Consider the following 55,090-nt stretch of genomic DNA (forward strand, 5'->3'; position numbering starts at 1 on the left):
AGGACCATCACGCGGATGCGCCCGACGCGCTCGGCGAGCCGGCCGGCCAGGTAGGCACCGACCATGCAGCCCAGCAGCGCCGAGCTCACGACGAAGCCGGTCAGGACCGACCCCATCTCGAACTCCTCGCGCATGGCGCCGACCGCGCCGTTGATCACGGCCGTGTCGAAGCCGAAGAGGAAGCCGCCCAGGGCGGCGACCGAGGCGAGCTGGACCGCCTTGCCGAGCAGGTAGTCGCGCCCGCCGTCGCCTCCGCGGGCGGTGGTGCTCGTCTCGCTCGTCGACATCGTCGTCCCCCTCGCGGAGCGGTTGCCGCACCGGCCGGTGCGGCAGTGACACACAGTGTGCGCCCGATCGCCCGAGCCCGCCAGGTGTGGCCGACCCTGGACTAACCTGCTGGTCATGGGCAGAGTCGTCGTGACGGGACAGGTGCCGCCGCAGGCCGTCGAGGCGCTCGCCGCGGCCGGGCACGAGGTCGACACCTGGGAGGACGAGGACCAGATCCCCCGCGGGACGCTGCTGGAGCGGGTGCGCGGGGCCGACGGCCTGCTCACCCTCGTCACCGAGCGTGTCGACGCCGAGCTGCTCGACGCCGCCGGCGGGCAGCTCGCGGTGGTGGCCAACGTGGCGGTGGGCTACGACAACATCGACCTCGAGGCCTGCCGCGAGCGCGGGGTCGTGGTCACCAACACCCCCGGCGTGCTCACCGACGCCACCGCCGACCTCGCGATGGCGCTCGTCCTCATGGTCACGCGCCGGCTCGGCGAGGCCGAACGGCTCGTCCGCTCGGGCCAGGACTGGCAGTGGGGTATGGGGTTTCTGCTCGGCCGGGGCCTGCAGGGACGCACGCTGGGCGTCGTCGGCCTGGGCGAGATCGGGCGTGCGACCGCCCGGCGGGCCCGGGCGTTCGGGATGGAGATCGCCTACAGCGGCCGGCGCGACGCCCCGGCCGAGGTCGTGCACGAGCTGGACGCCCGGCGGCTGCCCCTGGAGGAGCTGCTCGAGGCCAGCGACGTCCTCTCCCTGCACGTGCCGCACACGCCCGGGACCCACCACCTCCTCGGCGCCGAGCAGCTGCGCCTGCTCGGCCCCACGGCATACCTGGTGAACACCGCGCGCGGACCGGTCGTCGACGAGGACGCGCTGGTCCGGGCGCTGGAGGCGGGCGAGATCGCCGGGGCGGGCCTGGACGTCTACGAGGACGAGCCCACCGTGCACCCCGGGCTGCTCGGCCGCGACGACGTGGTGCTGCTGCCGCACGTCGGCTCGGCCACGGTCGAGACGCGCACCGCGATGGCCACCCTCGCCGCGGACAACGTCGTCGCCGTGCTCGGCGGACGGGAGGCGCCCACGCCGGTGAGGTGACGCTGACCAGCGGAAAGTGTGACGCATCCGTCTCTGGAGGGGCCTGCCGGAACAGGCACCCCTTCTGTCACTATGTCCCTGTCGGACGAGGAGGTATGACGTGAGGGTGGGGGGCTCCACGTTCGATGCCGCGACGGCCGAGGCCGACCGCGCCATCGAGCGCTACGGCCTGCTCACGGGGCCGGTGGACCAGGAGCTGCAGGCGCTGTCCGACCTGGCCGCGCGCGTCTTCAGCACCCCCCACGCCGCGATCAACATCCTGACCACCACCCAGCAGCACCAGGTCGCCACCACCGGCTTCGAGCCGGCGGTGTGCGCCCGCGACGACTCGATGTGCGCCGTCGTGGCCGCGGTGCCGGAGGCGGTCGTGGTCCCCGACGCCCGCCTCGACGACCGGTTCGCGGGCAACCCGTTCGTCACCGGCGAGCTCGGCGTCCGGTTCTACGCCTCGGCCCCGCTGGTCACCCCCGACGGCGTCGCGCTGGGGCGGTTGTGCGTCTTCGACGTCGAGCCGCGGAAGTCCACCGACGAGCAGCGCGACGCCCTCACCTTCCTGGCCGCCCGCGTCACCGACGTGCTCGAGCTGCGGCTGCGCGGCCAGCAGCTGGAGGAGTCGCTGCTGGAGCTGACCTACGCGCGCGACGAGCTGGCCCGGTCCAACGAGGCGCTGTGGCACTTCGCCACGCAGGTGAGCCACGACCTGCGCAACCCGCTCATGGCGGTGCGCGCCAACGCCGAGATGCTCGCGCAGGAGCCCGCGGTCGCGCAGGACCCTGACCTGGTCGCCGTGGTGGACCGCATCACCGAGGCGGCGCGCGGCATGGGGCGGATGATCCAGGACGTGCTCGCCCACGCCAAGGAGGGCGGCGGGCGGCCCGGCCGGGGCTGGGTGGACCTGGAGGAGGTCGTCGACCGCGCCCTGCTCGACCTCAGCCCGCTCATCAAGGACACGCGCGCCACCATCGAGGTCGCCGACCTGCCCACCGTCCCCGGCGACGCCGAGCTGCTCTACTCGGTGGTGCTCAACATCCTGGGCAACGCCCTGAAGTACACCTCCCCCGGCGTCGCCCCCGCGGTGACCATGACGGCCCGGCGGGAGGGCCGCTGCTGGCGGGTGACCGTCTCCGACAACGGCATCGGCGTGCCGCCGGGGCAGGAGCACTCGGTCTTCCTGCCCTACGTGCGGGCGCACGAGGGTCAGGGGCAGCCGCCGCGGGAGGGCTACGGCATCGGGCTGGCCACCGTGCACCGCGTCGTGACCGCGCACGCGGGACGGGTGGGTATGCAGCGCCGCCCGGGCGGGGGCAGCGACGTCTGGTTCGAGCTGCCGGCCGAGCCGTCCTACGTCGCGGAGGGCTGCGACTGACGTCTGTTACCTGCCGGTAACGATCTGTGGCGAAAGCGTGCAGAACGGCGGGGGATCGTGTGGACAAACCGTGGAACGACGCTCCGTAGTGTTTGAGACATCAACAAGGTCTCGACCACAAGCCCCAGGAGTTCCGCATGAACAGCTCGTCCCGCCGCTCCACCAAGGTCCTCGCCCCCCTCGCCGTGCTGCTCGCCGCCGGCGCGCTGGCCGTGGGCTCGGGTGCGACCTTCACCTCCGCCTCGAGCAACAGCATCAGCTCGGTGACCGCGGGCTCGCTGTCGCACATGAACGACAAGGACGAGCAGGCGATCTTCACCGCCGGCAACATCAAGCCGGGTGACACGGTCACCGGCAGCCTGACGCTGGAGAACACCGGCACCCTGGCCGGCACGCTGAGCCTGACCGAGACCGAGTCCACCAACAGCTTCGTCCCGGGTGATCTGCGGATGAAGATCGTGGACGACAAGGGCACCGTGGTCCTCGACGGTGAGTTCGGTGAGCTCGTGGACGGCACCAAGAACGGGCTGGGTACCTTCTCTCCCGGCGACGTCCGCGAGTACACCTTCACCGTGCACCTTCCTATGGGTGCCGGCAACGACAACCAGGGCATGACGGCCTCTGCCTCCTACTCCTGGGACCTGGTTCAGCTCGGCGGCTGAACCCCTCGACGTGGGGCGCCCGTGAACGCCCCATGACCCCGGCCCGGCGGTGGTAGGGACCCACCGCCGGGCCACCGGGCTTCTCCGCCCGGCCGCACGCGCACCCGGCACCACCGCACCACTGCTCACCACCTCGCGAAGGGCTGACGACATGCAGCGCATCAAGCACCAGGCCGCCCGCCTGCTGGGCCTGACCGGCAACCTGGCCCTCGTCGTGGTGGCCCTGGCGTGCGCGGCATACCTGCTCCCCCACCTGCTGGGGTACGAGCGCTACGTCATCACCGGCGGCTCGATGTCCGGCTCGATCGAGAAGGGCTCGATCGTCTTCGAGAGGCCGCGCCCCGTCGAGGAGCTGGCCGTCGGTGACGTCATCACCTACCTGCCGCCCGCCGACAGCGGCGTCGCCAACCTCGTGACCCACCGCATCGTCGAGATCGAGACCGACGAGCGCGGCGAGCTGGTGATGCGCACCAAGGGCGACGCCAACGCCGACGTCGACCCGTGGACCTTCAGCCTGGTCGACGACGTGCAGCCGGTCGTCGAGCACACCGTGCCGAAAGTCGGCTACCTGCTCATCGCGCTGGCCGACCGCGAGGTCCGCATGCTCGTCATCGGCGTCCCGGCTGCGATCATCGCCCTGCTCGCCCTGGTCGAGCTGACGCGCAACCTCGCCGGCATGTGGGTCGAGCGCGGCACGGGCCGCACCACTCCCCCTGGCCGTCCGGCGCACGCCGGCCGCACCCGCGAGCTCACCGCCCCGTAGCGTTCCACCTCGGCCCACCAGCACCAGCACCAGCACCAGCACCACGACCCGAGCAGGAGGACCCGTGCGCGACCTGCGCTCCACCAAGGTCCTCGTCCTCGGCGCCCTGGCGATGATGCTGCTGCTCACCACCAACTTCTCGACCGCTGCCTTCACCAGCAGCAGCACCGGCACGGGCACCGTCCGCGCCGCGGCCGACTGGACGCCGCCGACCGTGCGACTCCTCGACCCGGGCAGCCCGTTGAGCGGGACGCGCACGTTCGCCGCGAGCGACGTCACCGACGCCATCTCAGGCGTGGTCCGCGTGGAGATCCAGCGAGCGCCCAGGGGGGCGGACACCTGGAGCGCGGTGTGCACCGCGTCGGCACCCCCCTGGTCCTGCTCGGCCGACACGACCGTGATCGCCGACGGCAGCTACGACTTCCGGGCGGTCGCCACCGACGCGGCCGGCAACCCTGGCACCTCCGCCGTCATCGCCGACCGGGTGATCGCCAACGGCGCACCGGTGACCCCCGTGCCGCTGAACGGGGCGGACGTCCAGGCCACCAACGGAGGCACCCGCCCCGGGTGGCTGGAGACCGGCGACTCGATCACCTTCACCTTCGCCAGGTCGGTGCGTGCCACGGACGTGCTGCCCGGCTGGTCCGGCGAGCAGACCGAGGTCACGCTGCGGGTCCGCGACGGCAAGCACGTCGGACGCGGCGACGCGGAGGACGCGCTGGACGTCCTCTCGGGCGGTGCCGTCGTCAGCGGCCTGGGTTCGGTCAACCTGCGCACGGACCTCTACCAGACCAACCAGACGGCCACCTTCAACGCCATGATGCGGATGGGGACCGTGACGGTCGCCGGGGTCGCCCGGACCACCGTGACGGTGACGCTGGGCGGCGCACAGTCGGTGAACCCGAGCCACCTCTACGAGGGAGCGCCTGCGCACATGGTCTGGACGGACCCCACCGGAGGAACGGTGACCGAGTCCGGCGTCCTGGACCGGGACTTCTGATGGCCCTCCTGCGCACTTCCTCCTGCCCGGGCGCCACCCTCGTCACCGCGGTCCTGGGCGGCGTGCTGCTCGGCCAGGCCCTCGACGCCGACGTCACCGCCCACGCGGTGGCCACCGGGGCTGCGGGAGCCCTGGCGGCGCTGTCGGCCGCCCGCATGGCGACGACCGACTCCTTCGACGCGCGGCTGACGGCCGCCCTCGTCTGCGCCGTGAGCGGCGTGCTGGCGCTGCTGGCCATGGCCGTCGGCGTCCCCGGGAGCCCGGCCACGGACCTCACCGTGCCCGGGGCGACCCTGGTCGCCTGCGGCGTCCTGGTGCCTCTCCTGCTGGCCCGGCGCCACCGCCCGGTCCTCCCCAGGGACCGCGTGACCCGCCCGTATGCTCCCTGACATGACCACCGTCGTGGTCGTCGAGGACGACGACAAGATCGCAGCCCCGCTGGTCCGCACGCTGGAGCGGGACGGCTACTCCGTCGAGCGGTTCGCCGAGGGGTTGCCGGCCGTCGAGCGGGTCACCGCCGGCGACGGCACCGTCGACCTCCTCCTGCTCGACCTGGGCCTGCCGGACATCGACGGCATCGAGGTGTGCCGTGCCGTCCGCGACGGCGGCTACGCCGGCGGCATCATCATCCTCACCGCGCGTGACGGCGAGCTCGACCGGGTGGTGGGGCTGGACCAGGGCGCCGACGACTACCTGGCCAAGCCGTTCGGGCTGGCCGAGCTGCAGGCCCGCACCCGCGCCCTGCTGCGGCGCAGCTCCTACAACGTCACGCACGTGCCGGCCCCCGCAGCGGGGACGGCTTCGGCGGGCCACCCCGTCGTCCACGAGCCGGACGGCCGCTCGTTCGCCGTCGACGTGGTGGCCCGCAGGATCTGGGTCGGGGACACCGAGCTGCCCGCGACCACCAAGGAGTTCGACGTGCTCGCCCTCCTCGACTCGCGGCGGGGAGCCGTGGTCGCCCGCGACACGCTGATCAACCAGGTGTGGGACGAGAACTGGTTCGGCTCCACCAAGACCCTGGACACGACGGTGGGCCGCCTGCGCCAGAAGCTCGAGGACGTCGGCGCCCCGGTGCGCATCACGACCGTGCGGGGGGTGGGCTTCCGCCTCGAGGACGTCCGGGATGCGTAACCGCATCGTCGCCGTCCTGGTGGCGATGGTCGTCGGGGTCGTCCTGCTCTACGGCATCCCCCGGGCCTACCTGCTCGCCGACCTCGTGCAGGACACCGAGCGCCGGGAGACCCAGCGCTCCGCCGACCTGGTCGCCGTCGCGGTGGAGGAGCGCCGGTCGGGCGGCGGCGAGGTCGACGAGGACTTCCTCGGCAGCCTGCTGCACGGCGGGGAGTCCATCACCCTGGGGCAGGCGGACGGGCCCGAGGTGCGGGTGGGCCTGCCGCCGACCGGCGACTCCGCCGGCGACATCGTCGCCGTGCGCGCCCTCGCCGACGGGAGCGAGCTGACCCTCCGGCGCTCCGAGGACCTCGTCGGTCAGCGGGTGAGCGACGCGCTCCTGCCGCTCATCCTCATCGGCCTGGCCCTGGCGGTCGGGGCGGCCCTGGTCGTGCGGGTGCTGGCCGAGCGGCTCTCGCGGCCCTTCCGCGAGCTGGCCGGCGTCGCCGAGGCCATCGGGCAGGGCCGCTTCGACCAGACCATCCCGCACTACCGGGTGGCGGAGGCCGAGGCCATCGGCGACGCCATGCGGCGCGGCATCTCGCGCCTGGGCGAGCTGCGCCGCCGCGAGCGCGACATCGCCACCAACGCCTCGCACGAGCTGCGCAGCCCGATCAGCGCGCTGCGCATGGAGATCGAGGACCTGGCCTCCTGGCCGCAGACCCCGCCGGAGGTCGCCGCCGAGCTGACCAGCTACCTGCCCCAGCTCGACCGGCTCAGCACAGCGGTGCGCACCTACCTCGACACCGCCCAGCAGCAGCGCCTCACCGACGTCGACGTCGTCGACCTGCCCGCCCTGGTCCGCGACGCGCTCACCCGGTGGCGGCCCCGCGTGCGCGCCGCCTCCGGACCTGCCCTCGTCCTCGTCGACGAGCCGGCACGCCCGCTGCACGTGTGCGCCTCCGGGTCCGCCGTGGCGGAGATCCTCGACCGCCTGCTCCAGGACGCCGTCGACCGCCGGCCCACGCACGTGCTCGTCGAGGTCGACTCCCAGGACGGCTTCGGCCGGGTCCGCCTCGAGCTCGAGGGCGAGCAGGCCCCGGCCGGGTCGGAGGCGAGGGCGGCGGCCACCCTGACCGCGGTGGGGATGGGGGGCCGCGTGTCGGTCGTCGACGGGCACACCGTCGTCATGCTGCGGCGTGCCGGCGAGGACGTGCAGGGCGAGAACGACTCCTGACCGCCGGCCGGGCATGACACCTGTCACCGGCAGGTCGTGACGTCCGGGGATCGCCGGGCCCGCCCCGCCGGACCGACGCTGGGGACATGTTGACGAACACCCAGCCAGCGGTCGAGGTCCGCGACCTCACCAAGACCTTCCGGACCCCCGGCGGCGGCACCGTGCGCGCCGTCGACGGCATCGACCTGACGATCCGCACCGGCGAGGTCGTCGCCTTCCTCGGCCCCAACGGCGCCGGGAAGACCACGACCCTCGACATGGTGCTCGGCCTCACCGAGCCCACGGCCGGCATCGTCAGCGTCTTCGGGGCACCCCCGCGCCGCGCGGTCACCTCGGGCCGCGTCTCCGCCGTGCTGCAGACCGGCGGTCTGCTGCGCGACCTGTCCGTGCGCGAGACCGTGCAGCTGATCGCCTCGACCCACCGACACCCCGCCGGCGTCGAGGAGGTCATCGAGCGCGCCGGCCTGACGGCGATCGCCGGCCGCAGGGTGGCCAAGACCTCCGGCGGGGAGCAGCAGCGGCTGCGCTTCGCCCTGGCCCTGCTGCCCGACCCCGACCTGATCGTGCTCGACGAGCCGACGGCCGGCATGGACGTCTCCTCCCGCCGCGCGTTCTGGGAGAGCATGCACGCCGAGGCCGACGCGGGGCGCACCGTCGTCTTCGCCACGCACTACCTGGAGGAGGCCGACGCCTTCGCCCAGCGGATCGTCATGGTCGCCCAGGGGCGTGTCGTGGCCGACGGGGCGACCGCCCAGGTCCGGGCCCGCGCCAGCGGCCGCTCGGTCAGCGCCGACCTGCCGGCCGACCCGGCCCGCGCCACGCGCGCGCTGCAGGTGCTGCACCGCATACCCGGGGTGCTCGAGGTGAGGACGGAGGGCCGGCGCGTGCACGTGCACGCCGGCGACTCCGACGCCGTCGCCCGCGCCCTCCTCACCCAGCTCGACGCGACCGCTCTGGAGGTCACGAGCGGCTCGCTCGAGGCCGCCTTCCTCGCCATCACCGGCGACTCCCCCACATCCCTCGTCCCCACCCACGCCGACCTGGAGGTCCTCGGATGAACGTCACCTACGCGGGCATCGAGCTGCGCCGCGTCCTGCGCGACTACGTCAGCATGTTCTTCATCGCCCTGCTCCCCGCCTTCTTCTACGTCGTCTTCGGCGCCGCGCAGGACTTCTCGGCCCAGCGCGCCGGCAACGGCAACGTGGCGATGTACATCATGATCTCCATGGCTGCCTACGGCGCGGTCACCGCGACCACCGGCGTCGGCGGCATGGCCGCGGTCGAGCGGGCCCAGGGCTGGGGCCGCCAGCTGGGCCTCACCCCGCTGGCCGACCACGCCTACGTCGCGGTCAAGGCGTTCGTCGCCGTCGTCGTCGCGGCGGTCCCGATCGCGCTCATCTACCTCGTCGGCGTCCTCACCGGCGCCGAGGGCGAGGTCCTCGCCTGGGTGCTCAGCGCCCTGGTCGTGCTCCTCGGCGCCAGCGTGTTCGCGCTCTACGGCCTGGTCATGGGGCTGGCCTTCCGCACCGAGGCCGCGGTCAGCGCGGCCAGCGGGGTCCTGGTCATCATGGGCTTCCTGGGCAACATCTTCGTCCCGTTGTCGGGGACCATGCTGGCCATCGCCCGGTTCACGCCGCTGTACGGCTACGCCGCGCTGGCACGCTACCCGGTCACCGAGGGGACGGTCCCGACCACCGACGGCACCCTGCTGCAGGAGCCGCTGTGGTACGCCTTGGCTAACGTGGGCGTATGGCTGACCGTGCTGGCGCTGCTGGCGACCTGGCTGGTCCGCCGCGGACGGGACCGGCAGTGAGCGAGCCCTCGACGCCGGCGGCGCGCGACCCGTGGGAGCGGCTCGGCTGGCTGATGGGGGCGGTGTGGGTCGTGTTCCTCTACTTCCCCGTCGCCTCCGCGGCCACGGCCGACACCGCCCCGGTATGGCGTGCCGCCGGCGTCGCACTCATCCTCGCCTTCGGCGTGGTCTACCTCGCGGGCCTGGTGCGGACCTCCGGGATGGACGGGTGGGAGGAGGTGGCGCGCGCCGGCGGGACGCACCTGGTCGTCATGGTCGGCCTGCAGCTCGCCTCGGCCGCCGTCCTGGGGGTCCGTGCGGTCTACCTGCTGCCGTTCGTCATCTCGCTGGCGACGTTCACCCTGCCGCTGCGCGCCGCGGCCGCGGTCAGCGTCACCGGGGTCGCGGTCTCGGCCCTCGTGCCGCTGGCCTCCGGCGACCTGGCCGAGATGGGCTTCTTCGTCGGGATCGTGGCCATGGTCGCGGTCTTCACGATGGTGATCCGGGTGGTCAACCAGCGCCAGCTGGAGCACAACGCGATGGCCGAGGAGCTGGCCATGGTCGCCGAGCGGGAGCGGGTGGCCCGTGACGTGCACGACGTGCTGGGGCACAACCTCACCGTGGTCACGGTCAAGGCCGAGCTGGCCGAACGGCTGCTCGACGTCGACCCCGAACGGGCCCGCGCAGAGCTGGCGGAGATCCGGTCGATGACCCGTGAGGCGCTCGCCGAGATCCGCGCCACCGTCTCCGGGCTGCGCGTGGCCCGTCTCTCCGACGAGCTGGCGGCCGCCCGGACCGCGCTCACCGGCGCCGGGATCGCCGCGGACGTGCCCGACGACGCCGACGTGGTCGACCCCCGGCACCGGATCGTCCTGGCCTGGGTGCTGCGCGAGGCGGTGACCAACGTCGTGCGGCACAGCGGCGCCTCCCGGTGCACCGTCGAGCTGGGCCCGGCGCTGCTGCGCGTGACCGACGACGGCACCGGCCTGGAGGGGCTGCGCGAGGGCAACGGCCTGCGCGGAGCGCGCGAGCGCGTCGCCGGCGCGGGCGGCACGCTGACCGTCGGGCCCGGGACGGACGGGGCCGGCACCACGGTGGAGGTGCGGCTGTGACCATCAGGCTCCTCCTCGCCGACGACCAGGCCCTGGTCCGGGGCGCCCTGGCCGCCCTGCTGTCCCTCGAGGACGACCTGGAGGTGGTGGCCGAGGTCGGCCGCGGCGACGAGGTCGTCGCACGGGCGCTGGCCACGGGCGCCGAGGTCTGCCTGCTCGACATCGAGATGCCCGGCGCCGACGGCATCGAGGTCGCGGGGCGGCTGGCGCGGGAGGTGCCCGGGTGCCGCTCGCTGATCGTCACCACCTTCGGTCGGCCGGGTTACCTGCGGCGGGCGCTCGAGGCCGGCGCCGGTGGCTTCGTCGTCAAGGACACCCCGGCCGGCGAGCTCGCCGAGGCGGTCCGCCGGGTGCATGCCGGGCTGCGCGTGGTCGACCCCGCCCTGGCCGCGGAGTCCCTCGTCGGCGGGCCCAGCCCCCTCACCGACGGCGAGCGCTCCGTGCTGCGCGAGGCCCTCGAGGGCGCCACCGTGGCCACCATCTCCGCACGCGTCCACCTCTCGCCGGGCACGGTGCGCAACTACCTGTCCTCGGCGATCCACAAGACCGGGACCTCCACGCGGGTCGAGGCCGCACGAGCGGCCCAGCGGCGCGGCTGGCTCTAGGACGGGACGCGGCGACCCTGGTCCGGGCGTGCACCGCATACCCCCGAGGACGACAGAAGGCCCCCTCCACCGGAGGGGGCCTTCTCACTGTCTCAACACAGCGCGCGCCCGAAGGGATTCGAACCCCTAACCTTCTGATCCGTAGTCAGATGCTCTATCCGTTGAGCTACGGGCGCTGGCGAAGAGCAACCTTAGCCCACCCGTGGGGCTGCGGAGAAATCGGACCCGCCCTGCGGACGGCGGCGTGCGTCGAGCCGTCGCATGACGGGCGTGGCCAGCAACCCGTGCACCACCACCGACGCGGCGATGGTGAAGGCGACCACGGACCACAGCTCCAGCCCCTCGGCGACGTACTCGGTCGACAGCGCGTAGGCGAGGTAGTAGACCGAGCCGATGCCGCGCACGCCGAACCAGGCGATGGCATGCCGCTCCGGACGGTCGACCCGCGCGCACCCCAGCAGCGAGGCCCAGCCCACCAGCGGCCGGACCACGAAGACGAGCAGCAGGCCGACCGCCGCGCCACCCCGGCTGAGCCCGGCGAGCAGGCCCGCGGACATGGCGGCCCCGACCAGCAGGAGCAGGACCAGCGTCAGGATCGTCTCGACGCGCTCGATCAGGGAGTGCAGCTCACGGTGCACCCCGTGGTGACGCTCTGCGCTGCGCAACGCCACGGCGGAGGCGAAGACCGCGAGGAAGCCGTAGCCGTGGAGCAGCTCGGTGAGCCCGTAGACCGCGAAGGTCGCGGCCAGGGCCACCAGCGGCGTCCCGATCTCCGCCACCCGCTGACCCCGTAGCCGCCCCCGGAACAACAAGCGCCCCAGCAGGGCCCCGGCGGCCCAGCCGACGAGGAAGCCCACGACGATCTTGCCGACCAGCGTCCACAGCACCCACTCCAGGCCCCACTCCTGCCAGGCGCCCCGGCCCATGAGGAACAGGCCGAGGTAGACGAAGGGGAAGGCGAAGGCGTCGTTGAGCCCCGCCTCGCTGGTCAGGGTGAAGCGGACCTCGTCCTCCTCGGTCCGCACGTCGTCGTCGAAGGCTCCGTCATCGCCCTGCACCTGGGTGACCGGGCCCTCGACCGCACCTCGTCGGCCAGGACCGGGTCGGTGGGCGCCAGGACGGCACCGAGCAGGATGGCGGCGGGCACCGTCAGCCCCATCGCCCACCAGCCGAGCAGGGCGATGGCGCCGATGGTCAACGGCATCGCCAGGGCGATCATGCGCCAGGTCGGCGACCACGTCCGCCAGTGCAGGGGTCGCTCCAGCGCCAGCCCCACCCCCATCAGCGAGATGATCACCGTCACCTCGGCCATGTGGGCCGTGGCCGTCGCGTCCAGCACCGGGCTGACCGGGTCCTCGCCCGGCACCACCAGCCCGACCACCACGCCGAAGGCCAGCACGACCATCGGCACGGACAGGGCCCGTCCCTCGACGACCCACGGGAGCAGGCTGGCCAGCAGGAGGCCCAGGCCGAGGACCAGGTAGATCACCTCGGGGGTCATCGGCCAAGCGTCGGGCGCGGACGGGTTCCTGCGGGTCGCACCGGCAGTGTGACCAACGCCGCAGCCCGGGGCCGTGAACCGGTGCGAAGCACCCAGCGGCGGGCGCTACGGTGGTCTCAGAGGCACACCTTGCGACCGTCTGGCACCGCCGCCAGGAAAGGGATCCGTACATGCACCAGCAGCTGCAGACCACCGGTGGGACCACCCACGCCGAGCTCGACGCCTGGGTGAAGGAGGTGGCCGCGCACACGCAGCCCGACGACGTCGTGTGGGTCGACGGGTCCGACGAGCAGATCGCGCAGATCAACGCCCTGCTCGTCGAGGCGGGCACCTTCACGCCGCTGGCCGACGACAAGAAGCCGGGCAGCTTCCACGCGCTGTCCGACCCCCAGGACGTCGCACGCGTCGAGGACCGCACCTACATCTGCTCCGCGCAGGAGAAGGACGCCGGTCCGACCAACAACTGGATGGACCCCCAGGAGATGAAGGACCTCCTCCGGCCGCTCTTCGAGGGCTCGATGCGCGGCCGCACGATGTACGTCATCCCCTTCGTCATGGGCCACCTGGAGGCCGACGCGCCGAAGTACGGCGTCGAGCTCACCGACTCCGCCTACGTCGTCGCCTCGATGCGGATCATGGCCCGCATCGGCAGCGACATCCTGGCCAAGATGGAGGACACCCAGGCGCCCTTCGTCAAGGGCCTGCACTCCGTCGGTGCGCCGCTGGAGCCGGGGCAGGAGGATGTGGCCTGGCCGTGCAACGAGACCAAGTACATCGTGCACTTCCCCGAGGAGCTGGCGATCTGGTCCTACGGCTCCGGCTACGGCGGCAACGCGCTGCTGGGCAAGAAGTGCTACGCCCTGCGCATCGCCTCGGTCATGGCGCGCGACGAGGGCTGGCTGGCCGAGCACATGCTCATCCTCAAGCTCACCAACCCCGAGGGTGAGGTCCACTACGTCGCCGGCGCCTTCCCGTCGGCCTGCGGCAAGACCAACCTGGCGATGATCCAGCCCACGATGCCCGGCTGGAAGGCCGAGCTCGTCGGCGACGACATCTCCTGGATGCGCTTCGGCGAGGACGGACGCCTGTATGCCGTGAACCCCGAGTTCGGGCTCTTCGGCGTCGCCCCCGGCACCAGCCGCTCGACCAACCCGGTGGCGATGGAGACCGTCGAGCGCGGCAACTCGATCTTCACCAACGTCGCCCGCACCCCCGACGGCGACATCTGGTGGGAGGGCATGACCGAGGAGAAGCCGGCCGAGCTGATCGACTGGCACGGCAACCCCTGGACCCCCGACTCCGAGGAGCTCGCGGCCCACCCCAACAGCCGCTTCTGCACCCCGATCCGTCAGGTGCCCAACATCGCGCCGGAGTACGACGACCCGCGCGGCGTGCCGATCTCGGCCATCATGTTCGGCGGCCGGCGCAAGACCACGGTGCCGCTGGTGACCGAGTCGCGCGACTGGCAGCACGGCACCTTCATCGCCTCCACGCTGTCGTCCGAGACGACGGCCGCCGCCACCGGCGCCGTCGGCGTCGTGCGCCGCGACCCGATGGCGATGCTGCCCTTCATGGGCTACAACGCCAGCCACTACTTCGACCACTGGCTGGAGATCGGCAAGCAGGCCGACGCCGACAAGCTGCCCAAGGTCTTCCTGGTCAACTGGTTCCGCAAGGGCGATGGGGGCGAGGGCGGCTTCCTGTGGCCGGGCTTCGGCGAGAACGCCCGCGTGCTCAAGTGGATGGTCGACCGCATCGAGGGTCGTGTCGACGCCCAGGACAGCCCCATCGGCTACCTGCCCCGGCCCGAGGACCTCGACGTCGACGGCCTGGACCTGTCCACCGAGGAGGTCGCGGCCGCGCTCGCGTTCGACCGCGCCGAGTGGGAGGCTGAGATCCCGCTCATCAAGGAGTGGTTCGACACATTTGGCGAGGAGCTGCCCGCGGCGCTGCAGGACGAGCTGGCCACGCTCGAGCAGCGTCTCGCCGGTCAGGAGGTCTAGATGGGCATCGTCCCTGGGCAGGACCCGGGATACACCGACGAGCCGCTGCTGGCGGACGAGCCGCTGCCGCCGGGCGTGGAGGACATCTCCGGCGACGTCGACGCGCTCGAGAAGCGCATCCGCGAGCGCGGGCCCGAGGAGGTCGAGCAGGCCGACGAGAGGGCCGACGCCGTCGAGGGTGGTAGCTCGGGCGGCGCCGGCGGCGCCGACGCCGCGCAGGACCCGACCTCGGACGAGGGCGCGGACGCCGAGGACCCGCAGGCCCAGCACGGCGACGGGCCCGGCTGAGCAGGCCCACCGCATACCCGCCGCAGACACGCACAGAACCCCCGGCCGCAGGGCCGGGGGTTCTGTCATGATCGGCGGAGGCGGAGGGATTTGAACCCTCGATGGGGCTCTAAACCCCAAACCCGCTTAGCAGGCGGGCGCCATAGACCAGACTAGGCGACGCCTCCAGATCGCTGATCAATGTACCTGCCACCCGTGGCCGTGCCCAAACCGGGCTCCCAGCCCTCCACCAGCGAAGGTTGGTAAGACATGATGGTGCTCTCCTGCCCGCGAAAGGTGCCTCCCGCCGCATGAACGACCGCGACCGCGCCGACGGTGGTGCGCACCCTCCGTACCGCTCCCGCTCGGAGTGGGTGGGGCAGCAGGACGGACGTCGTCGCGAGACGCTCGGGCGGGCGTTCGGGCTGACCGCCCTCAGCGCCCTGCTGCCGGGCTCGGGCCTGCTGGCGACCCCCCGGCGCTGGCTGGGCGCCGTCGTCGTGGTCCTGGCGCTCGCGGCCGGCGTCTTCGTCGGGCTCACGGTATGGCGTGAGGGCCTCGTCGGGACCGCCCTGGCCACCGCCGCCGACGCGGATCTGCTGCGCACCCTGATGTGGGTCCTGGTCGCCGGCACCGTCGTCTGGGTCGGGGCCGTCGCGCTCACCGCGCTGATGACCCAGCCGAGCCGGGCCGACGGCCGTCAGCGCGGCGCCCTGGCGGCCTTCACCGCGCTGCTGTGCCTGGCCGTCTCGGCGCCGGCTGCCCTGGGCGTGCGCTACATCGACAGCCACCTCGACGCGATGGACAAGGTCTTCACCTCCTCCGGCGACCGGCCCGCGAGCCCCGGCGGGGTGGAGCCGACCTCCACCCTCGGCCCGCCCGAGGACCCGTGGGCCAACCTGCCGCGCGTCAACATGCTGCTGCTCGGCTCCGACGCCGCGGAGGCGCGCGAGGGCACCCGCACCGACACGATGATCGTGGCCAGCATCGACACGCACACCGGCGAGGCCGTGCTCTTCTCGGTCCCGCGCAACCTGCAGGACGTGCCGATCCCCCGCGACAACCCGCTCTACAACCTCTACCCCGAGGGCTACGACTGCGGCGACCAGTGCCTGATGAACGCGATCTGGACCGAGGCGGAGAAGACGGCCGAGGAGCACCCGGGCTGGTACTCCGACGACCCCACCCCCGGCCTGACCGCCACGCGCGAGGTGCTGCAGGCCGTGCTGGGCCTGGAGATCCACCACACCGTCATCGTCAACCTGCAGGGTTTTGAGCAGCTCATCGACGCGATGGGCGGGGTGACCGTGACGGTCAAGGAGCGCATCCCGATCAACGGGCGCACCTTCACCGGTGCCGACGGCAAGCTCTACCTCGACCCCGACTCCCCCAACCTGGAGTGGCTGGACCCCGGGACGCACACCCTCGACGGGTTCCAGGCGCTGGGCTACTCCCGCTCCCGCGTGCTCTCCGACGACTACGACCGCATGCGCCGGCAGCGCTGCATGGTCGCCGCCGTCATCGACCAGGCGCGGCCGATGACGCTGCTGCAGCGCTACCCGCAGATCATCACCGCCGTCGGTGACAACGTCGTCACCGACATCCCCCAGGAGGACCTGGGCGCGTGGGCCGAGCTCGTCCTGCTGGTGCAGGAGGGGTCGATCAAGAGCCTGCCCTTCACCGCCTCCAACACCGACACGGCCGACCCCGACTTCTCCGACATCCGCGCCCGGGTGTGGGAGGCCCTCAACCCGCCCGAGGACGTGCCGGCCCCTGCTCCCGCCCCGGCCGACGACACCGTCACGGCCACGCCCGGACCGACGGAGGCGCCGCAGGACCCCGCCACCACCGAGCCCGCCGACGAGCCCGGGGAGGAGCCGGCGGAGGAGACCGAGGCGCCGGACGACGAGCTCGAGGAGATCGGCGCGGTCTGCGGCTGACCGCGCGGTCCGCGGCTGACGGTCTGGTCACCCTCGGCCGGGGGGTTCGCGGCGCTCCGTCCCACGTGGCATCATCGTGCGGACGCCGGGGCGATGCCTCGCCCCGGGGCCAGGAGGGTTCGCATAGCGGCCGAGTGCAGGCGCCTTGAAAGCGCCCGAGGTTGACGCCTCCGTGGGTTCAAATCCCACACCCTCCGCCTGTTGACCTGCAGTTGCACCCGTCGCGGACGCACGGTGCCGCTCGGCGTGCCATGTCCGTCCGCCGCTTGTAGTGTCGAGGGCGAACTCGTTGACCCACGAAAGGAGTCATCATGAACAAGATGTTGCTGCTCGTCGGTGCCGGGATCGGTTATGTGCTGGGGGCCCGCGCCGGACGCGAGCGTTACGACCAGATCGCCGACCAGGCCAACAAGCTGTGGACCGACCCCCGCGTCCAGACCAAGGTCGAGGAGGTCAAGGCCAAGGCGCCGGAGATGGCGCACCAGGTCGGGGAGCAGGCCAAGTCCAAGGTCGACGAGGCCAAGCACCGGGTCTCGGGCGGTTCCTCGGGCTCGGGCATGGGCTCCGACTCGGGCTCGGGCTCCGGCGACACCTTCCAGAACGCGACCGGGTCCTACGACCCCGAGACCGGTACCACGACCGTGGACACCACCGGCTTCGGCCCGGGCGGGGAGAAGCTGCCCTGACCCGACCGGTGCCGGCCCTGCGGGGCTGACCGGACATGACGAAGGCCCACCCCGTCCGGGGTGGGCCTTCGTCGTGCGTGGGGTAGGCCCTCGTCGTGGGTGGCAGCCCGACCTAGATCCAGAGCGCCGGCTCGTCGTAGAGGGCGTGCTGGGGGTCGACCCCGGAGTCGGGGTGGCGGATCTTGGCCGGGATGCCGGTGGCCACCGACATCGAGGGCACGTCCTTGGTCACCACCGCGTTGGCGCCGACCTGGACCCCGTGGCCCAGCACGATGTTGCCGAGCACCTTGGCACCGGCCCCGATCGTCACCCCGTCACCGAGGGTGGGGTGACGCTTGACGGCCTCCATCGAGCGGCCACCCAGGGTGACGCCGTGGTAGAGCATCACGTCGTCGCCGACCTCGGCGGTCTCGCCGATGACGACCCCCATACCGTGGTCGATGAAGAAGCGCCGGCCGATGGTCGCACCGGGGTGGATCTCCACCCCGGTGACCGCCCGGGCCGCCTGCGAGAGCAGGCGGGCGGGCAGCCGTGCCCCGGAGGTCCACATGCGGTGGGAGACCCGGTGCGTCCAGATCGCGTGCAGCCCCGGGGAGGCCAGGGCCATCTCCAGCCGGCTGTCCGTGGCGGGGTCGCGGGCGACGGCGGCGTCCAGGTCCTCCCGGATGCCCCCGGCGAGACGGCCGAGGGCTCCGGCGGCCTTCCGTGGTGAGCGCAGGAGGAACATCGGCGGTCAGTCCCTCAGGTCCTCGAAGAGCACCGTGGACAGGTAGCGCTCACCGAAGGAGGGGATGACCACGACGATGGTCCGGCCCGCCATCTCGGGGCGCCTGGCGATCTCCAGCGCCGCCCACACGTTGGCGCCGGAGGAGATCCCGGCGAGGATGCCCTCCTCGGTGGCCAGGGCGCGCGAGACGCGGATGGAGTCCTCCAGGGTCGCGTCGAGGACCTCGTCGTAGAGCTCGGTGTCGAGGATCTCGGGCACGAAGTTGGCGCCCAGGCCCTGGATCTTGTGCGGCCCCGGCTGGCCGCCGTTGAGGATCGGGCTGTCCTTGGGCTCGACGACGACGAGGCGCACGTCCGGCTTCTGCTCGCGCAGGTAGCGGCCGGCGCCGGTGATGGTGCCGCCGGTGCCGACGCCGGCGACGAAGACGTCGACCTGGCCGTCGGTGTCGGACCAGACCTCAGGACCGGTCGTCTCGTAGTGCACCTTGACGTTGGCCGGGTTGGCGAACTGGCGGGCGCGCACGGCGCCCCGCTCGGCGGCGATCTCCTCGGCCTTGGCGACGGCACCCTTCATCCCCTCGGCGCCGGGGGTCAGGACCAGCTCGGCGCCGTAGGCGCGCAGCAGCGCACGGCGCTCCAGGCTCATCGTCTCCGGCATGGCCAGGATGACCTTGTAGCCGCGGGCAGCCCCGACCATCGCCAGCGCGATGCCGGTGTTGCCCGAGGTCCCCTCCACGATGGTGCCGCCGGGCTGCAGCTCGCCGGCCTCGACCGCGGCGTCGATGATGGAGGCGCCGATGCGGTCCTTGACGGAGGCCGCAGGGTTCTGCGACTCGAGCTTGACCAGCACCCGGGTCCCCTCCTGGATGCCGTCGGTCAGGCGGTTGAGGCGGACGAGCGGGGTACGGCCGATGACCTGGGTGATGTCGTCGTAGACGGGCACAGGGGAACCTTTCCTCGGGGGGCAGCTGCTTCAAGGTTATACAACTGGCAACGGGGCGTTATTCCATACCCGTCGGTCGCCTGGCGCAGCCGTTCCGTACCCGCCGGTCACCTGTTGCGGCCGGTGCCCGGTGCGGGCACTACCCTGCCCCTATGGACGTGGGAGCACTGCAGGTCGTCGCCATCGTCGTCGCGGCACTCGTCACCCTGGCCGCGGTCGCGCTGTTCGTGCGCACGGTCGCGGGCTTCGTGGCCAGGTTCCGGCTCGGGCAGCCCGAGGCCGGGCGCACCGACGAGCCCGGCACACGGGCGGTGACCCTGCTGCGGGAGTTCCTCGGGCACACCCGGATGGCGCGCAAACCGGTGGTCGCCGTGGCGCACTGGTTCGTCATGGTCAGCTTCGGCCTGCTCGTCCTGACCCTGGTCACCGCCTACGGCCAGCTCTTCGCGCCCACCTTCGCCCTGCCGCTCATCGGCCACTTCGCGCCCTACGAGTGGCTCACCGAGCTGTTCGGCTGGGCCGCGGTCCTGGGCATCCTCGTGCTCATCGTCGTCCGCCAGGTGCGCCACCCCCGCGGGGAGGGCCGCCGCTCGCGCTTCTGGGGCTCCAGCTTCTGGCAGGCCTACTTCGTCGAGGCGGTCATCCTCGGCGTGGGCGTCTGCATCGTGCTCCTGCGGGGTATGGAGTACGCGCTCGGCCGGCAGACCGGCGAGAGCTGGGCGACGCTGACGCACTTCCCGCTCACCGCCTGGGTCGGCGGCCTCTTCTCCGGGATGTCCGTCGGGGCGCTGGAGACCGCGATCGTGCTCGTCGCCCTGCTCAAGATCCTCATCTCGATGGCCTGGATGATCACGATCGCCCTGGTGCCGACGATGGGCGTGGCCTGGCACCGCTTCCTGGCCTTCTTCAACATCTACCTCAAGCGCCACCCCGAGGGTCGCACCAGCCTGGGTGAGCTGCAGCCGATCGCCGTGGACGGCACGCCGGTCGACTTCGAGGACATCGAGGAGCTCGACGAGGACGCCGCCCTGGGCGCCGGCAAGGTCGAGGACTTCACCTGGAAGGGCCTGCTCGACTTCTCCACCTGCACCGAGTGCGGCCGCTGCCAGGAGCAGTGCCCCGCGTGGAACACCGACAAGCCCCTCTCGCCCAAGATGGTCGTGCTCAACCTGCGCAACCACCACCACGCGAAGGCACCGTGGCTGCTGGCCGACAGCGAGCACCGCCAGGCCGCTGCCGAGGCGTTCGCCGCGCTCGGCGACGGGCCCCGCCCCGACCAGCTGCACGGCATACCCACCTCTGCGGTGGCCGAGGCCCAGCGCGAGCTGGTCGGCGCCACCGAGGGTGACCCGACGGTCCCCAGCGGCGGCGCGGTCATCGACCCCGACGTCATCTGGTCGTGCACGACCTGCGGCGCCTGCGTGGAGCAGTGCCCGGTCGACATCGAGCACGTCGACGAGATCGTCGACATGCGCCGCTACCAGACGCTCATCGAGTCGGCCTTCCCCACCGAGCTGGGCGGGCTGTTCAAGAACCTCGAGAACAAGGGCAACCCCTGGGGGATGAACGCCCGGCTGCGGATGGACTGGGCCAAGGACCTGCCGTTCGAGATCCCGATGGCCGGTGCCGACGTCGAGGACCTGGGCGAGGTCGACTACCTGTTCTGGGTCGGGTGCGCGGGCGCCTTCGAGGACCGCGCCAAGAAGACCACGCGCGCGGTGGCCGAGCTGCTGCACACCGCGGGGGTCTCCTTCGCGGTGCTCGGCGACGGCGAGACGTGCACCGGCGACCCCGCCCGGCGCGCCGGCAACGAGTTCCTCTTCCAGATGCTGGCGATGCAGAACGTCGAGGTCCTCAAGGAGGTCAACGCGACCAAGATCGTCGTGACCTGCGCCCACTGCTTCAACACGATCAAGAACGAGTACCCGCAGGTCGGTGGCCAGTTCGAGGTCGTGCACCACACCCAGCTGCTCAACCGGCTGGTGCGCGAGAAGCGGCTCACCCCGGTGCACCGTCCCGCCGACGCCGACACCACCGGTGTGGCCTCCACCGCCGAGAGCGTGACCTACCACGACCCGTGCTACCTGGGCCGGCACAACCAGGTCTACGCCCCGCCGCGCGAGCTGCTCGGCGCCCTGCCCGGGGTGGAGATGAAGGAGATGCCGCGCCACGGCGAGAAGTCCTTCTGCTGCGGCGCCGGCGGCGCGCGCATGTGGATGGAGGAGAAGCTCGGCACCCGCATCAACCTCAACCGCACCGAGGAGGCGATCGCCACCGGCGCCGACCGGATCGCGATCGGCTGCCCGTTCTGCCGCGTCATGCTCTCCGACGGCCTGACCCAGAAGCAGTCCGAGGGCGCGCGCGAGGAGATCGAGGTCGTCGACGTCGCGCAGATGCTGCTGGCCGCGGTGCGTCGCGGCCAGGAGGGCGAGGAGGCGCAGGCCACCGAGCCGGCCCCCGACCCGCAGCCCGAGCCCGACCCGCAGCCCGCCGGCTGAGACGCGGCGGCGCGGCCGGGGACGGTCGCGGCCGTCTCCGCCCCACTCACGTACTCATCCTGCAGAGATCACATGATGCATCATGCGTTCTCTGCAGGATGAGTACGTGAGTCGGCTGCCGGGTCAGGGCTCGGCGGTCGCGGCCTCGAGCGCGACCGGGGCGAAGTCCTCCCAGTAGGCCTCGCCGCGCAGGTGCATCGCCCACGCGGCGCGCGGGCCGACGTAGCGCAGGTGCCACGGCTCGTAGGCGTAGCCGGTGACCTCCTCGCCGTCCTCGGGGTAGCGCACGATGAACCCGAAGCGGTGGGCGTGGGCGGCGACCCACCGACCGTCGTCGCTGTCGCCGAAGCAGTCGAAGCCGCCGCACTCCCCCGTGACGTCGACGGCGAGGCCGAGCTGGTGCTCGCTGTGCCCGGGCTGCGCCGAGACCTGGTCGGCCCGCTCGGCCCCCAGGCGACGGACCCAGTCCTCGTGCGTGCCCGCCTGCGTGTCGTGGTCGCGGAAGCCGGAGGTCACGGCCAGGTAGTCGTGGCCCGCGTCACGGGCCTCGTCCAGGAGCGCGGCGACCTGGGCGACGACCTCCTCGCGCGCCTCGTAGAGGCCGCCGGGCAGGGGTGCGAGGTCGTCCGGGGCGTAGCGCAGCGGACGGACCGCCTGCTCGCGGGTGACGAGCGCGTAGAGCCGCTCCGGCTCCTGCGCCTCCAGCGTGGTCGGCGGCAGCCCGCCGGCCGGGCCGAGCGGGCCGCACAGCAGACCGGCGACGGACAGGACCAGACCGCCGAGGGAGCCGTCGGAGACAGGGGACGAGGCGGCCGCGCCGCAGTCGACGGGCCTCGACGGCCCCGACGGGCCGGGGGTCTCGCTCGCCTCGGTCGCCTCACGGTTGCGCCGGTCGTCCTCCTCGGAGGGGGTGACTGCCACCGGGTCCTCCCCCGCCACCAGACCGGCACCCGCCGCGACCAACCCGCCGCCCGACGCCACTGGCGCGGGCACGGCATACCCCTGGGGCGTGCCGGAGGCGACGCCGAGGGCGAGCAGGAGCGCGGTGCCCGCCCCGGCCGCGACCGCCCCGGCCGCGCCGCGGGGGACGCGCTGCTCGGGCGGGGCGGGACCGGGGCGCATCGTCAGCCCGAGACCGGGGCGCGGTAGAAGTTCTGGAAGGAGCGGCTCGCGGTCGGCCCACGCTGGCCCTGGTAGTGGCTGCCCTTGTCGGAGGAGCCGTAGGGGTGCTCGGCGGGCGAGCTGAGCTGGAAGAAGCACAGCTGGCCGATCTTCATGCCGGGATGCAGCACGATCGGCAGCGTCGCGACGTTGGACAGCTCGAGGGTCACGTGCCCGGTGAAGCCGGGGTCGACGAAGCCGGCCGTCGCGTGGGTGAGCAGCCCCAGGCGGCCCAGCGAGCTCTTGCCCTCGACCCGCGCGGCGACGTCGTCGGGCAGCGTCACCTGCTCGTAGGTGGACCCCAGGACGAACTCCCCCGGGTGCAGCACGAACGACTCGTCCTTCTCCACCTCGACGAGCCGCGTCAGGTCGGGCTGGTCCTGCGCGGGGTCGATCACGGGGTACTTGTGGTTGTCGAAGAGCCGGAAGTAGCGGTCGAGGCGCACGTCGACGCTGGACGGCTGGACCATCGCCGGCTCCCACGGGTCGAGCACGACCCTGCCGGCGTCGATCTGAGCACGGATATCGCGGTCGGAGAGGAGCACGCAGACACCCTAACGGTGGGGCGGCTTGGAGGCGGTCGACAGGCCGCGTTAGTATGGCGCTTCGGCCCCGCCGCGGGCCTCGCGGGCGTAGTTCAATGGTAGAACATCAGCTTCCCAAGCTGAATACGCGAGTTCGATTCTCGTCGCCCGCTCGCAGACGACGAAGCCCCCGCCGGGTCCGCCCGGCGGGGGCTTCTCGCGTCCGGTCCCGGCGCGCGGCTCAGGCGCCGGCGCGCGGCTCGTCGGGTATGCCGTCCGATCCCCTGCGCACCCACGAGGCGTAGGAGGACAGCGCCTGGGTGACCGGCACCGCGATGACCTCGGGCACGTCGTAGCGGTGCTGCGAGACGACCGCCTCGGCCAGCTCGGGGAAGGACTGCGCGGTGGTCTTGGCCAGCAGCAGCCACTCCTCGTGGTGCTGCACCTCGTCCTCCCAGGTGTAGAACGACATCATCGGCCCGAGGACCTGCACGCAGGCGGCCAGCTGGCGCCCGACGAGGTCGTCGGCGAGCCGGCGGGCCGACTCGGCGTCGGGCACGGCGACGCGGGCCTCGACCAGCGGCGGCTCGCTCGGTGGCAGGGGCGCGGGCGTGACGGGCAGGGCGGTCACCGCCCGGCCTCGGCGAGGGCTTCGTCGAGCAGCGCGACGGCCTGCGCGGCCTCCTCGTGGGTGATGACGCACGGCGGGACGACGTGGACCCGGTTGCCCATGACCAGCGGCCAGACCCCGCGGGCCACGCACGCCTGCTGCACCGCCTTCATGCGGTCGGCCGGCAGCGGCTCGCGGGTGGTGCGGTCGGCCACGAGCTCGAGCGCCCAGAAGACGCCGAGGCCGCGGACGTCCCCGACGACCTCGTGCCGCTCGGCCAGGGCCCGCAGCTGCGGCCCGAGCGTCTGCTCGCCGAGGGCGGCGGCGTGCTCGATCGTGCCCTCGTCCTGCATGATCCCGATGGCGGCGACGGCCGAGGCCGTGGCGAGCGCGTGGCCGGAGTAGGTCAGTCCGCCGGGGTAGGGCGTGTGGTCGAAGGTCGCGGCGACCTCCGCGGAGATGACCACCCCGCCCAGCGGCACGTAGCCGGAGTTGACGCCCTTGGCGAAGCTGATGAGGTCGGGCCGCACGCCCCAGTGCTCGGCGGCGAACCACGCGCCGGTGCGGCCGAAGCCCGACATGACCTCGTCGAGGATGAGCAGGATGCCGTGCTCGTCGCACAGGGCGCGCACGCCCTCCAGGTAGCCGGGCGGTGGCACGAGGATGCCGTTGCTGCCGACCACCGGCTCGAGGATGATCGCGGCGACGTGCTGCGGGCCCTCGGCGGCCAGGGTGTGGCGCAGGTGGGTCAGCGCGCGCTCGGACTCCTCCTCGGGGGTGGTCGCCCAGAACTCGCTGCGGTAGAGGTAGGGGCCCCAGAAGTGGACGACACCGGGGACCGAGGGCTCCGAGCCCCACCGGCGCGGCTCCCCCGTCAGCGCGATCGCGCCGGCGGTGGCGCCGTGGTAGCTGCGGTAGGAGGCGAGCACCTTGGAGCGGCCGGTGTGCAGGCGCGCCATGCGCACGGCGTTCTCGTTGGCCTCGGCGCCGCCGTTGGTGAAGAAGACCTTGTCCAGGCCCTCGGGCGCCAGCCCGGCGACCGCGGCCGCGGCCTCGGCGCGCGACTGCTCCGCGAAGCTCGGCGCGACGGTGGTGATGCGCCCGGCGGCCTCCTGGACGGCCGCGGTCAGGCGGGGGTGCTGGTAGCCGAGGTTGACGTTGACCAGCTGGCTGGTGAGGTCGAGGAAGCGGCGCCCGTCGTGGTCCCAGAACCACGCGCCCTTCCCCCCGGCGATCGGCACCGGGTCGATCTCCTGCTGGGCGGACCAGGAGGTGAAGACGTGTGCCCTGGACAGCTCGCGGATCCGCGTGCCCAGGGCGCTGTCGGCCGAGGCAGGTGCAACCATGATGCCCCAGTATGCCCTCCGCGCCGGGCGGTCCGGCCCCGGGGCCGGTGCGGCGCGCCGGGGACTCAGCCGGTCGGCGGGGTGAAGCGCCCGTCGATCGCGGTCCACCCGCCGTCGACCATGACCTGGGAGCCGGTGACGAAGCTGGCGGCGTCGGAGGCCAGCCAGCAGACCGCCCCGACCATCTCCTCCGGCCGGGCCCACCGGCCCAGCGCCGACTTCTCGGCGTAGGCCCGGCCCCAGGCCTCGTCGTCGCGGATCTGGCGGGTCAGCGGCGTCTCCACGACCCCGGGCGCGACGGCGTTGACCCGCACGCCCTGCGGCCCGAGCTCGGCCGCCAGGGTGCGCACGAGCTGCATGACCCCGGCCTTGGTCGCGGCGTAGACACCCTGCCCGGGCTCGACGACGAGCGCCCGGATCGAGGTCAGGGTGATGATCGAGCCGCTCCCCCGCCGCGCCATGCCGCTGCCGAACGCGCGGACGGCGTTGAACGTCCCGCGCAGGTTGAGCCCCACCACCCGGTCGAACTCCTCGCCGCTGTAGTCGAGCAGCTGCTTGCGCACGTTGACCGCCGCGGTCAGCACGAGCACGTCGACGTCGCCCAGCTGGTCGGCGAGGACGTCCAGGGCGCTCTCGTCGAGCACGTCGACGGGGTATGCCGTGTGCCCGCGGGCCTGCCCGTCCGGCAGCCGTCCGCGGGCCGCCTCCGCGGTCGCCGGGTCCTTGTCCAGGCAGGTCACCCGGGCGCCCTGGGCGGCCAGGCCGGCGGCGATCTCGGCGCCGATCCCCCCGCACCCCACCACGACCGCGTGGCGGTCGTCGAGCCGGAACATCTGCGCGTAGTCGAGAGACGTCATACCCGCAGAGTCTGCCAGCGCGGTGGACAGACGCGACGCTCCCCCTCACCCGGCCTCAGCGCAGGGCGCTGGGGAACGCCTCGCGGTAGGACCGCCAGGTCCCCTCCGGCGTCGTCACGGACTCCGCGGCCAGCGTCGCGCGGACGATGGCTCGGGTCACGACGTCCGCCGCGCCCTGCAGCATCCGGTGGAAGCCGAGCGCGTCGGGAGCGGCACGGCCGCAGGTCGACAGCCCGAAGATCGTGTCGCCGTCGAACATCGAGTGCGCCGGCAGCACCGCCCGCGCCAGCCCGTCCTGGCCCGACATCGCCAGCCGCTGCGCCTGCCCCTCGGTCAGCGTCGCGTCGGTGGCGACCACGCCGATGGTGGTGGCCAGGGTGCGCGGCAGCGCCTCGGAGCCCAGCTCGACGGCCCGCGCCCGGGCCGCGTCGACCTCGGCGGCCTCGGGGGTATGGAGCCGCGCACCGGACGGCGCCCCCGGCAGGCCTTCCAGGTCCCCGGGCAGCAGGCGCGAGGCGCCGTAGAGCTCACCGGTGCGGGGGTCGACGGTGGAGCCCACCGCGTTGAGGACGACGAGGGCGGCGACCGTGGAGCCGTCGGGCAGCAGCTGGCTGGCCGACCCGGTCCCGCCCCTGAGCCCTCCGGAGACCTGGCCGCCCGTGCCGGCACCGACCGCGCCCAGCGCGGGCGCCCCGGCACGGCCGTCGGTGCCCTGCTCCCGCGCCCGCAGCGCGTCGTCGCAGGCTGCGGCGCCGAAGCCGGCGTCGGGGGTGGCGTCCCAGCGCCCGCCCCGGCCGAGGTCGAAGATGACCGCGCCCGGGACGATCGGGACGAGCCGGTCCGGGGCGCCCATCGCGAAGCCGCACCCCTGCCCGAGCAGCCACCGCATGACGCCGTCGGCGGCGGCCAAACCGAAGGCCGAGCCCCCGGACAGGCTCACGGCGTGGACGCGCTCGACGAGGTTGCACGGGTCGAGCAGGTCGGTCTCGCGCGTGCCGGGTCCGCCGCCGCGCACGTCACCCCCGGCGACGGCGCCCTCCGGAGGGGCGAGGACCACGGTCGACCCCGTGAGCCAGCCGTCGCCGACACGCTGGTGGTGGCCGACCGCCAGCCCGGCGACGTCGACGAGGGTGTTGGTCGGGCCGGGGACCGGCAGGGGCTCAGGCGTCACGGTGCTTCTCCTCGGGGGTGGGCAGCGAGTCGTCGGCGAGGATGTTGACGATGCGCCACAGGCCGCGCGGCTCGTCGGAGGTCTCGCGGCTGCGGCGGATCGCCCGGTCCATCAGCGCCCCGAGCTCCTCGGAGAGCCACTGCACGTCCTCCTGGGTCAGCTCGAGCAGACCGGTCTGGATGGTCGCGCGCGGGGTGGCGTCGCGGCCGCTGCTCCAGTCGGGCGCCCACGCGGTGACCCGGGCGACGACGTCGTGCAGGTCGAGCGCCTCCTGGTCCATGAACGAGCGCAGCACCAGCTCGTCCTCCGGACCGACGGGGGTCGACGGCGCCGGGATGGAGTAGCCGCTGCCGGCCGCCGTCCACACCCGGTCGCGCCGGTCGCGGGCGTGCTCCGGGGCCTCGACGATGAGGCCGGCCTTGGCGAGCTGGCGCAGGTGGAAGCTGACGGAGTTGGCCGGGGCGCCGACGAGGTCGGCCAGGTCCGCCGCGCGGCGCGGCACGTTCTCGTGCATCAGCTCCAGGATCTTGCGGCGCAGGGGGTGCGACACCGCCTTGAGCATCGGCGAGGTCAGCTGCACCGTGCGCGAGCGCTGGTCGCCGTCATCGGGGGAGTCGGCGCCGCGCGCGACGTCCGAGGCGGTGCCGCCCGGGGTCGGGTCGTCGGGGGTGGTGCCGTCGGGCTCAGGAGAGGCCATGGCGTCACCCTAGCCGTCACCCGCACGCGAAGTTGCGCAAAAACTATTGCGCAACTTCGCTTGCGGGTCTATCGTCGGCTCCATGACCACGACGCACCCGGCCCCCCTCCCGACCGACGACGCCGGGCGCACGCCCCCCGCCCCACCGACGACGCCGGATGTGCGCCCCCAGGACGACCGAGGACGCGGGGTGCACGCCTCTGCGGCCACCGAGGACGTCAGCCCCTCCACGGCCCCGTCGCTGCGGCGCTCCCGGAGCTACTGGGTCTGGCTGGTCAGCGACACCGGTCAGGCGCTCGGGTCGTCGCTGCAGTTCTTCCTCGTCCCCCTCCTGGTCGTGATCGTCAGCGGCAGCGCGGCCGCCGCCGGCACGGTCGCAGCCGTCGGCCTGACCGGGCGGATCGCCACGACGCTGCTCGGCGGGGTGCTCGCCGACCGCCACGACCTGCGCCGCCTGATGGTCCTCAGCGGGCTGACCGCCGCGCTGGTCGTCGGCGCGATGACGGCGGTCCTCGGCCTCGACCTGGGCCTGGTCGCCCTGGGCGCGCTCAACCTGCTCGCCGGCGTGCGGGCCGGGTTGCTGGGCGGCGCCTCCAACACCGCGCTCAAGCAGGTCGTGCGCCCCGACCTCCTCCCGACGGCGTCGGCGGCCAACCAGGCGCGCGACGCCGCGGTGTCGATGGGCGGGCCGCCGCTCGGGGGACTGCTGCTCGGCCTGGGCGCCCTGCCGGCGCTCGCGGCGACGGCTGCGGCATACCTCCTGAGCGCCGCGGCGGCCCTCGTGCTGCGCGGCGACTTCCGCCCGGTGCGCGCCGCGGAGCCGGCCTCCGTCCGGGTCGAGATCCTGGCGGGGCTGCGCTGGCTGTGGGCCCGCCCCGAGCTGCGCCGGGTCATGGCCGTCGCCCTGCTGCTCAACCTGGGTCTCAACGCGGCCATCTCGACGCTGCTCTACCACCTGGCGACGACCGGCGAGGCGCCGGCGCGCATCGGCCTGGTCTCCACCGCCCTCGGCCTGGGCATGCTGCTCGGGGCCGTGGCCGCCGGGCCGGTCGTGCAGCGCTTCGCCTCCGGCTGGGTCGCGACCGTGGGACTGTCGCTGGCCGGGCTGTCCATGCTGGTGCTGCCGTTCGTGCCCGGCTTCTGGCCGATCCTGGCCGTGCTGACGGTCGGCATCCTGGGGGCGCCCGCGGCGAACGCGGCGGTGCTCAGCTACCTGATGCACCAGACGCCCCGCAGCGTCGTGGGCCGGGTCATGGGAGCGGTCGAGCTGGTCGGGGCGGGCGCCACGCCGCTGGCGCCGGTGCTGGCCGGTTTCGGGCTGGCGCTGCTCGGGCTGCGTCCCACGCTCCTCGTGTGCGCGGCGGTCTGCCTGCTCGCGGTCGGGGCGGTCGTGAGCAGCCGGGCGCTGCGCACCCTCCCCCGTCCCGACGCGTGGGGGCCGGCCGCGCAGTGACCCCGCCCATCAGACGGTGGGCGCTACAGCCAGCGGGGCACCCGGGCGACGTAGTCGGCATACCCCTCGAAGCGCGCCGCGAGCGCCCGCTCCTCGGCCGGGACCTGCCAGCGGTCGATCGCCGCGACGAAGCCGGCGACCGGCAGCAGCGCCACCGGGGAGCGGCGCGCGACGGCGTGCCCGAGCAGGAGGCTGGCCATCCCGAGGTACATCGGGTTGCGGGTCAGCGCGTTGGGGCCGGTCGTCACCAGCGTGGTGGCCCGGTCGGGATGCTCGGGGTGGAAGGTCGTGCGCGCCAGGGCGAACTCGCGCAGGGCCCCGGCCCCCAGCCAGCCCGCGGCGGCCACGAAAGGTGCCGAGGCCGCCAGCGTGACCGGCGTCGGGGGCCGGCCGACGCGACGCTGGGCCCAGGCCGCCCCGGCCAGCCAGACCACGGGCGGGACCCTCACGCCGTCCCTCCCGGCTCGGGGCCGCGACGCGCGACGCCGGCGGCGAGGTCCTGGGCGGTGCGGCCGGCGAGCGCCTGGTGCAGGTCGGGCACGGCCGCGAGCAGGGACCGGGTGTAGGGGTGCTCCGGCGCGGCGAAGAGCTGCTCGGTCGGGGCCACCTCGACGAGCTCGCCCCGCTGCATCACCGCGACCCGGTCGCACACGTGGCGCACCACCGACAGGTCGTGGCTGACGAAGACGAGGGTCAGCCCGAAGGCCTCCACCACCTCGTCGATGAGGTTGAGCACCTGGGCCCGGACCGAGACGTCGAGGGCCGACACCGGCTCGTCGGCGACGAGGATGTCGGGGCCGGGGGCGAGGGCCCGGGCCACGGAGATCCGCTGGCGCTGGCCGCCGGAGAACTGGTGCGGGTAGCGGTCGGCCACGTCCGCCGACAGCCCGACCCGCTCGAGCAGCTCGACGACCCGTTCGCGGTTGCCCTCGTGCCGGCCCTGGGCGACGAGGGGCTCGGCGACGATGTCACGCACCCGCATCCGGGGGTCCAGGCTGCTCATCGGGTCCTGGAAGACCAGCTGCAGCCGCTGCCGCAGCCAGCCCAGCCGCCGGGCGGGCTGGTCGTGGATCGGGCGGCCCTCGACGAGCAGCTCGCCGGAGGTCGGCTGGTCGAGCCCGCACAGCAGGCGCAGCAGCGTCGACTTGCCCGAGCCCGACTCGCCCACGATCCCGAACCGCTCGCCCCGCCCGATGGTGGCCGTCACGTCCTTGACGGCGCGCACGACCGGCGCGGGCTGGGTCAGCGAGGTGCGGCGGCGCCGGAAGTCACGGCATACCTCGCGCAGCTCGATGGCCACACCCGGGGGCTCCGCCCCCGTGCTCCCCCGCCGGGGCTCCGCCCCGGACCCCGTCCGCACACCCGGGGGCTCCGCCCCCGTGCTCCCCCGCCGGGGCTCCGCCCCGGACCCCGTCTCCGCCGTCACGTCGTCCCACCTCCTGCCGGGTGCACGCAGGCATGCCCGTATGCGGTCTCGCCGGCCGGGTGCGGCCCGCGCGGCACCCACGGCGGCAGGGTCTCGCACCGCTGCGTGGCGTGGGCGCACCGCGTGCGGAAGACGCAGCCCTCGGGGAACCGTCCGGCGGGCGGCACCGAGCCGGGGATCGTCGGCAGCGCCGCCCGGCCGCGGCGGCCCTCGGCACCGGTCAGGTCGCTCGCGCCGATCAGCCCCTGGGTGTAGCGGTGGCGCGGGTCGGCGAAGACCTCCTGGACGGGGCCGGCCTCGACGATGCGCCCGCCGTACATGACGAGCACCCGCTCGCAGACGGTCGCGACGACGCCGAGGTCGTGGGTGATGAAGAGCATCGCCGCGTGCCGCGCCTCGACGCCGCGCACGACGAGGTCGAGCACCGTCGCCTGCACCGTGACGTCGAGCGCGGTCGTCGGCTCGTCGCAGATGAGCAGGGCGGGGTCGTTGGCCAGGGCGATGGCCAGCACCACCCGCTGCCGCTGCCCGCCGGACAGCTCGTGCGGGTAGGACCGGGCCAGGTGGGCGGGGTCGGGCAGGTCGACCTTCTCGAGCAGCTCGACGACCCGGCGGCGGGCGGCGGCGCGCGAGGGCTGGGTGCGGTGCAGGAGCATGACCTCGGCCACCTGGTCACCGACCCGCATCGTGGGGTTGAGCGCGGTCATCGGCTCCTGGAAGACCATCGACATGCCGTCGCCGCGCACCCGGGCCATCTCCCGCTCGCCGACGCCCAGCAGGTTGCGCCGCGCGGGCGTGCGGGCCGAGAGACGCACGTCGCCGGAGGCCTGCAGACCCTCGGGCAGCAGGCCCATGACGGCCAGCGCGGTCAGCGACTTGCCCGACCCGGACTCCCCGATCAGGCCGACCCGCTCGCCGCGGCCGATCGTGAAGCTCACGTCGTGCAGGAGGGGGGTGTGCCGCGCGCCGACGGAGAGGTTGTCGACGCTCAGGACAGCGTGCTCGTCAGCGACCGCCTCGGTCTCCACAGGTCGTGCTGTCATGGCAGCGTCCTCCGGGCGACACGCGCGCCGGCAGCGGTCCCGCACCGGCCGGACAAGGTTGTGCACCGTATGCGGCGGGGCGGACGGTGCATCACGTGCACAACCTTGCCCGCGCCCCCGGCGGGGACGCCGGGGACGCCGGGGACCCCGGGGACGTCAGGGACGCCGGGCAGGGCTGCATGGTGCGTCATCGGTTCTCCAGCCTGGGGTCGAGCCAGTCGCGCAGGCCGTCGCCGAAGAGGTTGAAACCCAGGACCGACAGGGCGATCGCGGCGCCGGGGATGAGCGCCAGGTGGGGCGCCGAGCGCAGGGTCGTCTGCGCCTCGAAGAGCATCCGCCCCCACGACGCCTGGCCCGTGGGGGTGCCCAGCCCGAGGTAGGCCAGCGCCGCCTCGGCCAGGATCGCGATGGCGAAGGACACCGACGCCTGGACGATGACCAGCCCGGCGACGTTGGGCAGCACGTGGCGCCAGGCGATGCCCAGCGGCGAGCGGCCCGCGGCGCGGGCGGCGACGACATACTCCGTCTTCATCACCCCGAGCGCGCCGGAGCGGGTGATGCGGGCGAAGGCGGGGATGGTGGCGATGCCGATCGCGATCATCGCCACCCGGGTCGACCCGCCGTAGAGCGCGGCGAACATGATCGCCAGCAGCAGCGCGGGGAAGGCCAGCAGCACGTCGTTGGCGCGCATGACCAGCTGGCCCAGCCATCCCGGCGACATGGCGGCGAGGATGCCGAGCGGGACGCCGACCACCGCGGCGACGCCGACGGCGACGAGACCGACATACAGGGTGGTGCGGGCGCCGACGAGGATCTGGGTGAGGACGTCGCGGCGCAGCCGGTCGGTGCCGAGCCAGTGCTCGGCGTTGGGCGTCTGGTAGGGCTCGACCGGCAGCACGCGCATGGGTGGCCAGGGCGTCCAGACGTAGGACAGGAGCGCCAGCAGCACGATGGCCGCGACGATCGCGCCGCCGATGAGCAGGCTGGGGTTGAGCGCGCGCCCGCGGGGGCGGGGGGTGGTGTCGTCGGGGGTCACGACCTGGGCGGCCGGTGCGCCCTGCATCTCGCTCATCGCGGCGCCGTCCGCAGGCGCGGGTCGATGACGAGGTAGAGCACGTCGACGACGAAGTTGATGAACAGCACCGCCACGACGAGCACCATCACGACGGCCTGCACGGTGAGCAGCTCGCGCTTGGCCACCGAGTCCAGCAGCAGCGAGCCCAGGCCGGGGATGACGAAGACCCGCTCGATGACGACCGCGCCGATGAGCAGGGTCGCCAGCTGCAGGCCGAGCACCGTGACGACCGGCACCGCGGCGTTGCGCAGCCCGTGGCGCACCAGCGCCTGGACCGGGCGCAACCCCTTGGCGCGGGCGGTGCGCAGGAAGTCCTCGCGCAGCACGTCGAGCACCGCCGAGCGCACGTAGCGGGCCAGGACCGCGGCCTGCACCAGCGACAGCGACACGACCGGCAGCGCCAGGCGCTGCAGGAAGCCGACCGGGTCCTCGGCCGGCACCACCCAGCCCCCGGAGGGGACCCAGCCCAGCCGGACCGCGAAGACCGAGATGAGCACGATGCCGGCCAGGAACGCCGGGACCGCCACGCCCACCTGCGACAACGCCGAGAGCACCACGCCGTCCCAGTGCCGGTGCCGCACGGCCATCCAGATCCCGACCGGCAGCGCCAGCACCAGGGCCAGCACCATCGCGCAGACCACCAGCCACAGCGTCACCTGCAGCCGGTCGGCGATCTGCGGGCCGATCGCGGCCTTGGAGACGAACTCGATGCCGGGGTCGAGGGTCAGCAGCCCGCCGACCCAGTCGAGGTACTGCACCAGCACCGGCCGGTCGAGGCCGAACTGCTCGCGCAGCTGGGCCACCGCCTGCTCCGAGGCGTTGATCCCCAGCGCCACGCGGGCGGGGTCGCCGGGCAGCACGCGCATGAACGCGAACACCACGACGGACGCCGCGGCCACGCTGGCCACCAGCACCATCAGCCGGTGCAGGAATCTCAGGAGCATCAGGTATGCCGTGACCTCGAGGTCGGCGGGTCAGCCGCGGGCGAGGTCGGCCAGCGGGAAGGACTCCTTGATGGCGTTCTCCGGCAGGCCGGTGATGTCGGGGTCGGCGACCATGAGGTTGGGCAGCAGGAAGAGGAAGTCGGCGGCGGCGTCCTCGCTGATGAGCGCGGCGGCCTCCTGCATCTTGGCCACCTGCTCCTCCTCGGTGCCGGCGTCGGCCTCGTCGAGCAGGGTCCGCAGCTCGTCGGTGCCGTAGGTCGTGTAGTAGTCGGGGTTGCCGAAGACGTTGCCCAGGTCGCGCGGCTCCACGTGGGCGACGATCGACATGTCGAAGTCCTTGTTGGTGAAGACCGTCTCCAGCCAGGCGGAGGGGAACTCCAGCTCGTCGATCGTGACCTGCAGCCCGACCTCCTCGAGCATCGACTCGACCACGGTGCCGCAGGAGACGGCATACGGCAGCGTGGGGATGCGCAGCCGCAGCTCGGTGCCCTCGGCGCCAGCCTCCTCGATGAGGGTCCTCGCCTGGTCGGGGTCGTAGGGGTAGTCACCGGTGCGGTCCTCGTACCACGGGTCGGTCGGCGGCACCATCGAGCCGATGAGGGTGCCGCGCCCGGCCCAGCAGGTGTCCATCAGGGCCTGGTGGTCGATCGCGTGGCGCACCGCCTGGCGCAGCGCGAGGTCGGCCAGCGGCATACCCTCCTGCTGGTTCATCGACAGCACGATCTCGCCGTTGGTGGTGCCCTCGACGATCGAGTAGTCGCCGCCCTCGAACTCGGCCAGCGACTCGGGGGCCTGCACCGTGCCGACGACGTCGATCGCGTCGGTGAGCATGGCGTTGTTGAGCGCGTTGGCGTCGCGGAAGTAGTGCATCTCCACGGTGCCGAAGTAGGGCGCCTCGCCGTGGTAGTCCTCGTTGCGGGCCAGCTCGATCATCGAGCCGCGGTCCCAGCTGACGAAGGTGTAGGGCCCGGTGCCGACCGGCGTGTTCGCCAGGTCGTCGGTGCCCTCGGTGTCGAACATCGCCCCGACGCGGGTGGTCAGGGCGTAGAGGAAGCTGTTGCTCGGCTCGGACAGGGTGACCACGACGGTGCTGTCGTCGGGCGCCTCGACGGACTCGACGATGTCGAGCTGGGCCGCCAGGCTGATCGTCCAGGCGTCCGAGGAGACCTGCTCGAGGGAGAACTTCGCGTCCTCGGCGGTGAACTCGGAGCCGTCGGAGAAGGTGACGCCGTCCTCGAGGGTGAAGGTGTAGGTCAGGCGGTCCTCGCTGACCTCCCAGTCCTGGGCCAGCGCGCCGACGATCTCGCCGGAGGCGGCGTCGACGGTGACGAGCGTCTCGTAGACGTTGTCGAGGAGCAGCTGGGGGATCGCGGCGCCGTCGGTGGTGGTGAAGTCCAGGCTGGCCGGCTCGGCGACCAGGCCCACGCGCACGGTCTCGTCGCTGGGCCCGCCGGCCGTGCCACCCGTGCCGGTCGCGCCGTCGGTGTCGGTGCCGCCGGTGGTCGGGTCCTCCGAGCTCGTGCCCGAGCCCGCGCTGCAGCCCGCGAGCAGGACGGCCGTGGCCATCGCGGCGACCAGTGCGCGGGAGCGTGTCTTCGTCGACGTCGTCATGGCGTGCATCATAGTCCATCGACCCGCACCGCGCCAGCCGCCACCCCGAGGCAGACTGGCCCGATGGACCTACGGATCTTCACCGAGCCCCAGCAGGGAGCCACCTACGAGGACCAGCTGCGCCTGGCGCGGACCGCCGAGGACTGCGGCTACAGCGCCTTCTTCCGCTCCGACCACTTCCTGGCCATGGGCCGCGACGGCCGGCCCGGCCCCACCGACTCCTGGGTGACCCTCGGCGCCCTGGCCCGCGAGACCAGCACGATCCGGCTGGGCACCCTGGTCACCTCGGTCACCTTCCGCCACCCCGGCCTGCTCGCGGTCAGCGTGGCCCAGGTCGACCAGATGAGCGGGGGGCGGGTCGAGCTCGGGCTGGGCGCCGGCTGGTTCGCCGAGGAGCACGCGGCCTACGGCATCCCCTTCCCGGACGCGCCACGGCGCTTCGACCAGCTCGAGGACGCGCTCGGCGTCGTCACGGGTATGTGGCGCACGCCGGCCGGGCAGCGCTTCGAGTACCGGGGCCGCACGCTGTCGGTCACCGACTCCCCCGCACTGCCCAAGCCGGTGCAGGACCCCTACCCGCCGATCATCATCGGCGGTGGCGGCAGGCGGCGCACACCGCAGCTGGCCGCCCGCTTCGCCGACGAGTTCAACATGGCGTTCCCGACGGTGGAGGACACCGTGCGCCAGTACGCCCGGGTCGACGAGGCCTGCCGCGAGGTGGGCCGCGACCCCGGCGCGATCCTGCGCTCGGTCGCCCTCGTCGCGTGCGTCGGGCGCGACGAGGCCGAGGTGCGCCGACGCGCCGACGCCATCGGCCGCGACGTCGAGGAGCTGCGCGACAACGGCCTGGCCGGCACCCCGGCCGAGGTGGTCGAGCGGATCGGGCACTGGCGCGAGCAGACCGGCGCCGAGCGGCTCTACCTGCAGATGCTCGACCTGTCCGACCTGGCGCACACCGAGCTGGTGGCGGCCGAGGTCGTGCCGCAGCTCTAGCCCGACGCACCCTCCTCCGCCGCCGGCGTGCGGACCACGTGCACCGAGCAGTGCGCGTGACGCACGACGCTGGAGGCGGTCGACCCGAGGAAGAAGTGCGCCCAGCCCGGCTGCGCCGAGGCGATGACGACGCAGTCGTAGCCGCCGTCCTCGATCTCGTCGAGGATCGCGCGCGTGGGGTAGCCGTGGCGGACGACGACCTCGACGTCCGGCGCGGTGAACTCCGCGACGACCGCCTCGCCGACGGCCCGCTGGGACTCCATGATCTGCGGGTCGACCGCGAAGGTCTCCACCGTCAGGTAGCGCGGCAGGTCCTCGATGACCGTGACCACGGTGATGGAGCCGCCCTCGTCGACCAGGGTGCGGGCCACCTCGACCGCGCGCCGGGCCTCGTCCCCGTGCCCCGGGGCCACCGGGACCAGGACTGTGGAGTACGACATCGTCTCTCCTCTCCCCGGCTCCCGGACCTGCCGTGGTGGAGGACGACCCGGGGCGTGCCGGATGGTGTACGCACCAGTGTAGTACTCCATACCTCGACCTCCCGGCGTCTTGCCTTCCCCCACCCCGCGGTGCACACTTGTTACCAAGAAGTAGATACCGCGAGTACCGGATACCTGGAGGGCGTCGTGAGCCACTACAAGAGCAACGTGCGTGACATCGAGTTCATGCTGTTCGACGTGCTGGAGAGGGGGAAGGTCCTGGGCCGGGGCGCCTTCGAGGACATCGACGCCGAGACCGCCCGCGACGTGCTCCACCAGGTCGCCGAGCTGGCCGAGGGCCCCGTCGGGGAGTCGCTGCTGGAGTCCGACCGCACGCCCCCCGTCTTCGACCCGGCCACCGGCACCGTGACCATGCCCCAGTCCTTCCAGAACTCCTACAAGACGTGGATCGACAACGAGTGGTGGCGCCTGGAGGTCCCCGAGGCGCTCGGCGGCACCAGCGCCCCGCCCACCCTCGCCTGGTCGGTCGCCGAGATGGTCCTCGGCGCCAACCCGGCCGTGAAGATGTACTCCGCCGGCTTCAGCTTCGCCACCGTGCTCTACCACCTGGGCACCCCCGAGCAGCAGAAGCTGGCCCAGCTCATCGTCGACCAGCGCTGGGGCGCGACGATGGTGCTCACCGAGCCCGACGCCGGCTCCGACGTCGGCGCCGGCCGGACGAAGGCGGTCCGGCAGCCCGACGGCACCTGGCACGTCACCGGGGTCAAGCGCTTCATCACCAGCGGCACCGCGCCGTTCTACGACAACGTCGTCCACTTCGTCCTCGCCCGCCCCGAGGGCGCCGGCCCCGGCACCAAGGGCCTGTCGCTGTTCATCGTCCCCGACCGCCACGTGGACCTGGAGACCGGCGAGATGGGCGAGCGCAACGGCGTCCAGGTCGCCAACATCGAGCACAAGATGGGCCTGAAGGTCTCCACGACCTGCGAGCTGCGCTTCGGCGAGGACGCCGACCGCCCGGCCGTCGGCTGGCTGCTCGGCGAGGTCCACGACGGCATCGCCCAGATGTTCCGCGTCATCGAGTACGCCCGCATGCTCGTCGGCACCAAGGCCATCGCCACGCTGTCGACCGGCTACCTCAACGCCCTCGACTACGCCAAGCAGCGCGTGCAGGGCGCCGACATGACGCAGATGACCGACAAGTCGGCCCCGCGCGTGACGATCACCTCGCACCCGGACGTGCGCCGCTCGCTCATGCTGCAGAAGTCCTACGCCGAGGGCCTGCGCGCGCTCATGCTGTGGACCGCCAGCTTCCAGGACACCGTGCAGGCCGCCCAGCTCGCCTCCGGCCAGGAGGCCGTCGAGCCCGACACCGAGGCCGCGATGGCCGCACGCGTCAACGACCTGCTGCTGCCGCTGGTCAAGGGCTGCGGCTCCGAGCGCGCCTGGGTGCTGCTCGGCACCGAGTCGCTGCAGACCTTCGGCGGCTCGGGCTTCCTGCAGGACTACCCCGTCGAGCAGTACGTCCGCGACGCCAAGATCGACTCCCTCTACGAGGGCACCACCGCCATCCAGGGCATGGACTTCTTCTTCCGCAAGATCCTGCGGGACAAGGGCGTCGCGCTGGGGTATGTGGCGCGCCAGGTCATGGACACCGCCTCCGCCTCGGTGGAGGACGGGCTGGGCGAGGTCCGCGGCGCGGTGCTGCGCGCGCTCGGCGAGGTCCAGGCCATGGTCGAGTTCATGACCGGCAAGGCGATCGCCTCCCAGCAGGACCCCGAGCAGGTGTATGCCGTGGGCCTGCACACCACCCGGCTGCTGCTGGCCGCCGGTGACCTCGTCGTCGGCTGGCTGCTGCTGCGGCAGGCGGAGGTGGCCCAGCGCCTGCTGGACTCCGGCGAGCGCCCCGGCGACACGGCATACCTGCAGGGCAAGGTGGCCGCGGCGAGGTTCTTCGCCGCGGAGGTGCTCCCTCGCCTCGGCGCCGACCGCCGCGTGGTGACCGCCGCCGACACCTCGCTGATGGAGCTGCCCGAAGCGGCGTTCTGACGGAGGCGGGCCGCGTGCGGCCACCGGGGACCCTGCCCCGGTTGGCGACCTCGCCCTGAGTCGGTCGACATCGTCCAGCTGGGCGATGTCGACCGACCGACGGCGAGGTCGACGAGACCGACGGGGGCGGTGGGGCGCCTCGGACGGCCTGCCCTCAGGCGCTGCGGGCCGGGCGGAAGACGACGAAGCGCATCATGAGGTACATGAACACCGCCTCGCACGCGCCGGCGATCAGCCGTGCGGCGAGGAAGTGCACGCCCACCGCCTCCAGCGTCGTCGACAGCAGCAGGATGAACAGCACGTAGTTGGCCACGACCGTCGCCACGTAGCGGCCGGTCTGGCGCGTCACGGAGCCGTGCGAGCGGAAGTTCAGCCACCGGTTGAGCACGAACGCCAGCCCGAAGGCGGTCACGTAGCCGACCGTCACCGCCACCGGGTAGGGCGCGCCGACCACGTCGAAGAGCACGGCCAGCAGGACCAGGTCGACCGCGTAGGTGAAGGAGCTGATCGCCGCGAAGCCGACGGCCGTGGCCGGCACCAGACGGCGCACCCGGCCCGGCAGGAGCCCGTGGACCCGGTCGCGCAGGGCCTCGAAGCGGTCCGCCGCAGCGCTCTCGTCCTGCCCGGTGGGGGCCGGGGGCACCCTCGTCGAGGGGACGTCAGTCATGGTGGGCGCTACCTCGCGAGGCGGGACGGTGACCTCCGCACGGTAGGGAGGAAGGCTGGGAACGCGCTGCGCCTCAGCCCTCGATGTCGCGGCGGCGGACGTCGCGGTCCTCGTGCCGGTCGATGACCTCGCGGTGCGTGGTGTTGGTGCGCTGCTGGTTGATGACCAGGCCCAGGATGAGGGACAGCACGCCGGCGGCCATGAGGATGTAGCCGATCGTGGTCAGCTCGATGCCGGCCACCTGGTAGTTGACGGCGAACGCGAGGATCGCGCCGAGGACGAACAGGACGATGCCGAGGCCGATGCCCATGGTGGAGCCTTTCCGTTGTGGTCAACCCCAACCGTATCCGAGCAGGCCCCCCGCGGCGCGGCAAGGCGCAGGTCAGCCGCGTCAGAGCCGGCGGTCCCCCAGCACCGGGAAGTCGCGGCGGGCCGTGGCCACCTGCCCGGTGTCCAGCTCGACCGACAGCACCTCCTCCTCGGTGCCGGCCTCGGCGAGCACGGTGCCCCAGGGGTCGACGACCGCGCTGCGCCCGCCCATGGCGACGCCGGCGTGCTCCCCGGCGGTGTTGCAGGCGACCACGAAGCACTGGTTCTCGATCGCGCGCGCGCGCAGCAGCAGCCGCCACGCCTCGACCCGCGGAGCCGGCCAGGCCGCGGGCACCACGAGCAGCTCGGCGCCCAGGTCGACCTGCAGCCGGTAGAGCTCGGGGAAGCGCAGGTCGTAGCAGGTCGACAGCCCGGTCGTCAGCGCGTCGGCGGGCGCGGGCAGGTCGGTGACGACGACGTCGGCGCCGGCCTCCATGAGCACCGGCTCCCCGCCGCCGAAGCCGAAGCGGTGGATCTTGCGGTAGGTCGCGGCGACCTCGCCGTCGGGGCCGAGGACCACCGAGGTGTTCCACAGGTGCCGGCCCTCGGGGCCGGCCTCCTCGCTGCGCTCGACCACCGATCCGGTATGCAGCACCGCGCCGACGTCGCGGACCGCGGCGGCGAGCGGGACGAGGGCCTGCGGGAGCTCACCGGGCACGAGCGGCTGGCTGCGCTCCTGCCACTCCTTGGCGGCGAACCCGCCGGCGCTCCACAGCTCGGGCAGCACCACGAGGTCGTGGCCCGGCCCGTGCTCGCGCACGAGGCCGGCGGCCCGCTCGGCCCGGTCGGCGACGGGCTCGTCGGCCCCCTCGCCGTAGGCCATCTGGATCACGGCGACCTTCACTGACGTCCTCCTGTCCGCTGCGCGAGGGCGCGCAGGCGTGCGTTGTAGGCCTCGAGCTCGGCGTCGTCGTCGCGGTCGGCCTGGCGGTCGGCGCGGACGGCGTCGCGGGTGTCGCGGCGGTACCAGTCCCAGACGACCATCATCATGAGCACGACGGTGGGCAGCTCGCCGACGCCCCAGGCGATCGTGCCGCCCAGCTGCTGGTCGGCGAGCAGGTCGGGCACCCAGGGCACCGCGACGGTCTTGTAGAACTCCGGCGCGAGCAGGAAGACCCCCTGCATGAGCGCCAGGGCGAAGAAGGCGTGCGCGGCCAGCGTGCCGAGCAGCACGATGACCCGCAGCGGGGCGGGCCACTTGCGCGGGCCGGGGTCGGTGCCCACGAGCGACCACACGAAGGCGTAGCCGGCGAGCGTGAAGTGCACGACCATGAACAGGTGGCCGACGTGGGTGGTCAGCGCCCACTGCAGCATGCCGGTCCAGTAGAAGACGACCAGGCTGCCGAAGAAGACCACCCCCGCCACGACCGGGTTGACCACGAACGAGGCCCACCGCGAGTGCACGACCGCCAGCAGCACCTCGCGCGGGCCCAGCGTCCGGTCGCGCCGCGACGGCAGGGTCCGCAGCGCGAGCGTGATCGCGTTGGCGGGCACGAGCAGGATCGGCACGGCCATCATCAGCGCCATGTGAGACACCATGTGGACCGAGAACATCACCCGGCCGTAGACGCCGGGGCCGCCGCTGGTCACCCAGGCGAAGACGGCCCAGCCAAGCACCCACAGCACCAGCCGCAGCACCGGCCAGCGGTCGCCCCGGCGCCGCAGCCGGACGAACGCGGCGACGTACAGCCCGACCGCGACCAGCGCGCCCAGCGCGAAGAGCCAGTCGGTGCGCCAGGTCAGGAACAGGGCGCCCCAGGTGAACGGCTCGGGCAGCGGCCAGCCGGTCAGGTCGACGGCCGGGGTGACGTCGACCGGCTCCGGCACGGGGGTGGCGGTGCGTCCCAGGACGACGCCGAGGGCCACCGCGGCCGCCATGAGCACCACCTCGCCGAGCGCCAGCCGGCCGAACCGGGCGGGTGAGTCGACCCCGCGCGCGACGACCGTGCGCCGCTGCAGCCACCCGGCGACGCCGAGCAGCGCCAGCAGCACCACCTTCAGCAGCAGCACCGCGCCGTAGGGGGTGGCCAGGTTCGCGAACGAGCCGACCGTCACCGTGGCGAAGAGCACCCCGGAGACCGCGACCGCGACGTAGCACCAGGTGGCGACGGTCGAGAAGCGCCGCACGACGTCGGGCAGGGCGCTGCCCAGCACCGGCAGCAGCGCACCGATCGCCAGCAGGCCGCCGACCCACACGGTCAGCCCGACCAGGTGCAGGTTGAGGGCGGTCACCGTGGTCTCGTGGCCGACGGCGCCCGCGGAGTGCCCGGTGAACGCCAGCGGCACCAGCGCCAGCAGCGCCAGCGCGAAGGTCCAGGCCAGCGCGGCCCGGGTCCGGGCGTAGGCGGTCATCGCCACGACCGGCACGACGAGCAGCACCACGCCCAGGTAGAGCCGGAGCAGCTCCAGGCTCCAGGCGTTGCGCACCAGCTCGCCCAGGTAGCCCGGCGACGACGGCGGGATGCCGGCGAGCTCACCGAGCGTCAGGTAGAGGACGACCATCGCGCTGAGCAGCCACACCACCGAGGACAGGAAGGCCGTCTGCGCGGCCGTCTCGCGCCGGCGGCTCGTGCGGCCCTCGCGGGTGAGGAACGCCCCGACCAGCAGCAGCCCGACGGTGAACGAGGCGGCCAGGTCGTGCACCACCCCGGCCAGCGGCAGCCCCCAGCGCACGAGAGGTCCGGCGTCGCCGAGCGCCAGGGGCGCGGCCGCCCCCGACCGGGCGAGGGCCGGGACCGCGACGAGCAGCGCGACCACGAGCGCGGTGACCGGCAGGGCCCACCCCGGCAGCGGTGCGCGCCGACCCTCGACCGGCCCCTCGGGGGCGGGTGGGGAGGACGCGACGGGCGCCGGGTGCGACATACCGTCCATGCTAGGCCGCGCCCCGCCCTCCCCCGTCCGCCCCTGCGAGGTATGCGGCCGCGCGGGGCGCGCGGGCCCCTCACCTGCGTGAACCTGCGTTCACCCCTGCAGGTGAGGAGACGGACCCGGTTTCGTGATCGCGGGTCCTCCTTGTCACACTAGGAAGCTGCAAGCGACAAGGACGCCGGCTCGCACGAGGGTCCTCTGTCGCCCTTCCGCGCGCCGTGCTGCCCTCGCTCCTTGCAGCTACAGACCAAGACCGTGACGTGGAAGTGAGAGAACAATGCGACGCACCACCCTGACCGCCGCCCTGGGCCTGGCCCTGGTCCTGACCGGCTGCTCGTCCGACAGCGGCTCGGAGGAGAACGCGACCGCGGCCTCCGAGGTCGGCGCGACCGAGGAGTCCTCGGCCACCGGCGACGCGGCGGGCGAGACCGCCGAGATGAGCGACCCGGTCTGCGCGGAGTTCTTCCAGACCGGCCCGGTCACCCTGGCCGAGCGCGCCGAGGCCGACCGCGGCGTGCTCGAGTCCGGCGAGGTCCTCGACCCCGCCTCCTGGGGCGAGATCAACCTGCTCAGCCAGCGTCTGACCAGCCTGACCGAGGACGCCTCCGGCGACCAGGGCGGGCTGATCGAGCGCATCAACGCCCCGTTCGTCGAGGCCTCCGACGCGGTCCTGGACGACGAGGACAAGAGCCCGACCGACGCCGAGATCGAGGTCCCCGAGATCGACGTGACCGACTCGGCCGCCGCCCAGGAGGAGCTCCAGGCCTCCTGCGCCGGCTGACCCGGCCCTCCGGAGCCGGCTGAGCCAGCCGTCCCCCGGCTGTCCCGGCCACCTGCCGACGCCGCCCGCGACTGCCGTCCGGGCGGCGTCGGCATACCCTGGGGCCATGCCCGTCCACCCCGCCGCGCCCGCCGACGTGACCGAGATCGTCGCCGCGTACCGCCAGACGCTCACCTCCTTCGCCGACGTCGCCGACGGCCTGCGTGACGAGGACTGGGACCGCCCGACCGCCCTGCCGGGCTGGACCGCCCGCGACGTGCTCGCCCACGTCGTGCACATCGAGGACTACCTCTCCGGCTCCGAGCACCCGGTCAGCGGCTGGTCCGAGCCCGCCGAGGCCGTCGAGGTGGGCACCCCCGAGCACGTCCGCAACGCCTTCGCCGTCTGGAACGAGGAGGGCGTGCGCGCCCGTGACGACCGTGCGCCGGCCGAGCTGGTCGCCGAGCTGCGGGGGCTGATGGAGGTGCGCTCGGCGATCATGTACGACGCCGACCTGGAGCTCGACACCACGGTGCGCACCGTGCGCGGCCAGGAGGGCCCGTTCGGGGAGGTCACCCGGATGCGGATCGTCGACGTCTGGATGCACGAGCAGGACCTGCGCGACGTCGTCGACCGGCCCGGCTCGCTCGACTCCCCCGGCGCCAGCCAGTTCATGGAGCTGGTCATGGACACGCTGTGCCACATCGTGCTGCACCGCGTGCAGCCTGAGCCCGGCACCGTCGTCATCCTCGAGAGCACCGGCCCGGTGACGGCCCGCGGCGGCGTGCGCATCGGGCTGGACGCCGACGGCGAGCCGGTCGCCCACGAGCTGTTCACCGGGCACACCACCGCCGAGGACGACGAGCCCAGCGTCGACGACGAGTCCGACGACCGCGCGACGACGATCTCCATGTCGACCTACTACCTCGCCCGCCGCGCCGCCGGTCGCGTGGCGACCGAGGACACCCGCTACCAGGTCGTCGGCGACGAGGACCTGGCCCGCCGCGTGCTCGACGCGCTCGAGATCACCCCATGAGGCACCGGCCGGCGCGATGAGCCCGCAGATCCGGCCCCGGTCGGGCGTGGCGCGGACCTCGGCGCGGGAGACGCGGGAGGCGCGCGAGGCGCCGGCAGCGAACGCGCAGATCGGCCTGGTCCTCGGTGGCGGCGGCGCCCGGGGGCTGTGCCACGTCGGCGTGCTGCGCGTGCTGGAGCAGCTGGGCGTGCGCGCCGACGTCATCTCCGGCACCAGCATGGGCGGGCTGGTGGGGGCCTTCGTGGCGGCCGGCTACAGCGCGGCCGAGCTCGAGGACATCGCCACCGACATGCGCTGGCGCCGGCTCATCGACTGGAACCCGCTGTCCGGCCGCCTGCTCAACACCCGGGGCTTCGAGGAGTGGCTGGCCGGGGTGCTGCCGGCCACCTTCGAGGAGCTGGAGCTGCCGCTGGTCCTCACCGCGACCAACATCAACGACGGCCGCATCTACTACGCCCGCTCCGGCGACCTCATCCGCGCGCTGCGGGCGACCACGGCATACCCGGGGGTGATCGAGCCGGTCCGCATCGGCGGCGACACGCTGGTCGACGGCGGGCTGCTCAACCAGATCCCGGTCGACGGCGCGCTGCTGCACGGGGTCCGGCGGGTGCTCGCGGTCAACGCCACCCCGCTGTCGCAGATTGACCACCCCGGGGAGGACGCCGGCGCGCTGCGGCGGTTCCGCGGCGGGTGGACCTCGCTCAAGGAGCTCATGCGCGCCGCCGACGTGATGCAGGCCCAGCTGACGATGTCGCGTCTGTCGTTCTACAAGCCCGACCTCGTCATCGACCCCGCGATCGACGGCGTGGAGATCGGCGACTTCCACAAGGTCCGCCAGGCGATCGAGGCCGGCGCCGAGGCCGCGCAGCAGCGGGCGGAGGAGCTGACCGAGCTCTTCGGCCCGGGCACGCGCGCGCTCGGGGGCCGCGCCCTCGAGGAGAGCTGAACCTCAGCCCCGGCCGGCGTGGGCCCGCCGGCCGAAGAACCACAGCGCCGCGACGAAGACCGCCACCACCAGCAGCGCCGTCCCCGACACCCACAGCGCCGGCGGCCACTGCACCGCCAGCTCCAGGGCCAGGCCCACGGCGGCGAGGCCCAGCGCCACCTGCCCGGCCGTCCGCGTGGCCCGGAACTGCGCCAGCCGCTCGGCGTGGTCGGCCTCCGACCCGCTGAGCATCCGGGCCGCCGGGGTCAGCCGCCGCGTCACCGCGTGCAGCACGCCGTAGCCGAGGAAGAACACCGCACCCAGCACCGCCACCCGGGTGTTCCCCCGGGACATGCCCGCGACGAAGATCGCGGCCGCCCCGAGCGTCGTCAGGATCGTGAAGAGGCGGTCCTGCAGCCGCGGGCGCGAGGGCATGCGCCGATGGTATGCGGTGCGCCGCGGCGCCCCGCACCCCTCCGCCGCCCATTCGCGACGCCGAGCTGTCAGGACCACATGATGCGTCCTGGGATCCCTGCAGCTCGGCGTCGTGAGTGGGTCTGCCGGGAGCCTCAGCCCCAGACGAGCGCCCGGCTGGGGTCCTCCAGCAGCGCGGCCAGGTCGGCCAGGAACATCGAGCCCAGCTCACCGTCGATGAGGCGGTGGTCGAAGGAGACGGCCAGCTGGGTCACCCAGCGGGGCACGATCTGCTCGACCCCGTCGGTCTGCACGACCCACGGCATGCGCCGGACCGCGCCGAAGGCGACGATCGCCGACTCCCCCGGGTTGATGATCGGGGTGCCGGTGTCGACGCCGAAGACGCCCACGTTGGTGATGGTGATCGTGCCGCCGGACATGTCGGCCGGCTGCGTGCGCCCGGCCCGGGCGGTCGACACCAGGTCGCCGAGGGCCTCGGCCAGCTGGCGCAGGTCCATCAGGTCGGCGTCCTTGATGTTGGGCACGACCAGGCCCCGCGGGGTGGCCGCGGCGATGCCGAGGTTGACGTAGTTGCGCTGCACGATCTGCTGCGCGGCCTCGTCCCACACGGCGTTCATGCCCGGGTTGCGCCGCACCGCCAGGCACATCGCCTTGGCCAGCACGAGCAGCGGGCTGACCTTGACGTCGGTCATGCCGTAGGAGCGGTCGGTCTTGAGCCGCTCGACCAGCTCCATCGTGCGCGTGACGTCGACGGTGACGAACTCGGTGACGTGCGGGGCGCTGAACTTCGAGGACACCATGGCCTGGGCCATCATCTTGGTGACGCCCTTGACGTCGGTGCGCTCCTCCCGCTCGCCGGAGCGGGACAGGGTCGGACGCTGGTACGGGGTCGCGCTCGCCTGGGGCGCGCCGGCGGGGGCCGCGGCCTGACCGGTCGCCGCACCCTGCTCGGCCGGCACCGCGACCTCGGCGGCGGCGTGCTGGGCCGACGCGCTGGCGGCACCGCCGGCCAGGAAGCGGTCGACGTCGGCGCGGGTGACGACGCCGTCCTCGCGGGAGGGGGTGACCTGGGTCAGGTCGACGCCCTTGTCCTTGGCGTACTTGCGCACCGGAGGGGCGGCCTTGGCCCGGCGCGGGGCCGCGGCATCCTGGGCCTCCTCGGCGGCCGACGCCGCACCGCGGCGACGACGCCGGGTGGTCGAGCTCTCGATCGCGCCGTAGCCGACGAGCACCGCCTCGCGGGCGGGCTTGCCGTCGCCCGCACCGCCGTCCGCCGGCGGCGTCGGCACAAGGTCGTCCGAGGCTGCGGTCGCCGCGTCGGTGACGTCCTCGGGGGTCGTGCCGGCATCGGCACCGCCGCCGTCACCGGTGTCGATGACGATGATCGGGGTGCCGACCTCGACCTCCTGGCCCTCCTGGGCCAGGATCTGCGTCACGGTGCCGTCCCACGGGATCGGCAGCTCGACGAGCGACTTGGCCGTCTCGACCTCGACGACGATGTCGTTGGTCCGCACGGTGTCGCCGACGCCGACCTTCCACTGGATGATGGTGGCCTCGACGAGCCCCTCGCCGGGGTCCGGGAGCTTGAACTCGGGCACGAAGGTCTCCTCGCGGGGATTCAGGTGGGGGTGCAGGGTGGCCGGCCGGGGCCGGTCAGTAGCCGAGGACGGTGTCGACGGCGTGCAGGACGCGGTCGAGGTCGGGGAGGAAGACCTCCTCGTGCCGGCTCGGCGGGTAGGGGATGTTGTAGCCGCCCACGCGCAGCACCGGCGCCTCCAGGGAGTAGAAGCAGTGCTGCTGCACGTGCGCGGCCAGCTCGGCGTGGACCGAGGTGAAGGTCTGGGCCTCCGACAGCGTGATGCACCGGCCGGTCTTGGTCACCGACGCCTCGATGACCTCGGCGTCCAGCGGCGAGAGCGAGCGCAGGTCGACGACCTCGATCGAGGGGCCGTCCTCCAGCTCGGCGGCCTGCGCGGCGGCCAGGGCCACCTTGACCATCGGGCCGTAGGTCAGCACGGTCACGTCGCTGCCCTCGGCGCGCACGACGGCCTCGTCGAGGGCGTGCGGGGCGTCGGCCAGGTCGGGGTTGGCGCCGCCGAGGTCGAGCACGCCGCGCTCGTGGTAGCGGCGCTTGGGCTCGAAGAGCACGACCGGGTCGTCGGAGGCGATGGCCTGCTGCATCATCCAGTAGGCGTCGTCGGTGGTCGAGACGGTGACCACGCGCAGCCCCGCGGTGTGCGCGAAGTAGGACTCGTTGGACTCGCTGTGGTGCTCGACCGCGCCGATGCCGCCGCCGTAGGGGATGCGGATGACCATCGGCAGCTTGAGCTTGCCCAGGGAGCGGTAGTGCATCTTGGCGACCTGCGACACGATCTGGTCGAAGGCCGGGTAGACGAACCCGTCGAACTGGATCTCCACCACGGGCCGGTAGCCGCGCAGCGCCATCCCGACCGCGGTGCCCAGAATGCCGGCCTCGGCGAGCGGGGCGTCGATGACCCGGTCCTCGCCGAAGTCCTTCTGCAGGCCCTCGGTGATGCGGAAGACACCGCCGAGCTTGCCGATGTCCTCACCCATGAGCACGACCTTGGGGTCGCGCTCCATGGCCGCCCGCATGCCGGAGTTGAGCGCCTTGGCGATCGTGGTCCGCTGGGCGGTCGAGGTCGAAGTCGTCGTCATCGTGGTCTCCTCAGTCCTCGAACCCGGCCTGGTATGCCGCGAACTCCGCCGCCTCGCGCGCCACCAGCGGGTGGGCGTCGGCGTAGACGTGCTCGAACATCTCCTCGTGCGGCGGGTTCGGCATGGTCTGGCAGGCCTGCCGGATCCGCCTCGCCAGCTCGTCGGCCTCGGCCTCCACCCCGTCGAGCCAGGCCTGGTCGACGATCCCCTCGGCCAGCAGGTAGGTGCGCATCCGGTCGATCGGGTCCTTCTTCTTCCAGATGTCGACCTCGGCGGAGATGCGGTACTTCGTCGGGTCGTCGGAGGTGGTGTGCGCCCCCATGCGGTAGGTGAACGCCTCGATGAGGGTCGGGCCCTCCCCGCCCCGGGCGCGCTCGAGCGCGGCGCGGGAGACGGCATACGAGGCGAGGACGTCGTTGCCGTCGACCCGCACGCCGGGGAAGCCGAAGCCGTCGGCGCGGCGGTAGGGCGGCACGCGGAACTGGCGGTCGTTGGGCTCGGAGATCGCCCAGTGGTTGTTCTGCACGTAGAACACCACCGGGGCGTTGGCGACGGCGGCGAAGACCAGCGCCTCGTTGTAGTCGCCCTGGGAGGTGCCGCCGTCACCGGTGAACGCCATCACCGCGGTGTCGCGCTCGGGGTCGCCGGTGGCGACGTCGCCGTCGCGCTGCACACCCATCGCGTAGCCGACCGCGTGCAGCATCTGGTTGCCGATGACGATCGTGTAGAGGTGGAAGTTGTTCTCGTTGGAGTCCCAGCCGCCGTGGTTGACGCCGCGGAACATGCCGAGCAGGTTCTCCGGCGGCACGCCCTTGCACCAGGCGACGCCGTGCTCGCGGTAGCCGGGGAAGGCGTAGTCCTGCGGGCGCATCGCGCGCCCCGGGCCGACCTGGGCGGCCTCCTGCCCGAGCAGGCTGGGCCACAGGCCGAGCTCGCCCTGGCGCTGCAGCGCGAAGCCCTCGGAGTCGACGCGGCGCACGAGGATCAGGTCGCGCAGCATGCCGCGCATCGCCTCCTCGTCGAGCTCGTCGAGGTAGGCCGCGTAGGGGCTGTTGACGTCGGTCAGCGGCACGCGCGTGCCGTCGGCGGCGAGGAACTGGACCATGTCCGGGCCGCCGTCGGTCATGTCCCTCTCGGGCGGCTCGTGCAGACCCCGGGCGGGGCTCCCGCCGGTGGCGGTGGGCGCGGCGGACCGCGCGACTTCCTCGTCGCTCAACGCTGGCTCCTTCATCTCACGGCGGGGCGCCGTGTGCGTGACGGGACGGCTTAGGGCGTCAGGTTAACGCAGCCGTCAACGCAGTCCGAACCGCGCCGGTGGGGGCGGGCGCGGGCCTGCGGGTATGCCGCGTCAGCGGGTGGGCAGCACCTGCTGCAGGAACTCCTCGGCCTGGGCCCAGGCCTCCTCGCTGGCCTCCTCGTGGTGGAAGACGGGGTTGGGGTTGTCGAAGGCGTGGCCGGCACCCTCGTGCAGCTCGAACCGCACCTGCTCGCGTGCCCCGCCGGCCGTCACCGCCTCCCGGATCTGCTCGACCTGCTCCATCGGGATGTAGGCGTCGTCGGTGCCGAAGACGTGCAGGCTAGGGCAGTCGACGTCCTCGGCCAGGTGCAGCAGCTGGGGCAGCGCCGAGCCGTAGAAGCTGACCAGCGCCGCCGGCGGGACCTCGGCCTGGCAGGCCTGGGCGGCGACGTTGAAGGCCAGGCCGCCGCCGAAGCAGAACCCGACCAGCCCGACGCCGAGCTCGTCGACCTCGGGCATCGAGGCCAGCGCGTCGCGGGCGGCCAGCCCGTCACGCACCGCCTGGTCCCAGTCGACCTGGCCCAGCAGGCCCATGGCCCGACCGAGCAGGTCCTCCTCGTCGTCCTCGAGGGCCAGCACGGGCGGGTCGAGCCGCGCGTAGACCTGCGGCGCGAGCACGGCATACCCGAGGTCGGCGAGGTCCTGGCAGCGCGAGCGGATGTAGTCGGTGAGGCCGAAGATCTCCTGCATGACGACCAGCCCGGGCACCGGCCCGGCGTGGGTGGTCTCCCGCGGCAGCCAGAGCAGGCCGGGCAGGGGACCGTCGGCCGTGGGGATCTCGTAGGGCGTGCCCGAGGCCATCTCAGCGCTCCTTGCCGTCCGGCAGCAGCATGTCGACCACAAGCGAGACCGCCGAGACGATGATCGCGCCGAGCACCGCGTCCCAGAAGAAGCTCTCGACGGTGAAGTCGAGGCCCAGCACGCCGGCCAGCCACGAGGTCAGCGAGAGCATGATCGCGTTGAGGACGAAGAGGAACAGCCCCAGCGTGAGCACGATGAGCGGCAGCGAGAGCAGCTTGAGGATCGGCTTGACGACGGCGTTGAGCACGCCGAAGATCACGGCCACCGCCAGCAGCGTCAGCCAGAAGCTCGTCCCCTCCCCGCCGATCTCGATGCCGCTGATGAGGTAGGCCGCGACCCAGATGGCCACGGCGTCCGCGATGATGGTCAGGATCATCTTCATGCGCCCATCGTGGCAGAGGGAGGTGTCACTACGCTTACGCAGCATGACCGACATGACCTCGCCGCAGCCCGCCGCCGGCCCCGTCCGGATGCGCCCCGTCCTGTCGACGGTGCCCGCCTACACGCCGGGACGGCCGCCGGAGCCGGTCGAGGGCGTGACGGCCTACAAGATCTCCTCCAACGAGAACCCCTTCCCGCCGCTGCCCTCGGTCCTCGAGGCGGTCGCGCGGGCGGCCACGACGGTCAACCGCTACCCCGACATGGGCGTCACCGAGCTGACCGCCGCCCTGGCCGAGCGTCTCGGCGTGCCGACCACCCACCTGGCCACCGGCACCGGCAGCGTCGCCGTGCTCGGCCACCTCATCGGGGTCACCTGCGACGCAGGTGACGAGGTCGTCTACGCGTGGCGCTCCTTCGAGGCCTACCCGATCGTCGTCGCGCTGGCGGGCGCCACGTCGGTGCAGGTGCCGCTGGACGCCGACGCCCGGCACGACCTCGACGCGATGGCCGCGGCGATCACCGACCGCACCCGCCTGGTGCTGGTCTGCACGCCCAACAACCCGACCGGCCCCGCCGTGCGCGAGGACGAGCTGCGGGCGTTCCTGGCCAAGGTCCCCTCCGACGTGCTCGTCGTCATCGACGAGGCCTACCTGGAGTTCACCACCGAGGAGACCGTGCCCGACGCCCTCGCGCTCTACCGGGAGTTCCCCAACGTCGCCGTCCTGCGCACCTTCTCCAAGGCCTACGGGCTGGCGGGGCTGCGGGTCGGGTATGCCGTCGCCCGCGAGGAGGTCGCCACCGCCCTGCGCAAGGCAGCCACCCCCTTCGGCGTCAGCGACCTGGCCCAGCAGGCGGCCGTCGCGAGCCTGGCGGCCTACGACGAGCTGGAGGTGCGGGTCAAGGAGCTCGTGGCCGAGCGCGAGCGGGTCGTCGCGGCGCTGCGTGACCAGGGGTGGGCCATCCCCGACGCGCAGGGCAACTTCGTGTGGTTCCCGCTGGGCGACGACGCGGTGCCCTTCGCCCAGGCGTGCCAGGCGCGCGCGCTGACCGTGCGCCCCTTCGCCGGCGAGGGCGTGCGCGCCTCCGTCGGCGAGACAGAGGCCAACGACCGGCTGATCGAGATCGCCGGGGAGTGGCTGGTCAGCCGCGAGGGCTGAGCGGCGCCGGGCCACCGGCGACACCGCCCGCACACCCCACGGGCCACCGACGACACCGCCCGCACACCCCACGGGCCACCGACAACACCGCCCGCACGCCGCGTAGGACCCTTCGCGCCGCACATGGCGCCGCGTGCCGGGGATACCGCCTCGTGCCGTGGAAGCTTCCCCCGCGCGGGGCGGTATCTACTGCACGGCACGGTTTCCGCAGCACAGGACAGCGCCGCGCACCGCCGTGCGGTTCTGTCGTGTCACATGCGTCGCTGTGACGACCGTTGTGACACGACAGCGGTGCACGAGCGTTCGCACCGCGCCGCCACCGCCACCGCCACCGCCACCGCCACGGTCCCGTGCCCGGGACTACAGGTGGTGCTGGTCGGCGTAGCGGGCCACCCAGCGGGTGCCCCACGACACGACGAACGTCACCGTCCAGCTCGTCACGAGGATGACCAGCGAGGTCAGCCAGATCCCCTCGCCGCCGAACTCCACGGCCAGGTCGAAGAACCACGGGATGGTCATGCCCATCAAGCCGGCCAGGCCGATGAGCCACGGCTTGGAGGAGCGGCCGGCGACCAGCGTGGCGGGCACGGCCAGCGCCGCGAGCGTGCCGTAGGCCATGAGCAGGGAGAACACCTCGCCGAACCCACGGCCCGTGCTCCAGGACTGTCCCGAGATCCAGGCCATGACCCCGCCGACCAGCATGATCATCCACCCCTTGCCGGGGCTGCCGTGCACGACGGCGCTGGCGCCGCGGGGGGAGAGCGTCACCTCTCCTCGCCCTGCCAGACCACGTCGAAGGGCGCACCGCTGGACAGGCGGCGCTCGATGCCGCGGGTGACGAACTCCTTGGCGGCCTGCGCGGCCTCCCACGGCGAGTCGCCCAGGGCGAGCCGGGCCGCGACGGCGGCGGCCAGCGTGCAGCCCGCCCCGGCAACCTGGGCACCGTCGCCGAGCTTGGGCGCGCTGAGCACCTCGGTGCGCTCGGCGTCGACGTAGACGTCCACCGCGTCGTCACCGGCGAGGTGCACACCACCCTTGGCCAGCACCACCGCGCCGGAGCGCTCGTGGATCCGCTGGGCCGCGAGAGTGAGCTCCTCGACGGTCTCGATCGACTCCATCCCCGACAGCGACATCGTCTCGAAGTGGTTGGGCGTGACGAACGTCGCGTGCGGCAGCACCCGGGCCTTGAGCGCCTCGTCGGTGTCGAGGGCCGCGCCAGGCTCCTGGCCCTTGCAGATGAGGACCGGGTCGAGGACGACGTGGCCGAAGCTGCGCTCCCCCAGCGCCGTGGCGACCGTCTCGATCGTGGCCGGGGTGCCGAGCATCCCGATCTTGACGACGTCGAGCTGCTCGGCCGGGTAGGAGGTGGTGATGACCTCCAGCTGGTCGGCGATCACCTGCGGGTCGACGGGGACGAACCGGTGGTTCCAGTCGTTCTTCGGGTCGAAGGAGACGATGCAGGTCAGCGCGACGCAGCCGAAGACGCCGTGCTCCTGGAAGGTCTTGAGGTCGACCTGGGCGCCGGCACCGCCGGTCGCCTCGGAGCCTGCGATCGTCAGGGCGACGGGTGTCGTGGTCATCCCACGATGGTGCCACGAGCCATCCGGCCCCGCGGCGCGAGGCGGGGTCCCGCGGCGCCGCTCAGGCCTGGGTGGTCGGCGTGAACCGGTGGCCGTCGTACTCCACGACCTGCCCCGGCCGGACCTGGGTGCCCCGGCGCACGACGGTCTCACCGTCCACGGTGACCTCCCCGTGCTCGATGACCATGCGCGCCATGGCACCGTCCTGCACGACGTTGGCCAGCTTGAGCAGCTGGCCCAGGCGGATCGACTCGTCCCGGATGGGGACCTGCTCGGGCTCGGGTCCGGCGGAGCTCACGGCATACCTCGAGGGTGTATGGGGTCGCGGCGCCTCAGGCGTCGCGGTCCTCGGAGGTGAGCGAGGGCGCGAGCAGGCTCTCGTGCTCGGGGTGCTGCTCGATGTAGCTGGCGACGTAGGGGCAGCTGGGGCGCACGTGCAGCTTCTGCGCGCGCATCTCCCGCAGGGCCTCCTCCACGAGCAGCCCGGCGATGCCGCGGTGGCGCATCGGCACGTCGACCTCGGTGTGGTGCATGTCGACGGTGCCGCCGTTGAGGCGGTAGGCGAGGTGGCCGACGACGTCCTCGCCGCTCATCGCCTCGAAGCGGGACTCGGCCGGACGGTGCACGATCGCGACGTTGGTCATGGCGCCCACACTAACCGCGGTCGGCCCGGCGCTCGCGTCGTGCGGTCACAGCCACCCCACGCGGTCGGCGAGCACGGCATACCCGACGAAGGCGACGACGTCGAGCAGCGTGTGGGCGACCACCAGCGGCATGACCCGGCGGGTGCGGGTGTAGACCCAGCCGAGCAGCAGCCCCATCGCCACGTTGCCGATGAACGCGCCGAACCCCTGGTAGAGGTGGTAGCCGCCGCGGATGAGCGCCGAGGTGACGATGATCGTCCACGTGCCCCACCCGGCCTGGGCCCACCGCCGGAAGAGGTAGCCGACCATGATGACCTCCTCCAGCACCGCGTTCTGGGCGGCGGCCAGGAGCAGGACGGGCACGGCCCACCACACGTCGGCGAGGTTGGCCGGCGCGACGGTCGTGTTGGCGCCCAGCTCGCGCGCGACGAGGTAGAGGGCCAGCCCGGGCAGCCCGATGACCGCCGCGAGGACGGCGCCGCCGGCCAGGTCGCGGCCCGGACGGCGCAGGTCGAAGCCCA

57 protein-coding genes, 4 tRNA genes and 1 pseudogene (2 of these 62 cut by a window edge) are annotated in these 55,090 nt (G+C 73.1%); 26 read left to right on the forward strand and 36 right to left on the reverse strand.

Going from position 1 to position 55,090, the window contains the following annotated elements:
- Positions 1 to 287, reverse strand: partial view of a sugar porter family MFS transporter gene (locus K330_RS0112335; RefSeq protein ID WP_022922126.1) — the 5' portion only. It extends 1,147 nt beyond the left edge of the window; 287 of the gene's 1,434 nt are visible here — the first part of the coding sequence; it begins with the start codon at positions 285 to 287; its stop codon lies beyond the left edge, outside the window.
- Between the two features lie 115 nt (positions 288 to 402).
- On the opposite strand from K330_RS0112335, the gene K330_RS0112340 reads away from it, so the two are divergent.
- The 12 genes from K330_RS0112340 (at position 403) to K330_RS0112395 (ending at position 11,012) form a co-directional block, all read left to right on the forward strand.
- Entirely contained in the window at positions 403 to 1,365 is a 963-nt protein-coding gene (locus K330_RS0112340; protein WP_022922127.1) for a 2-hydroxyacid dehydrogenase, read from the forward strand.
- Between the two features lie 100 nt (positions 1,366 to 1,465).
- Positions 1,466 to 2,731 (forward strand): sensor histidine kinase, encoded by a 1,266-nt coding sequence (locus K330_RS21015; RefSeq protein ID WP_022922128.1) that lies wholly within the window; start codon positions 1,466 to 1,468, stop codon positions 2,729 to 2,731.
- Between the two features lie 137 nt (positions 2,732 to 2,868).
- Entirely contained in the window at positions 2,869 to 3,393 is a 525-nt protein-coding gene (locus K330_RS0112350) for a TasA family protein (RefSeq protein WP_022922129.1), read from the forward strand.
- A gap of 151 nt (positions 3,394 to 3,544) precedes the next feature.
- A complete protein-coding gene (locus K330_RS21020) occupies positions 3,545 to 4,156 on the forward strand; it encodes a signal peptidase I (RefSeq protein ID WP_022922130.1) in 612 nt (203 codons plus the stop codon).
- Positions 4,157 to 4,220: 64 nt separating this feature from the next.
- Positions 4,221 to 5,156 carry a hypothetical protein gene (locus tag K330_RS0112360; RefSeq protein WP_022922131.1) on the forward strand — a complete coding sequence of 312 codons (936 nt, stop codon included), beginning with the start codon at positions 4,221 to 4,223 and terminating at the stop codon, positions 5,154 to 5,156.
- Entirely contained in the window at positions 5,156 to 5,545 is a 390-nt protein-coding gene (locus tag K330_RS0112365; protein WP_022922132.1) for a hypothetical protein, read from the forward strand. The genes K330_RS0112360 and K330_RS0112365 overlap by 1 nt, the downstream gene beginning before the upstream one ends.
- Position 5,546: 1 nt before the next feature.
- On the forward strand, positions 5,547 to 6,287 hold the full coding sequence (locus tag K330_RS0112370) for a response regulator transcription factor (RefSeq protein ID WP_029202622.1): 741 nt from the start codon (positions 5,547 to 5,549) through the stop codon (positions 6,285 to 6,287).
- Positions 6,280 to 7,503, forward strand: a complete 1,224-nt coding sequence (locus K330_RS0112375) for a HAMP domain-containing protein (RefSeq protein WP_022922134.1) — start codon at positions 6,280 to 6,282, stop codon at positions 7,501 to 7,503. Before K330_RS0112370 ends, K330_RS0112375 begins: the two co-directional genes overlap by 8 nt.
- 86 nt (positions 7,504 to 7,589) lie before the next feature.
- Positions 7,590 to 8,561 carry an ABC transporter ATP-binding protein gene (locus tag K330_RS21025; protein ID WP_022922135.1) on the forward strand — a complete coding sequence of 324 codons (972 nt, stop codon included), beginning with the start codon at positions 7,590 to 7,592 and terminating at the stop codon, positions 8,559 to 8,561.
- Positions 8,558 to 9,316, forward strand: coding sequence for an ABC transporter (locus K330_RS0112385; RefSeq protein WP_022922136.1), 759 nt, complete (start codon positions 8,558 to 8,560; stop codon positions 9,314 to 9,316). Before K330_RS21025 ends, K330_RS0112385 begins: the two co-directional genes overlap by 4 nt.
- A complete protein-coding gene (locus K330_RS0112390) occupies positions 9,313 to 10,407 on the forward strand; it encodes a sensor histidine kinase (protein ID WP_022922137.1) in 1,095 nt (364 codons plus the stop codon). The genes K330_RS0112385 and K330_RS0112390 overlap by 4 nt, the downstream gene beginning before the upstream one ends.
- Positions 10,404 to 11,012: a response regulator transcription factor gene (locus K330_RS0112395; RefSeq protein WP_022922138.1), complete on the forward strand. Its 609-nt coding sequence runs from the start codon at positions 10,404 to 10,406 to the stop codon at positions 11,010 to 11,012. Before K330_RS0112390 ends, K330_RS0112395 begins: the two co-directional genes overlap by 4 nt.
- 103 nt (positions 11,013 to 11,115) lie before the next feature.
- Here K330_RS0112395 and K330_RS0112400 read toward each other — a convergent pair.
- The 3 genes from K330_RS0112400 to K330_RS24555 form a co-directional block, all read right to left on the reverse strand.
- Positions 11,116 to 11,188 (reverse strand) — tRNA-Arg (locus tag K330_RS0112400).
- Positions 11,189 to 11,203: 15 nt separating this feature from the next.
- The gene (locus tag K330_RS21030; RefSeq protein ID WP_268238291.1) at positions 11,204 to 12,070 is read right to left on the reverse strand and encodes a cation:proton antiporter domain-containing protein; all 867 of its coding nucleotides are present in this window, start codon (positions 12,068 to 12,070) and stop codon (positions 11,204 to 11,206) included.
- On the reverse strand, positions 12,001 to 12,513 hold the full coding sequence (locus K330_RS24555) for a cation:proton antiporter domain-containing protein (protein WP_268238292.1): 513 nt from the start codon (positions 12,511 to 12,513) through the stop codon (positions 12,001 to 12,003). The genes K330_RS21030 and K330_RS24555 overlap by 70 nt, the downstream gene beginning before the upstream one ends.
- Before the next feature lie 170 nt (positions 12,514 to 12,683).
- Here K330_RS24555 and K330_RS0112410 point away from each other — a divergent pair, with 170 nt between their 5' ends.
- Entirely contained in the window at positions 12,684 to 14,516 is a 1,833-nt protein-coding gene (locus tag K330_RS0112410; RefSeq protein ID WP_022922139.1) for a phosphoenolpyruvate carboxykinase (GTP), read from the forward strand.
- The gene (locus K330_RS0112415) at positions 14,517 to 14,804 is read left to right on the forward strand and encodes a hypothetical protein (protein WP_022922140.1); all 288 of its coding nucleotides are present in this window, start codon (positions 14,517 to 14,519) and stop codon (positions 14,802 to 14,804) included.
- Between the two features lie 75 nt (positions 14,805 to 14,879).
- Here the strand turns inward: K330_RS0112415 and K330_RS0112420 are convergent.
- A tRNA-Ser gene (locus tag K330_RS0112420) sits at positions 14,880 to 14,971 on the reverse strand.
- A gap of 123 nt (positions 14,972 to 15,094) precedes the next feature.
- On the opposite strand from K330_RS0112420, the gene K330_RS21035 reads away from it, so the two are divergent.
- The 3 genes from K330_RS21035 (at position 15,095) to K330_RS21040 (ending at position 17,409) form a co-directional block, all read left to right on the forward strand.
- Complete coding sequence (locus K330_RS21035) at positions 15,095 to 16,723, forward strand: LCP family protein (RefSeq protein WP_051145596.1); 1,629 nt, start codon at positions 15,095 to 15,097, stop codon at positions 16,721 to 16,723.
- A gap of 112 nt (positions 16,724 to 16,835) precedes the next feature.
- A tRNA-Ser gene (locus K330_RS0112430) sits at positions 16,836 to 16,920 on the forward strand.
- A 114-nt stretch (positions 16,921 to 17,034) separates the two neighbouring features.
- A complete protein-coding gene (locus K330_RS21040; RefSeq protein ID WP_022922141.1) occupies positions 17,035 to 17,409 on the forward strand; it encodes a YtxH domain-containing protein in 375 nt (124 codons plus the stop codon).
- A gap of 112 nt (positions 17,410 to 17,521) precedes the next feature.
- On the opposite strand, the gene epsC is transcribed toward K330_RS21040, so the two are convergent.
- Together epsC and cysK are read right to left on the reverse strand one after the other, a co-directional pair.
- Positions 17,522 to 18,136, reverse strand: a complete 615-nt coding sequence (epsC, locus tag K330_RS0112440; protein WP_022922142.1) for a serine O-acetyltransferase EpsC — start codon at positions 18,134 to 18,136, stop codon at positions 17,522 to 17,524.
- Positions 18,137 to 18,142: 6 nt separating this feature from the next.
- The gene (gene cysK, locus K330_RS0112445) at positions 18,143 to 19,078 is read right to left on the reverse strand and encodes a cysteine synthase A (protein ID WP_022922143.1); all 936 of its coding nucleotides are present in this window, start codon (positions 19,076 to 19,078) and stop codon (positions 18,143 to 18,145) included.
- Between the two features lie 152 nt (positions 19,079 to 19,230).
- Here cysK and K330_RS21045 point away from each other — a divergent pair, with 152 nt between their 5' ends.
- Complete coding sequence (locus K330_RS21045; protein ID WP_022922144.1) at positions 19,231 to 21,576, forward strand: 4Fe-4S dicluster domain-containing protein; 2,346 nt, start codon at positions 19,231 to 19,233, stop codon at positions 21,574 to 21,576.
- A gap of 216 nt (positions 21,577 to 21,792) precedes the next feature.
- On the opposite strand, the pseudogene K330_RS22825 reads toward K330_RS21045, so the two are convergent.
- Both K330_RS22825 and dcd read right to left on the reverse strand, forming a co-directional pair.
- A pseudogene (locus tag K330_RS22825) lies at positions 21,793 to 22,698 on the reverse strand (M15 family metallopeptidase); the annotation flags it as partial.
- Positions 22,699 to 22,700: 2 nt separating this feature from the next.
- A complete protein-coding gene (gene dcd / locus K330_RS0112460; RefSeq protein ID WP_022922146.1) occupies positions 22,701 to 23,282 on the reverse strand; it encodes a dCTP deaminase in 582 nt (193 codons plus the stop codon).
- Between the two features lie 81 nt (positions 23,283 to 23,363).
- On the opposite strand from dcd, the gene K330_RS0112465 reads away from it, so the two are divergent.
- Positions 23,364 to 23,434: transfer RNA gene (locus K330_RS0112465), tRNA-Gly, on the forward strand.
- A gap of 68 nt (positions 23,435 to 23,502) precedes the next feature.
- Here the strand turns inward: K330_RS0112465 and cutA are convergent.
- The 5 genes from cutA to K330_RS0112490 all read right to left on the reverse strand — a co-directional run bounded on the left by cutA (position 23,503) and on the right by K330_RS0112490 (position 27,942).
- Positions 23,503 to 23,892: a divalent-cation tolerance protein CutA gene (gene cutA / locus K330_RS0112470; RefSeq protein WP_022922147.1), complete on the reverse strand. Its 390-nt coding sequence runs from the start codon at positions 23,890 to 23,892 to the stop codon at positions 23,503 to 23,505.
- Positions 23,889 to 25,217, reverse strand: coding sequence for an aspartate aminotransferase family protein (locus tag K330_RS0112475; protein ID WP_022922148.1), 1,329 nt, complete (start codon positions 25,215 to 25,217; stop codon positions 23,889 to 23,891). Before K330_RS0112475 ends, cutA begins: the two co-directional genes overlap by 4 nt.
- Positions 25,218 to 25,282: 65 nt before the next feature.
- Positions 25,283 to 26,074 (reverse strand): SDR family NAD(P)-dependent oxidoreductase, encoded by a 792-nt coding sequence (locus K330_RS0112480; RefSeq protein ID WP_022922149.1) that lies wholly within the window; start codon positions 26,072 to 26,074, stop codon positions 25,283 to 25,285.
- Positions 26,075 to 26,129: 55 nt separating this feature from the next.
- A complete protein-coding gene (locus tag K330_RS0112485; protein WP_022922150.1) occupies positions 26,130 to 27,245 on the reverse strand; it encodes a P1 family peptidase in 1,116 nt (371 codons plus the stop codon).
- The gene (locus K330_RS0112490) at positions 27,235 to 27,942 is read right to left on the reverse strand and encodes an ArsR/SmtB family transcription factor (RefSeq protein WP_022922151.1); all 708 of its coding nucleotides are present in this window, start codon (positions 27,940 to 27,942) and stop codon (positions 27,235 to 27,237) included. The genes K330_RS0112485 and K330_RS0112490 overlap by 11 nt, the downstream gene beginning before the upstream one ends.
- Positions 27,943 to 28,024: 82 nt before the next feature.
- Here K330_RS0112490 and K330_RS0112495 point away from each other — a divergent pair, with 82 nt between their 5' ends.
- Positions 28,025 to 29,395, forward strand: a complete 1,371-nt coding sequence (locus K330_RS0112495) for an MFS transporter (RefSeq protein WP_084617484.1) — start codon at positions 28,025 to 28,027, stop codon at positions 29,393 to 29,395.
- A gap of 23 nt (positions 29,396 to 29,418) precedes the next feature.
- Here K330_RS0112495 and K330_RS0112500 read toward each other — a convergent pair whose 3' ends face one another.
- From K330_RS0112500 to K330_RS0112525, 6 genes are all read right to left on the reverse strand, one after another.
- Positions 29,419 to 29,844 (reverse strand): methyltransferase family protein, encoded by a 426-nt coding sequence (locus K330_RS0112500; protein ID WP_022922153.1) that lies wholly within the window; start codon positions 29,842 to 29,844, stop codon positions 29,419 to 29,421.
- On the reverse strand, positions 29,841 to 30,695 hold the full coding sequence (locus K330_RS0112505) for an ATP-binding cassette domain-containing protein (RefSeq protein WP_029202627.1): 855 nt from the start codon (positions 30,693 to 30,695) through the stop codon (positions 29,841 to 29,843). Before K330_RS0112505 ends, K330_RS0112500 begins: the two co-directional genes overlap by 4 nt.
- A 122-nt stretch (positions 30,696 to 30,817) precedes the next feature.
- Complete coding sequence (locus tag K330_RS21055) at positions 30,818 to 31,864, reverse strand: ABC transporter ATP-binding protein (protein ID WP_051145597.1); 1,047 nt, start codon at positions 31,862 to 31,864, stop codon at positions 30,818 to 30,820.
- 187 nt (positions 31,865 to 32,051) lie between these two features.
- Positions 32,052 to 32,936 carry an ABC transporter permease gene (locus tag K330_RS0112515; RefSeq protein ID WP_022922154.1) on the reverse strand — a complete coding sequence of 295 codons (885 nt, stop codon included), beginning with the start codon at positions 32,934 to 32,936 and terminating at the stop codon, positions 32,052 to 32,054.
- Positions 32,933 to 33,883, reverse strand: coding sequence for an ABC transporter permease (locus K330_RS0112520; protein WP_022922155.1), 951 nt, complete (start codon positions 33,881 to 33,883; stop codon positions 32,933 to 32,935). Before K330_RS0112520 ends, K330_RS0112515 begins: the two co-directional genes overlap by 4 nt.
- Before the next feature lie 30 nt (positions 33,884 to 33,913).
- Positions 33,914 to 35,494 (reverse strand): ABC transporter substrate-binding protein, encoded by a 1,581-nt coding sequence (locus tag K330_RS0112525; protein WP_029202628.1) that lies wholly within the window; start codon positions 35,492 to 35,494, stop codon positions 33,914 to 33,916.
- A gap of 63 nt (positions 35,495 to 35,557) precedes the next feature.
- Here K330_RS0112525 and K330_RS0112530 point away from each other — a divergent pair, with 63 nt between their 5' ends.
- The gene (locus K330_RS0112530; protein ID WP_022922157.1) at positions 35,558 to 36,487 is read left to right on the forward strand and encodes an LLM class F420-dependent oxidoreductase; all 930 of its coding nucleotides are present in this window, start codon (positions 35,558 to 35,560) and stop codon (positions 36,485 to 36,487) included.
- Here K330_RS0112530 and K330_RS0112535 read toward each other — a convergent pair.
- On the reverse strand, positions 36,484 to 36,927 hold the full coding sequence (locus K330_RS0112535) for a universal stress protein (RefSeq protein WP_022922158.1): 444 nt from the start codon (positions 36,925 to 36,927) through the stop codon (positions 36,484 to 36,486). The two genes, K330_RS0112530 and K330_RS0112535, sit on opposite strands and share 4 nt — an antisense overlap.
- Before the next feature lie 186 nt (positions 36,928 to 37,113).
- On the opposite strand from K330_RS0112535, the gene K330_RS0112540 reads away from it, so the two are divergent.
- On the forward strand, positions 37,114 to 38,973 hold the full coding sequence (locus K330_RS0112540; RefSeq protein WP_022922159.1) for an acyl-CoA dehydrogenase: 1,860 nt from the start codon (positions 37,114 to 37,116) through the stop codon (positions 38,971 to 38,973).
- A 154-nt stretch (positions 38,974 to 39,127) separates the two neighbouring features.
- On the opposite strand, the gene K330_RS21060 is transcribed toward K330_RS0112540, so the two are convergent.
- The 4 genes from K330_RS21060 to K330_RS21065 all read right to left on the reverse strand — a co-directional run bounded on the left by K330_RS21060 (position 39,128) and on the right by K330_RS21065 (position 42,871).
- Entirely contained in the window at positions 39,128 to 39,640 is a 513-nt protein-coding gene (locus K330_RS21060) for a GtrA family protein (protein ID WP_084617489.1), read from the reverse strand.
- Positions 39,641 to 39,713: 73 nt separating this feature from the next.
- Positions 39,714 to 39,950: a DUF6458 family protein gene (locus K330_RS0112550; RefSeq protein WP_022922161.1), complete on the reverse strand. Its 237-nt coding sequence runs from the start codon at positions 39,948 to 39,950 to the stop codon at positions 39,714 to 39,716.
- 81 nt (positions 39,951 to 40,031) lie between these two features.
- Positions 40,032 to 40,853 (reverse strand): carbon-nitrogen family hydrolase, encoded by an 822-nt coding sequence (locus K330_RS0112555; protein WP_022922162.1) that lies wholly within the window; start codon positions 40,851 to 40,853, stop codon positions 40,032 to 40,034.
- A complete protein-coding gene (locus K330_RS21065) occupies positions 40,850 to 42,871 on the reverse strand; it encodes a bifunctional copper resistance protein CopD/cytochrome c oxidase assembly protein (protein ID WP_022922163.1) in 2,022 nt (673 codons plus the stop codon). Before K330_RS21065 ends, K330_RS0112555 begins: the two co-directional genes overlap by 4 nt.
- Before the next feature lie 283 nt (positions 42,872 to 43,154).
- On the opposite strand from K330_RS21065, the gene K330_RS0112565 reads away from it, so the two are divergent.
- The 3 genes from K330_RS0112565 (at position 43,155) to K330_RS21070 (ending at position 45,619) form a co-directional block, all read left to right on the forward strand.
- Positions 43,155 to 43,658 carry a hypothetical protein gene (locus K330_RS0112565; RefSeq protein ID WP_022922164.1) on the forward strand — a complete coding sequence of 168 codons (504 nt, stop codon included), beginning with the start codon at positions 43,155 to 43,157 and terminating at the stop codon, positions 43,656 to 43,658.
- A gap of 106 nt (positions 43,659 to 43,764) precedes the next feature.
- A complete protein-coding gene (locus K330_RS0112570; protein ID WP_022922165.1) occupies positions 43,765 to 44,673 on the forward strand; it encodes a maleylpyruvate isomerase family mycothiol-dependent enzyme in 909 nt (302 codons plus the stop codon).
- 16 nt (positions 44,674 to 44,689) lie between these two features.
- A complete protein-coding gene (locus K330_RS21070; protein WP_022922166.1) occupies positions 44,690 to 45,619 on the forward strand; it encodes a patatin-like phospholipase family protein in 930 nt (309 codons plus the stop codon).
- Between the two features lie 3 nt (positions 45,620 to 45,622).
- Here K330_RS21070 and K330_RS0112580 read toward each other — a convergent pair whose 3' ends face one another.
- The 6 genes from K330_RS0112580 to K330_RS0112605 form a co-directional block, all read right to left on the reverse strand.
- Positions 45,623 to 46,033: a hypothetical protein gene (locus tag K330_RS0112580; RefSeq protein ID WP_022922167.1), complete on the reverse strand. Its 411-nt coding sequence runs from the start codon at positions 46,031 to 46,033 to the stop codon at positions 45,623 to 45,625.
- 134 nt (positions 46,034 to 46,167) lie between these two features.
- Positions 46,168 to 47,631 carry a dihydrolipoamide acetyltransferase family protein gene (locus K330_RS0112585; RefSeq protein WP_022922168.1) on the reverse strand — a complete coding sequence of 488 codons (1,464 nt, stop codon included), beginning with the start codon at positions 47,629 to 47,631 and terminating at the stop codon, positions 46,168 to 46,170.
- Positions 47,632 to 47,686: 55 nt separating this feature from the next.
- Positions 47,687 to 48,709 (reverse strand): alpha-ketoacid dehydrogenase subunit beta, encoded by a 1,023-nt coding sequence (locus tag K330_RS0112590; protein WP_022922169.1) that lies wholly within the window; start codon positions 48,707 to 48,709, stop codon positions 47,687 to 47,689.
- Positions 48,710 to 48,719: 10 nt separating this feature from the next.
- Positions 48,720 to 49,925: a pyruvate dehydrogenase (acetyl-transferring) E1 component subunit alpha gene (gene pdhA / locus K330_RS0112595; protein WP_022922170.1), complete on the reverse strand. Its 1,206-nt coding sequence runs from the start codon at positions 49,923 to 49,925 to the stop codon at positions 48,720 to 48,722.
- A gap of 132 nt (positions 49,926 to 50,057) precedes the next feature.
- The gene (locus K330_RS0112600; RefSeq protein WP_022922171.1) at positions 50,058 to 50,807 is read right to left on the reverse strand and encodes a dienelactone hydrolase family protein; all 750 of its coding nucleotides are present in this window, start codon (positions 50,805 to 50,807) and stop codon (positions 50,058 to 50,060) included.
- A 1-nt stretch (position 50,808) separates the two neighbouring features.
- Positions 50,809 to 51,189: a phage holin family protein gene (locus K330_RS0112605; protein WP_022922172.1), complete on the reverse strand. Its 381-nt coding sequence runs from the start codon at positions 51,187 to 51,189 to the stop codon at positions 50,809 to 50,811.
- 43 nt (positions 51,190 to 51,232) lie between these two features.
- On the opposite strand from K330_RS0112605, the gene hisC reads away from it, so the two are divergent.
- Positions 51,233 to 52,345 (forward strand): histidinol-phosphate transaminase, encoded by a 1,113-nt coding sequence (gene hisC / locus K330_RS0112610; RefSeq protein ID WP_022922173.1) that lies wholly within the window; start codon positions 51,233 to 51,235, stop codon positions 52,343 to 52,345.
- A 360-nt stretch (positions 52,346 to 52,705) separates the two neighbouring features.
- Here the strand turns inward: hisC and K330_RS0112615 are convergent, their stop codons facing one another.
- From K330_RS0112615 to K330_RS0112635, 5 genes are all read right to left on the reverse strand, one after another.
- A complete protein-coding gene (locus K330_RS0112615; protein ID WP_022922174.1) occupies positions 52,706 to 53,113 on the reverse strand; it encodes a hypothetical protein in 408 nt (135 codons plus the stop codon).
- Positions 53,110 to 53,925 carry a bifunctional hydroxymethylpyrimidine kinase/phosphomethylpyrimidine kinase gene (locus K330_RS0112620; protein WP_022922175.1) on the reverse strand — a complete coding sequence of 272 codons (816 nt, stop codon included), beginning with the start codon at positions 53,923 to 53,925 and terminating at the stop codon, positions 53,110 to 53,112. Before K330_RS0112620 ends, K330_RS0112615 begins: the two co-directional genes overlap by 4 nt.
- Before the next feature lie 61 nt (positions 53,926 to 53,986).
- Entirely contained in the window at positions 53,987 to 54,223 is a 237-nt protein-coding gene (locus tag K330_RS0112625) for an RNA-binding S4 domain-containing protein (RefSeq protein WP_022922176.1), read from the reverse strand.
- 34 nt (positions 54,224 to 54,257) lie between these two features.
- A complete protein-coding gene (locus K330_RS0112630) occupies positions 54,258 to 54,569 on the reverse strand; it encodes a GNAT family N-acetyltransferase (protein WP_029202629.1) in 312 nt (103 codons plus the stop codon).
- Positions 54,570 to 54,614: 45 nt separating this feature from the next.
- Positions 54,615 to 55,090, reverse strand: partial view of a CPBP family intramembrane glutamic endopeptidase gene (locus K330_RS0112635; protein WP_022922178.1) — the 3' portion only. Its footprint extends 322 nt past the window's final position; only the last 476 of its 798 coding nucleotides appear in the window; its start codon lies beyond the right edge, outside the window; it ends in the stop codon at positions 54,615 to 54,617.

This window comes from Ornithinimicrobium pekingense DSM 21552, from assembly GCF_000421185.1.
Classification (GTDB): domain Bacteria; phylum Actinomycetota; class Actinomycetes; order Actinomycetales; family Dermatophilaceae; genus Ornithinicoccus; species Ornithinicoccus pekingensis.

Coding starts and splice junctions, on each gene's coding strand:
- K330_RS0112340 (WP_022922127.1), top strand. CDS start 403: ATGGGCAGAGTCGTCGTGACGGGACAGGTGCCGCCGCAGGCCGTCGAG.
- K330_RS0112350 (WP_022922129.1), top strand. CDS start 2,869: ATGAACAGCTCGTCCCGCCGCTCCACCAAGGTCCTCGCCCCCCTCGCC.
- K330_RS21020 (WP_022922130.1), top strand. CDS start 3,545: ATGCAGCGCATCAAGCACCAGGCCGCCCGCCTGCTGGGCCTGACCGGC.
- K330_RS0112365 (WP_022922132.1), top strand. CDS start 5,156: ATGGCCCTCCTGCGCACTTCCTCCTGCCCGGGCGCCACCCTCGTCACC.
- K330_RS0112370 (WP_029202622.1), top strand. CDS start 5,547: ATGACCACCGTCGTGGTCGTCGAGGACGACGACAAGATCGCAGCCCCG.
- K330_RS0112375 (WP_022922134.1), top strand. CDS start 6,280: ATGCGTAACCGCATCGTCGCCGTCCTGGTGGCGATGGTCGTCGGGGTC.
- K330_RS21025 (WP_022922135.1), top strand. CDS start 7,590: ATGTTGACGAACACCCAGCCAGCGGTCGAGGTCCGCGACCTCACCAAG.
- K330_RS0112385 (WP_022922136.1), top strand. CDS start 8,558: ATGAACGTCACCTACGCGGGCATCGAGCTGCGCCGCGTCCTGCGCGAC.
- K330_RS24555 (WP_268238292.1), bottom strand. CDS start 12,513: ATGACCCCCGAGGTGATCTACCTGGTCCTCGGCCTGGGCCTCCTGCTG.
- K330_RS0112410 (WP_022922139.1), top strand. CDS start 12,684: ATGCACCAGCAGCTGCAGACCACCGGTGGGACCACCCACGCCGAGCTC.
- K330_RS0112415 (WP_022922140.1), top strand. CDS start 14,517: ATGGGCATCGTCCCTGGGCAGGACCCGGGATACACCGACGAGCCGCTG.
- K330_RS21035 (WP_051145596.1), top strand. CDS start 15,095: ATGAACGACCGCGACCGCGCCGACGGTGGTGCGCACCCTCCGTACCGC.
- K330_RS21040 (WP_022922141.1), top strand. CDS start 17,035: ATGAACAAGATGTTGCTGCTCGTCGGTGCCGGGATCGGTTATGTGCTG.
- epsC (WP_022922142.1), bottom strand. CDS start 18,136: ATGTTCCTCCTGCGCTCACCACGGAAGGCCGCCGGAGCCCTCGGCCGT.
- K330_RS21045 (WP_022922144.1), top strand. CDS start 19,231: ATGGACGTGGGAGCACTGCAGGTCGTCGCCATCGTCGTCGCGGCACTC.
- K330_RS0112475 (WP_022922148.1), bottom strand. CDS start 25,217: ATGGTTGCACCTGCCTCGGCCGACAGCGCCCTGGGCACGCGGATCCGC.
- K330_RS0112480 (WP_022922149.1), bottom strand. CDS start 26,074: ATGACGTCTCTCGACTACGCGCAGATGTTCCGGCTCGACGACCGCCAC.
- K330_RS0112490 (WP_022922151.1), bottom strand. CDS start 27,942: ATGGCCTCTCCTGAGCCCGACGGCACCACCCCCGACGACCCGACCCCG.
- K330_RS0112495 (WP_084617484.1), top strand. CDS start 28,025: ATGACCACGACGCACCCGGCCCCCCTCCCGACCGACGACGCCGGGCGC.
- K330_RS21055 (WP_051145597.1), bottom strand. CDS start 31,864: ATGACAGCACGACCTGTGGAGACCGAGGCGGTCGCTGACGAGCACGCT.
- K330_RS0112515 (WP_022922154.1), bottom strand. CDS start 32,936: ATGAGCGAGATGCAGGGCGCACCGGCCGCCCAGGTCGTGACCCCCGAC.
- K330_RS0112520 (WP_022922155.1), bottom strand. CDS start 33,883: ATGCTCCTGAGATTCCTGCACCGGCTGATGGTGCTGGTGGCCAGCGTG.
- K330_RS0112525 (WP_029202628.1), bottom strand. CDS start 35,494: ATGACGACGTCGACGAAGACACGCTCCCGCGCACTGGTCGCCGCGATG.
- K330_RS0112530 (WP_022922157.1), top strand. CDS start 35,558: ATGGACCTACGGATCTTCACCGAGCCCCAGCAGGGAGCCACCTACGAG.
- K330_RS0112535 (WP_022922158.1), bottom strand. CDS start 36,927: ATGTCGTACTCCACAGTCCTGGTCCCGGTGGCCCCGGGGCACGGGGAC.
- K330_RS21060 (WP_084617489.1), bottom strand. CDS start 39,640: ATGACTGACGTCCCCTCGACGAGGGTGCCCCCGGCCCCCACCGGGCAG.
- K330_RS0112550 (WP_022922161.1), bottom strand. CDS start 39,950: ATGGGCATCGGCCTCGGCATCGTCCTGTTCGTCCTCGGCGCGATCCTC.
- K330_RS21065 (WP_022922163.1), bottom strand. CDS start 42,871: ATGTCGCACCCGGCGCCCGTCGCGTCCTCCCCACCCGCCCCCGAGGGG.
- K330_RS0112565 (WP_022922164.1), top strand. CDS start 43,155: ATGCGACGCACCACCCTGACCGCCGCCCTGGGCCTGGCCCTGGTCCTG.
- K330_RS0112570 (WP_022922165.1), top strand. CDS start 43,765: ATGCCCGTCCACCCCGCCGCGCCCGCCGACGTGACCGAGATCGTCGCC.
- K330_RS21070 (WP_022922166.1), top strand. CDS start 44,690: ATGAGCCCGCAGATCCGGCCCCGGTCGGGCGTGGCGCGGACCTCGGCG.
- K330_RS0112580 (WP_022922167.1), bottom strand. CDS start 46,033: ATGCCCTCGCGCCCGCGGCTGCAGGACCGCCTCTTCACGATCCTGACG.
- K330_RS0112590 (WP_022922169.1), bottom strand. CDS start 48,709: ATGACGACGACTTCGACCTCGACCGCCCAGCGGACCACGATCGCCAAG.
- K330_RS0112600 (WP_022922171.1), bottom strand. CDS start 50,807: ATGGCCTCGGGCACGCCCTACGAGATCCCCACGGCCGACGGTCCCCTG.
- K330_RS0112605 (WP_022922172.1), bottom strand. CDS start 51,189: ATGAAGATGATCCTGACCATCATCGCGGACGCCGTGGCCATCTGGGTC.
- hisC (WP_022922173.1), top strand. CDS start 51,233: ATGACCGACATGACCTCGCCGCAGCCCGCCGCCGGCCCCGTCCGGATG.
- K330_RS0112620 (WP_022922175.1), bottom strand. CDS start 53,925: ATGACCACGACACCCGTCGCCCTGACGATCGCAGGCTCCGAGGCGACC.
- K330_RS0112630 (WP_029202629.1), bottom strand. CDS start 54,569: ATGACCAACGTCGCGATCGTGCACCGTCCGGCCGAGTCCCGCTTCGAG.